At 61.3% G+C, this 56,521-nt stretch carries 51 protein-coding genes, 2 tRNA genes and 1 other RNA gene (1 of these 54 cut by a window edge); 21 read left to right on the top strand and 33 right to left on the bottom strand.

Annotated features, from left to right (window positions below; all coding sequences use genetic code 11):
- From gcvP to HMPREF3056_RS01365, 6 genes are all read left to right on the top strand, one after another.
- Window positions 1-2,044, top strand: the 3' portion of a protein-coding gene (gcvP, locus tag HMPREF3056_RS01390; RefSeq protein WP_070753972.1) for an aminomethyl-transferring glycine dehydrogenase. Its footprint begins 824 nt before the window's first position; the window shows 2,044 of its 2,868 coding nt (coding positions 825-2,868); its start codon lies off the left edge, out of view; the stop codon is at window positions 2,042-2,044.
- A gap of 3 nt (window positions 2,045-2,047) precedes the next feature.
- A complete protein-coding gene (gene gcvT / locus HMPREF3056_RS01385) occupies window positions 2,048-3,160 on the top strand; it encodes a glycine cleavage system aminomethyltransferase GcvT (RefSeq protein WP_070753971.1) in 1,113 nt (370 codons plus the stop codon).
- A 42-nt stretch (window positions 3,161-3,202) separates the two neighbouring features.
- Complete coding sequence (gcvH, locus tag HMPREF3056_RS01380; protein ID WP_070679859.1) at window positions 3,203-3,595, top strand: glycine cleavage system protein GcvH; 393 nt, start codon at window positions 3,203-3,205, stop codon at window positions 3,593-3,595.
- 69 nt (window positions 3,596-3,664) lie between these two features.
- Window positions 3,665-4,471: a lipoyl(octanoyl) transferase LipB gene (gene lipB / locus HMPREF3056_RS01375; protein WP_070679862.1), complete on the top strand. Its 807-nt coding sequence runs from the start codon at window positions 3,665-3,667 to the stop codon at window positions 4,469-4,471.
- Between the two features lie 108 nt (window positions 4,472-4,579).
- Window positions 4,580-5,644: a lipoyl synthase gene (gene lipA / locus HMPREF3056_RS01370; protein ID WP_070510675.1), complete on the top strand. Its 1,065-nt coding sequence runs from the start codon at window positions 4,580-4,582 to the stop codon at window positions 5,642-5,644.
- 42 nt (window positions 5,645-5,686) lie between these two features.
- Window positions 5,687-6,472 carry a DUF4191 domain-containing protein gene (locus tag HMPREF3056_RS01365; protein ID WP_046647926.1) on the top strand — a complete coding sequence of 262 codons (786 nt, stop codon included), beginning with the start codon at window positions 5,687-5,689 and terminating at the stop codon, window positions 6,470-6,472.
- A gap of 265 nt (window positions 6,473-6,737) precedes the next feature.
- Here the strand turns inward: HMPREF3056_RS01365 and HMPREF3056_RS01360 are convergent, their stop codons facing one another.
- A complete protein-coding gene (locus HMPREF3056_RS01360; RefSeq protein WP_046647925.1) occupies window positions 6,738-7,172 on the bottom strand; it encodes an RDD family protein in 435 nt (144 codons plus the stop codon).
- A gap of 129 nt (window positions 7,173-7,301) precedes the next feature.
- On the opposite strand from HMPREF3056_RS01360, the gene glnA reads away from it, so the two are divergent.
- Together glnA and HMPREF3056_RS01350 are read left to right on the top strand one after the other, a co-directional pair.
- Window positions 7,302-8,735: a type I glutamate--ammonia ligase gene (gene glnA / locus HMPREF3056_RS01355; protein ID WP_070753970.1), complete on the top strand. Its 1,434-nt coding sequence runs from the start codon at window positions 7,302-7,304 to the stop codon at window positions 8,733-8,735.
- Window positions 8,736-8,945: 210 nt separating this feature from the next.
- The gene (locus HMPREF3056_RS01350) at window positions 8,946-9,905 is read left to right on the top strand and encodes a TDT family transporter (protein ID WP_198531103.1); all 960 of its coding nucleotides are present in this window, start codon (window positions 8,946-8,948) and stop codon (window positions 9,903-9,905) included.
- Between the two features lie 35 nt (window positions 9,906-9,940).
- Here the strand turns inward: HMPREF3056_RS01350 and HMPREF3056_RS01345 are convergent, their stop codons facing one another.
- From HMPREF3056_RS01345 to thrC, 6 genes are all read right to left on the bottom strand, one after another.
- Window positions 9,941-10,519, bottom strand: coding sequence for an META domain-containing protein (locus tag HMPREF3056_RS01345; protein WP_230308874.1), 579 nt, complete (start codon window positions 10,517-10,519; stop codon window positions 9,941-9,943).
- A gap of 168 nt (window positions 10,520-10,687) precedes the next feature.
- Window positions 10,688-11,299: an META domain-containing protein gene (locus tag HMPREF3056_RS01340; RefSeq protein WP_049154543.1), complete on the bottom strand. Its 612-nt coding sequence runs from the start codon at window positions 11,297-11,299 to the stop codon at window positions 10,688-10,690.
- Between the two features lie 158 nt (window positions 11,300-11,457).
- Entirely contained in the window at window positions 11,458-11,991 is a 534-nt protein-coding gene (locus tag HMPREF3056_RS01335; protein WP_070753976.1) for an NUDIX hydrolase, read from the bottom strand.
- 18 nt (window positions 11,992-12,009) lie between these two features.
- On the bottom strand, window positions 12,010-12,789 hold the full coding sequence (locus HMPREF3056_RS01330; protein ID WP_246822453.1) for a S1 family peptidase: 780 nt from the start codon (window positions 12,787-12,789) through the stop codon (window positions 12,010-12,012).
- Window positions 12,790-12,850: 61 nt separating this feature from the next.
- Window positions 12,851-13,003, bottom strand: a complete 153-nt coding sequence (locus tag HMPREF3056_RS13430; protein WP_168162647.1) for a hypothetical protein — start codon at window positions 13,001-13,003, stop codon at window positions 12,851-12,853.
- A gap of 4 nt (window positions 13,004-13,007) precedes the next feature.
- Window positions 13,008-14,453, bottom strand: coding sequence for a threonine synthase (thrC, locus tag HMPREF3056_RS01325; protein WP_070753969.1), 1,446 nt, complete (start codon window positions 14,451-14,453; stop codon window positions 13,008-13,010).
- 38 nt (window positions 14,454-14,491) lie between these two features.
- Between thrC and HMPREF3056_RS01320 the strand changes: the two genes are divergently transcribed.
- The gene (locus tag HMPREF3056_RS01320; RefSeq protein ID WP_070753968.1) at window positions 14,492-15,793 is read left to right on the top strand and encodes an MFS transporter; all 1,302 of its coding nucleotides are present in this window, start codon (window positions 14,492-14,494) and stop codon (window positions 15,791-15,793) included.
- A 299-nt stretch (window positions 15,794-16,092) separates the two neighbouring features.
- Here the strand turns inward: HMPREF3056_RS01320 and HMPREF3056_RS01315 are convergent, their stop codons facing one another.
- The 4 genes from HMPREF3056_RS01315 to HMPREF3056_RS01300 form a co-directional block, all read right to left on the bottom strand.
- A complete protein-coding gene (locus tag HMPREF3056_RS01315) occupies window positions 16,093-16,530 on the bottom strand; it encodes a hypothetical protein (RefSeq protein ID WP_070517377.1) in 438 nt (145 codons plus the stop codon).
- Between the two features lie 29 nt (window positions 16,531-16,559).
- Complete coding sequence (locus tag HMPREF3056_RS01310; protein WP_049154535.1) at window positions 16,560-16,877, bottom strand: hypothetical protein; 318 nt, start codon at window positions 16,875-16,877, stop codon at window positions 16,560-16,562.
- 140 nt (window positions 16,878-17,017) lie between these two features.
- A complete protein-coding gene (locus tag HMPREF3056_RS01305; RefSeq protein WP_070753967.1) occupies window positions 17,018-20,077 on the bottom strand; it encodes a bifunctional [glutamine synthetase] adenylyltransferase/[glutamine synthetase]-adenylyl-L-tyrosine phosphorylase in 3,060 nt (1,019 codons plus the stop codon).
- A 7-nt stretch (window positions 20,078-20,084) separates the two neighbouring features.
- Window positions 20,085-21,422 carry a glutamine synthetase family protein gene (locus HMPREF3056_RS01300; RefSeq protein ID WP_046647739.1) on the bottom strand — a complete coding sequence of 446 codons (1,338 nt, stop codon included), beginning with the start codon at window positions 21,420-21,422 and terminating at the stop codon, window positions 20,085-20,087.
- Window positions 21,423-21,621: 199 nt separating this feature from the next.
- Between HMPREF3056_RS01300 and HMPREF3056_RS01295 the strand changes: the two genes are divergently transcribed.
- Both HMPREF3056_RS01295 and HMPREF3056_RS01290 read left to right on the top strand, forming a co-directional pair.
- A complete protein-coding gene (locus tag HMPREF3056_RS01295) occupies window positions 21,622-22,698 on the top strand; it encodes a DUF2786 domain-containing protein (RefSeq protein WP_070753966.1) in 1,077 nt (358 codons plus the stop codon).
- Between the two features lie 110 nt (window positions 22,699-22,808).
- Window positions 22,809-24,548, top strand: a complete 1,740-nt coding sequence (locus HMPREF3056_RS01290; protein ID WP_070753965.1) for a CYTH and CHAD domain-containing protein — start codon at window positions 22,809-22,811, stop codon at window positions 24,546-24,548.
- A gap of 147 nt (window positions 24,549-24,695) precedes the next feature.
- Here HMPREF3056_RS01290 and HMPREF3056_RS01285 read toward each other — a convergent pair whose 3' ends face one another.
- A complete protein-coding gene (locus tag HMPREF3056_RS01285) occupies window positions 24,696-24,884 on the bottom strand; it encodes a hypothetical protein (RefSeq protein WP_070753964.1) in 189 nt (62 codons plus the stop codon).
- Between the two features lie 146 nt (window positions 24,885-25,030).
- On the opposite strand from HMPREF3056_RS01285, the gene HMPREF3056_RS01280 reads away from it, so the two are divergent.
- A complete protein-coding gene (locus tag HMPREF3056_RS01280) occupies window positions 25,031-26,302 on the top strand; it encodes a galactokinase family protein (RefSeq protein ID WP_070753963.1) in 1,272 nt (423 codons plus the stop codon).
- Here HMPREF3056_RS01280 and HMPREF3056_RS01275 read toward each other — a convergent pair.
- From HMPREF3056_RS01275 to HMPREF3056_RS01255, 5 genes are all read right to left on the bottom strand, one after another.
- Complete coding sequence (locus HMPREF3056_RS01275) at window positions 26,299-27,702, bottom strand: RNB domain-containing ribonuclease (RefSeq protein WP_070753962.1); 1,404 nt, start codon at window positions 27,700-27,702, stop codon at window positions 26,299-26,301. The genes HMPREF3056_RS01280 and HMPREF3056_RS01275 overlap by 4 nt on opposite strands.
- Before the next feature lie 36 nt (window positions 27,703-27,738).
- An RNA gene (gene rnpB, locus HMPREF3056_RS01270) (RNase P RNA component class A) lies at window positions 27,739-28,170 on the bottom strand.
- Window positions 28,171-28,185: 15 nt separating this feature from the next.
- Window positions 28,186-29,367, bottom strand: a complete 1,182-nt coding sequence (locus HMPREF3056_RS01265; protein ID WP_070753961.1) for a bifunctional RNase H/acid phosphatase — start codon at window positions 29,365-29,367, stop codon at window positions 28,186-28,188.
- Window positions 29,364-30,080 carry a zinc ribbon domain-containing protein gene (locus HMPREF3056_RS01260; RefSeq protein ID WP_049156859.1) on the bottom strand — a complete coding sequence of 239 codons (717 nt, stop codon included), beginning with the start codon at window positions 30,078-30,080 and terminating at the stop codon, window positions 29,364-29,366. The genes HMPREF3056_RS01265 and HMPREF3056_RS01260 overlap by 4 nt, the downstream gene beginning before the upstream one ends.
- Window positions 30,081-30,929 carry a Nif3-like dinuclear metal center hexameric protein gene (locus HMPREF3056_RS01255; RefSeq protein WP_070545510.1) on the bottom strand — a complete coding sequence of 283 codons (849 nt, stop codon included), beginning with the start codon at window positions 30,927-30,929 and terminating at the stop codon, window positions 30,081-30,083.
- Between the two features lie 103 nt (window positions 30,930-31,032).
- Between HMPREF3056_RS01255 and HMPREF3056_RS01250 the strand changes: the two genes are divergently transcribed.
- From HMPREF3056_RS01250 to HMPREF3056_RS01240, 3 genes are read left to right on the top strand one after another with little or no spacing between them, the layout of a single operon-like run.
- Window positions 31,033-31,524, top strand: coding sequence for a low molecular weight protein-tyrosine-phosphatase (locus HMPREF3056_RS01250; protein ID WP_046647730.1), 492 nt, complete (start codon window positions 31,033-31,035; stop codon window positions 31,522-31,524).
- Window positions 31,525-31,555: 31 nt separating this feature from the next.
- On the top strand, window positions 31,556-32,539 hold the full coding sequence (locus tag HMPREF3056_RS01245; protein WP_070753960.1) for an SURF1 family cytochrome oxidase biogenesis protein: 984 nt from the start codon (window positions 31,556-31,558) through the stop codon (window positions 32,537-32,539).
- Between the two features lie 24 nt (window positions 32,540-32,563).
- A complete protein-coding gene (locus HMPREF3056_RS01240; RefSeq protein ID WP_070510040.1) occupies window positions 32,564-32,920 on the top strand; it encodes a hypothetical protein in 357 nt (118 codons plus the stop codon).
- Between the two features lie 900 nt (window positions 32,921-33,820).
- Here HMPREF3056_RS01240 and HMPREF3056_RS01235 read toward each other — a convergent pair.
- Window positions 33,821-33,896 (bottom strand) — tRNA-Val (locus HMPREF3056_RS01235).
- 113 nt (window positions 33,897-34,009) lie between these two features.
- Entirely contained in the window at window positions 34,010-34,447 is a 438-nt protein-coding gene (locus HMPREF3056_RS01230; protein WP_046647091.1) for a DUF3052 domain-containing protein, read from the bottom strand.
- A gap of 173 nt (window positions 34,448-34,620) precedes the next feature.
- Here HMPREF3056_RS01230 and aceE point away from each other — a divergent pair, with 173 nt between their 5' ends.
- The gene (gene aceE, locus HMPREF3056_RS01225; RefSeq protein WP_049156849.1) at window positions 34,621-37,377 is read left to right on the top strand and encodes a pyruvate dehydrogenase (acetyl-transferring), homodimeric type; all 2,757 of its coding nucleotides are present in this window, start codon (window positions 34,621-34,623) and stop codon (window positions 37,375-37,377) included.
- Between the two features lie 259 nt (window positions 37,378-37,636).
- Here the strand turns inward: aceE and HMPREF3056_RS01220 are convergent, their stop codons facing one another.
- Window positions 37,637-38,653 (bottom strand): alpha/beta fold hydrolase, encoded by a 1,017-nt coding sequence (locus tag HMPREF3056_RS01220; protein WP_070753959.1) that lies wholly within the window; start codon window positions 38,651-38,653, stop codon window positions 37,637-37,639.
- A gap of 26 nt (window positions 38,654-38,679) precedes the next feature.
- On the opposite strand from HMPREF3056_RS01220, the gene HMPREF3056_RS01215 reads away from it, so the two are divergent.
- On the top strand, window positions 38,680-38,982 hold the full coding sequence (locus tag HMPREF3056_RS01215; RefSeq protein WP_046647088.1) for an acyl carrier protein: 303 nt from the start codon (window positions 38,680-38,682) through the stop codon (window positions 38,980-38,982).
- A 17-nt stretch (window positions 38,983-38,999) separates the two neighbouring features.
- Window positions 39,000-39,758, top strand: coding sequence for an HAD-IIA family hydrolase (locus HMPREF3056_RS01210; RefSeq protein ID WP_158396164.1), 759 nt, complete (start codon window positions 39,000-39,002; stop codon window positions 39,756-39,758).
- 12 nt (window positions 39,759-39,770) lie between these two features.
- Here the strand turns inward: HMPREF3056_RS01210 and HMPREF3056_RS01205 are convergent, their stop codons facing one another.
- The 3 genes from HMPREF3056_RS01205 to HMPREF3056_RS01195 all read right to left on the bottom strand — a co-directional run bounded on the left by HMPREF3056_RS01205 (window position 39,771) and on the right by HMPREF3056_RS01195 (window position 42,121).
- The gene (locus tag HMPREF3056_RS01205; RefSeq protein WP_070753958.1) at window positions 39,771-40,229 is read right to left on the bottom strand and encodes a hypothetical protein; all 459 of its coding nucleotides are present in this window, start codon (window positions 40,227-40,229) and stop codon (window positions 39,771-39,773) included.
- Window positions 40,230-40,629: 400 nt separating this feature from the next.
- Window positions 40,630-41,433, bottom strand: coding sequence for a serine hydrolase domain-containing protein (locus tag HMPREF3056_RS01200; protein ID WP_070753957.1), 804 nt, complete (start codon window positions 41,431-41,433; stop codon window positions 40,630-40,632).
- A gap of 10 nt (window positions 41,434-41,443) precedes the next feature.
- Window positions 41,444-42,121 (bottom strand): excalibur calcium-binding domain-containing protein, encoded by a 678-nt coding sequence (locus HMPREF3056_RS01195; protein ID WP_049156869.1) that lies wholly within the window; start codon window positions 42,119-42,121, stop codon window positions 41,444-41,446.
- Window positions 42,122-42,275: 154 nt separating this feature from the next.
- Here HMPREF3056_RS01195 and HMPREF3056_RS01190 point away from each other — a divergent pair, with 154 nt between their 5' ends.
- The gene (locus HMPREF3056_RS01190; RefSeq protein WP_070753956.1) at window positions 42,276-43,925 is read left to right on the top strand and encodes an alkaline phosphatase D family protein; all 1,650 of its coding nucleotides are present in this window, start codon (window positions 42,276-42,278) and stop codon (window positions 43,923-43,925) included.
- Between the two features lie 153 nt (window positions 43,926-44,078).
- Here HMPREF3056_RS01190 and HMPREF3056_RS01185 read toward each other — a convergent pair whose 3' ends face one another.
- The 8 genes from HMPREF3056_RS01185 to HMPREF3056_RS01150 all read right to left on the bottom strand — a co-directional run bounded on the left by HMPREF3056_RS01185 (window position 44,079) and on the right by HMPREF3056_RS01150 (window position 50,708).
- A complete protein-coding gene (locus HMPREF3056_RS01185; protein WP_049156835.1) occupies window positions 44,079-45,644 on the bottom strand; it encodes a mechanosensitive ion channel family protein in 1,566 nt (521 codons plus the stop codon).
- Window positions 45,645-45,687: 43 nt separating this feature from the next.
- Entirely contained in the window at window positions 45,688-47,286 is a 1,599-nt protein-coding gene (locus tag HMPREF3056_RS01180; RefSeq protein WP_232745382.1) for a peptide ABC transporter substrate-binding protein, read from the bottom strand.
- A 48-nt stretch (window positions 47,287-47,334) separates the two neighbouring features.
- On the bottom strand, window positions 47,335-48,408 hold the full coding sequence (locus tag HMPREF3056_RS01175; protein WP_046647250.1) for a trimeric intracellular cation channel family protein: 1,074 nt from the start codon (window positions 48,406-48,408) through the stop codon (window positions 47,335-47,337).
- Between the two features lie 100 nt (window positions 48,409-48,508).
- Complete coding sequence (locus HMPREF3056_RS01170; protein WP_070753955.1) at window positions 48,509-48,865, bottom strand: hypothetical protein; 357 nt, start codon at window positions 48,863-48,865, stop codon at window positions 48,509-48,511.
- 74 nt (window positions 48,866-48,939) lie between these two features.
- Window positions 48,940-49,389 carry a Panacea domain-containing protein gene (locus tag HMPREF3056_RS01165; protein WP_070517348.1) on the bottom strand — a complete coding sequence of 150 codons (450 nt, stop codon included), beginning with the start codon at window positions 49,387-49,389 and terminating at the stop codon, window positions 48,940-48,942.
- A 117-nt stretch (window positions 49,390-49,506) separates the two neighbouring features.
- Window positions 49,507-49,580 (bottom strand) — tRNA-Ile (locus tag HMPREF3056_RS01160).
- 107 nt (window positions 49,581-49,687) lie between these two features.
- Complete coding sequence (locus tag HMPREF3056_RS01155) at window positions 49,688-50,227, bottom strand: hypothetical protein (protein WP_070545525.1); 540 nt, start codon at window positions 50,225-50,227, stop codon at window positions 49,688-49,690.
- Between the two features lie 106 nt (window positions 50,228-50,333).
- The gene (locus HMPREF3056_RS01150) at window positions 50,334-50,708 is read right to left on the bottom strand and encodes a hypothetical protein (RefSeq protein ID WP_230308877.1); all 375 of its coding nucleotides are present in this window, start codon (window positions 50,706-50,708) and stop codon (window positions 50,334-50,336) included.
- Between the two features lie 197 nt (window positions 50,709-50,905).
- Between HMPREF3056_RS01150 and HMPREF3056_RS01145 the strand changes: the two genes are divergently transcribed.
- Window positions 50,906-52,234 (top strand): AAA family ATPase, encoded by a 1,329-nt coding sequence (locus HMPREF3056_RS01145; RefSeq protein WP_070517394.1) that lies wholly within the window; start codon window positions 50,906-50,908, stop codon window positions 52,232-52,234.
- Between the two features lie 65 nt (window positions 52,235-52,299).
- On the opposite strand, the gene HMPREF3056_RS01140 is transcribed toward HMPREF3056_RS01145, so the two are convergent.
- Entirely contained in the window at window positions 52,300-52,872 is a 573-nt protein-coding gene (locus HMPREF3056_RS01140; RefSeq protein WP_070510646.1) for a PIN domain-containing protein, read from the bottom strand.
- 58 nt (window positions 52,873-52,930) lie between these two features.
- Window positions 52,931-53,374: a helix-turn-helix domain-containing protein gene (locus HMPREF3056_RS01135; RefSeq protein WP_070753954.1), complete on the bottom strand. Its 444-nt coding sequence runs from the start codon at window positions 53,372-53,374 to the stop codon at window positions 52,931-52,933.
- Window positions 53,375-53,733: 359 nt separating this feature from the next.
- Here HMPREF3056_RS01135 and HMPREF3056_RS01130 point away from each other — a divergent pair, with 359 nt between their 5' ends.
- The gene (locus tag HMPREF3056_RS01130) at window positions 53,734-55,998 is read left to right on the top strand and encodes a DEAD/DEAH box helicase (RefSeq protein WP_070545531.1); all 2,265 of its coding nucleotides are present in this window, start codon (window positions 53,734-53,736) and stop codon (window positions 55,996-55,998) included.
- Window positions 55,999-56,521 lie beyond the last annotated feature (523 nt).

The raw sequence follows: 56,521 nt of genomic DNA, 5'->3' as shown, positions 1-56,521 counted from the left end.
CGTCACGGATAAGCTCAAGCGCCAGCTTCCGGGCCGCATCGTGGGCGTGTCCAAGGACGCCGCCGGCCGCCCCGCTTATCGTCTGGCGCTGCAAACCCGCGAGCAGCACATCCGCCGCGAGCGCGCCACCTCCAATATCTGTACCGCCCAGGCTCTCCTGGCCAACGTGGCCTCGATGTACGCGGTCTACCACGGCCCGAAGGGGCTGAAGGAGATTGCGCAGCGCGTGCATAACCGCGCTTCTGCTTTTGCTGCAGCAGTCACCGGCGCGGGCAAGGAGATTGTCTCCCGCGACTTCTTTGACACCGTGACCGTCACCGGCGTGGATGCCGCCGCCATAAAGGCCCAGCTGCAGGAGCAGGGCTACCTGGTGCGCGCCATCGGCTCCGACAAGGTCTCGGTCTCCTTCGGCGAGTCCGCTACCAACGAGGACGTCAACACCCTTGCCGCTGCCTTCGGCGCCGAGGCCTCCACTAACTCCGAGCCAGCCGCGTCTGGCTCCTTCGAGATTCCGTCCTCCGTCCAGCGTTCCGAGGAGCCGCTGCAGCACGAGATCTTCAACTCCCTCCACTCCGAGACCCAGATGCTGCGCTACCTGCGCACCCTGGCGGATAAGGACTTAGCACTCGACCGCACCATGATCCCGCTGGGCTCGTGCACGATGAAGCTCAACCCCACCTCTGCCATGGAGCCCATCTCCTGGCCGGAGTTCGCGGGCATCCACCCGTATGCCCCGGAGGAGACCACCGCAGGTTGGCGCGCGCTGATCGACGAGCTCGAGTCCTGGCTCGCCGATATCACCGGCTACGCCCAGGTTTCGATCCAGCCCAACGCCGGTTCCCAGGGTGAGCTGGCCGGCCTGCTGGCCATCCGCCGCTACCACGTGGCCAACGGCGACCACGGCCGCGATGTCATCCTCATTCCGGCATCCGCGCACGGCACCAACGCCGCGTCGGCGACCCTGGCCAACCTGCGCGTCGTCGTGGTCAAGACCGCGGACGATGGCTCCATCGACGTCGCCGACCTCGACGCCAAGATTGAGCAGCATGGCGAGCACATCGCCGGCATCATGATTACCTACCCCTCCACCCACGGCGTCTTCGACCCGGAGGTGCGCGAGGTCTGCGACAAGGTCCACGCGGCCGGCGGCCAGGTCTACATCGACGGTGCCAATATGAACGCGCTCGCCGGTTGGGCCCGCCCGGGTGCTTTTGGTGGCGATGTGTCTCACCTGAACCTGCACAAGACCTTCACCATCCCGCACGGCGGAGGTGGCCCGGGTGTGGGCCCGGTGGGCGTCGCCAAGCACTTGGTGCCCTTCCTGCCAACGGATGCCAACGACCCCCAGCTGGACCCCGCGCAGCCGGCCGCAGAAGGCACCGGCGTGCCGTCCACCGCATCGCGCTACGGTTCCGCCGGCGTGCTGCCGATTTCTTGGTCCTACCTGGCTATGGTGGGCGCGCAAGGACTTACGGAAGCCACGAGCCACGCCATCCTCGGCGCGAACTACCTGGCGCAGCGCCTGAAGGATTCCTTCCCGGTGCTCTACACGGGTAATGCCGGCCTGGTTGCCCACGAATGCATCTTTGACCTGCGCGAGCTGACCGACGCCTCCGGCGTCACCGCCGCCGATGTAGCCAAGCGCCTCGTGGACTACGGCTTCCACGCGCCGACCCTGTCCTTCCCGGTGGCCGGCACCCTCATGGTGGAGCCCACCGAGTCCGAGGACCTGGGTGAGCTGGACCGCTTCATCGAAGCCATGCGCTCCATCCGCGCCGAGATCCAGGAGATCATCGACGGCAAGGTGGCCTACGAGGACTCCGTCATCCACCACGCACCGTTCAACGCCGAATCCGTCGCCGCCGACGAGTGGAACTTTGCCTTTAGCCGCCAACAGGCCGCCTACCCGGTGGCCTCCCTGCGCCGCGGCAAGTACTTCCCACCGGTACGCCGCATCGATGAGGCCTACGGTGACCGCAACCTGGTGTGCACCTGCCCGCCGCCAGAGGCTTTTGACTACTCCGACGACAACCAGGAGGTTTAATCAATGACTGACTACCTGCACTCCCCGCTGCATGCTGAGCACGAGAACCTCGGCGCTACCTTCACGCCCTTCGGGCCGTGGGAGATGCCGCTGAAGTATGACAACGAGCTGGAGGAGCACCGCGCGGTACGTAATGCCGCAGGCCTCTTCGACCTCTCCCACATGGGTGAAATCTGGGTCAACGGCCCGGACGCCGCCGAGTTCCTCTCCTATTGCTTCATCTCCAACCTCACCACGCTTAAGGAGGGCAAGGCGAAGTACTCCATGATCTGCGCGGAGGATGGCGGCATCATCGATGACCTCATCACCTACCGCTTGGAGGAGACCAAGTTCCTCGTCGTGCCCAATGCTGGCAACGCCGACACCGTGTGGGAAGCGCTCAACGAGCGCGCCGAGGGCTTCGATGTGGACCTGAAGAACGAGTCCCGCGATGTGGCGATGATCGCCGTCCAGGGCCCAAAGGCCCTCGAAATCCTCGCCCCGCTGGTGGAGGACACCAAGCAGCAGGCCGTGATGGACCTGCCTTACTACGCCGCGATGACCGGCAAGGTGGCCCGCAAGTACGCGTTCATTTGCCGTACCGGCTACACCGGCGAGGACGGTTTCGAGCTCATCGTCTACAACTCCGACGCCCCGGAGCTGTGGGAAGAGCTGCTCAAGGCCGGCGAGGAATACGGCATCAAGCCCTGCGGCTTGGCAGCGCGCGACTCCCTGCGCTTGGAGGCTGGCATGCCGCTCTACGGCAACGAGCTCACCCGCGATATCACCCCGGTGGAAGCCGGGATGTCCCGCGCCTTTGCCAAGAAGGAGCAGGACTTCGTGGGCGCAGAGGTACTGCGCCAACGCGCCGAGGCTGGCCCGCAGGCCGTTATCACCGGACTTGTCTCCTCCCAGCGCCGCGCCGCCCGTGCCGGCTCCGAGGTGTATGTGGGTGAGAACAAGGTGGGCACGGTGACATCTGGTCAGCCCTCCCCCACCCTGGGGCACCCGGTAGCACTCGCGCTCATCGATACCGCCGCTGAACTCGAGCCGGGTGCGGCCGTCGAGGTGGATATCCGCGGCAAGCGCTACCCCTTCGAAGTCTCCGCGCTGCCCTTCTACAAGCGCGATAAGTAAACTCCACTACTGAAGTCAACTACCGAAAGGACACCCCTTCTCATGGCTAACCTTCCTTCCGATTTCTCCTACTCCGAGGACCACGAGTGGATCAACGCCACCGCTGATTCCGTCGTTGGTTCTACCGTCCGTATCGGCATCACCTCCGTGGCCGCTGACCGCCTGGGTGAGGTCGTCTTCGCTGAGCTTCCGGCCGTGGGCGATACCGTCGAGCACGGCGAGACCTGCGGCGAGGTCGAGTCCACCAAGTCCGTGTCTGACCTCTACTCCCCGGTCACCGGCACCGTGACCGCCGTCAACGAGGGCGTGCACGATGACTACGCAGTCATCAACAACGACCCCTTCGGTGAGGGCTGGCTCTTCGAGGTCGAGGTCACCGAGGTCGGCGAGCTGATGACCGCCGACGAGTACGCTTCCGCCAACGGCGTCGATTAAAACAACGCTTGAGCAGCGCACACTCAGCCCCTTTCTGGCTGAATCTTCGCGGGGTTTAGGATTGGTTTCATGACTGCTCCCCGCGAACCTTTCTTTCCCGCTGATCGCTCCATCCGCGCGTCCGGCGAACCACTGGAGATCCGCCGCTTGGGCCGCATGGGCTACCAAGAGGCCTGGGATCTGCAGGCTGAGCTCGCGGCGGCGCGGGCGGCGGGTACGCAGGGTGATGTCATCCTCGTGGTGGAGCACCCCAACGTCTACACCGCCGGCAAGCGCACGCAGCCGGAGGATATGCCTGATAATGGCCTGCCGGTCATCGATGTTGACCGGGGCGGGCGCATCACCTGGCACGGCGAGGGCCAGTTGGTGGTCTACCCCATTATCAAACTGGCCGAGCCGGTTGACGTTGTCGACTACGTCCGCCGCCTTGAGGAGGCCATCATCCAAGCCGTCCGCGAACTCGGTGTGAGCACCGCTGGGCGCATCGATGGCCGCTCGGGTGTGTGGGTTCCTTCCAGCACCCGGGCTGCCGACCCAGCCGCCCCGAAGCGCGACCGCAAGCTAGGTGCGTTGGGCATTCGCGTGACCCGCGGCGTGACCATGCACGGCCTAGCGCTCAACTGCACCAACACCTTGGAGTACTACGAGCACATCGTGGCCTGCGGCATCGATGATGCGGATGTGTCGACGCTGTCGCTTGAGCTCGGCCGTGAGGTGACCATGGAGGAGGCAGAAGCCCCGCTTCTCGACGCCCTCCGCAAAGCCCTCTCCGGCGAACTGACGGTGGCCGACCACACCTTTGCCTCGGCCCCAGATCCCATCAAAGTGGCCAACGAGAAGGCCCGCCAAGCCCGCAAAGCCGCGCAAGAAAAATAGCGGCTACCCTCGGTGGAATAAAGCAGCCACCCGCAGGGCTTGTAATAGAAAGAGCTAGTTCAACACCTAAAGTGAGGTTCCGTGACTGTTAAGCCTGAAGGACGCAAGATGCTCCGCATTGAGAAGAAGAATGCAGAGTCTCCCATCGAACAGAAGCCGCGCTGGATCCGCAACCAGGTTCGCACCGGCCCTGGGTATGAGGACATGAAATCTCGCGTGACTGGTGCTTCCCTGCACACCGTGTGCCAGGAGGCTGGCTGCCCCAATATTCACGAGTGCTGGGAATCGCGTGAGGCTACGTTCCTCATCGGCGGCGACAAGTGCACTCGCCGCTGTGATTTCTGCGATATCGCTACCGGCAAGCCAGCGGAGCTGGACCGCGACGAACCGCGCCGTGTGGCAGAGAATATCCAGGAAATGGATCTCAACTACACCACCATTACGGGTGTTACCCGCGATGATCTGCCGGATGAGGGTGCCTGGCTCTACGCTGAGGTCGTCCGCAAGATTCATGAACTCAACCCGAACACCGGCGTGGAGAACCTCACCCCGGACTTCTCCGGCAAGCCGGACCTGCTCCAGGAGGTTTTTGAGGCCCGCCCGGAGGTCTTCGCTCACAACCTAGAGACGGTGCCGCGCATCTTCAAGCGCATCCGCCCGGCCTTCCGCTATGAGCGTTCCCTCGACGTCATCCGCCAGGCCCACGACTTTGGCCTGATTACCAAGTCCAACCTCATCCTGGGCATGGGCGAAACCGCAGAGGAGATCGAGGAAGCACTGCGCGACCTGCGCTCGGCAGGCTGCGACATCATCACGATTACCCAGTACCTGCGCCCCGGCCCGCGCTTCCACCCGATCGAGCGCTGGGTGCGCCCGGAGGAGTTCGTGGAGCACTCCAAGCTGGCCAAGGAGCTCGGCTTTGGTGGCGTCATGTCTGGCCCGCTGGTCCGCTCCTCCTACCGCGCTGGCCGCCTCTACGTGCAGGCCATGGAGGCACGCGGCCTCGAGCTTCCGGAGAACCTGAAGCACCTGGCGGAGACTTCCCAGGGCGCTACAGCTCAGGAGGCTTCCACCCTTCTCGAGAAGTATGGCCCCTCCGAGGAAACTCCGGTGACCACGCGCATGGCCAAGACCCCTGCACAGGCCAACTCTGTTGCCGCTACCATCCGCTAACGCGTTTCTCTTTTTATTCCTCTTGCCCTTAAAGTAGGAGACATGGCTAAGGACGATAAGGCGTCGCTCAAGGACGCGAAGAAGCAAGAGCGCGCGGCAAAGCGTGCCAAGCGCAAGCAGAACTGGTCACAAATGTGGCAAGCGTTCAACATGCAGCGCAAGCAGGACAAGGCTCTCATCCCCATCATGCTGGCCGCATTCTTGGGCGTGGGCTTGCTCTTCTTCCTTATCGGCCTGCTCTTTAACGGCCAGTGGTTCATGCTCATCATCGGCCTGGGCCTTGGTGCGATGCTCGCCATGTTCCTGTTCACTCGCCGCCTTGAGCGCGACATGTACAAGAAGGTGGAGGACCAGCCAGGTGTCGCCGGCTGGGCTTTGGAGCAGCAGCTGCGCAACACCGTGGGCGTGGTGTGGAAGGTCAAGCCTGGCGTGGCTGCGACCCGCCAGCAGGATCTGGTTCACCGCGTGATCGGTAACTCCGGCGTCATTTTCGTCGTCGAAGGTGACCGCAAGCGCGTCGCCCCTACCCTCAACCGTTTGAAGAAGCGCGTTGACCGCCTGGCTGGCGGTGTGCCGGTGTACGAGGTCTTCGTGGGCAGCGGTGAGGACGAAGTGCCGGTGTCCAAGCTGCGCACCCACATCATGAAGCTGCCGCGCAACTACAACAAGAACGAAACCTACGAGAACATTCGCCGCATCGAGGCCATGGATGATCTGCCGGGCACTACTCCGGGCCTGCCCAAGGGCCCAATGCCCCGCCAGGCTCAAAACATGGCGGGCATGAACCGCCGCATGCGCCGCATGCAGGAGCGCAAGGGCGGTAAGTAAGCCACCTCGCTCCACACAAGAAGGGGCCCCTTCCGAGATAACCGGAAGGGACCCCTTCTTTACCTTGCGATTCTTCGTTGCTTTAGAACCATCCTAGCCTTCGTGACCAGGTTTCGTCAGATGGTTCTACTCAGATGGTTTACTTGACCCCAAGTAAACCATCTAGCGTTATGAAGAAGGTTTGTTTGCCCCCAAACAAACCTTTTCAGGGGAACCACGTGTGGGGCATCTGTGGTGGATACGACCGGCTGGCGCAGAACAAGTTTTAAGCCATGATGACGGCCGTGCCGGTGGCGCGGTCGTGGAGGCCGCGGCCGTCGGCATCCACCATCGCCGCGGGGAAAAGCACTGCAGTCAGCAGCGTGCGGACCGCGGCTCGCCACAAGCCAACGGAAGAGCCCGGCACATCAAGACGTGCGACTCCCATCCCCAGCAGCGCCATGCCCGGGGTGCGGGCGAAGAGCCAACCGCACACGATGCCCATGACTACCCACACCGCATAGCCCAAGAATGCCGGGCCACCGAGCGAATTCGTAAAGAGCTCGAGGAGATTGGCTATTAGCATTGCCAAGAGCCAGTCAATGAGAACGCCAAAAGTGCGCCGCATTACAGAAGCCAGGGAACCTGAGCCCTCCTTGGGCAAGCCCATTGTTTGCCCAGGCCACTGCCCGTTTTCAAAGCCATCATTGTTATCAGCCATGCCCACCAATCTAGCCGTCGGCTCTGCTAAGCAGAAAATTTGCCTCCACGTGCCCCAGACACCCCAGCGACAAAGCCAATACCTGTAAACTAGTCGGGAGTACTACACGTCAACCAACAGGAGACCACCGTGTCCTTTGAGACAATCCAGGACGTCATCGCATTCATCAAGGAAGAGGACGTCAAGTTCGTTGACATCCGGTTTACGGACGTCCCCGGCACTGAGCACCACTTCTCTATTCCGGCCGAGGAATTTACTGAAGACGCAGCTGCCGAAGGCCTCGCCTTTGATGGTTCTTCCATCCGCGGATTTACCACCATCGATGAGTCCGATATGACGCTGCTGCCGGATCCGAAGACCGCCTTCGTGGATCCTTTCCGCACCGCGAAGACCCTGAACATCAAGTTCTTCGTCCACGACCCGTTTACGTTGGAGCCCTTTAGCCGCGACCCGCGCAACATCGCTCGCAAGGCTGAGGAATACCTCGCCTCCACCGGCATCGCGGACACCTGTAACTTCGGCGCCGAGGCTGAGTTCTATATTTTCGACTCCGTGCGCTACAGCACCGACGTTAACCACGGTTTCTACGAGGTTGATACCGATGAAGGCTGGTGGAACCGCGGTTCCGAGACCAACTTCGATGGCACCCCGAACACCGGTTTTAAGACTCGCGTGAAGGGCGGCTACTTCCCTACGGCGCCCGTCGACAAGCACGGCGAAGTTCGCGACGCCATGGTGGAGCAGCTGCAGAAGGCAGGCTTTGTCATCGAGCGTTTCCACCACGAGGTGGGCAGCGGCCAGAACGAGATTAACTACCGCTTCAACTCCCTACTGCACGCGGCGGATGATATTCAGACCTTCAAGTACATCATCAAGAACACCGCGGAGCAGTTCGGCAAGACCGTGACCTTCATGCCCAAGCCGCTGGCGGGCGATAACGGCTCCGGCATGCACGCCCACATGTCCCTGTGGCAGGATGGCAAGCCGCTCTTCCACGATGAGGCCGGCTACGCGGGACTGTCTGACATTGCCCGCTACTACATCGGTGGCATCCTGGCCCACGCACCGGCGATTCTGGCGTTCACGAACGCAACCCTGAACTCCTACCACCGCCTGGTTCCGGGCTTCGAGGCACCGATTAACCTGGTGTACTCGCAGCGCAACCGCTCGGCCGCTATTCGTATCCCGATTACCGGCTCCAACCCGAAGGCCAAGCGCATCGAGTTCCGTGCGCCGGACCCGTCCGGCAACCCCTACTTCGGTTTCGCCGCCATGATGATGGCAGGCCTCGACGGCATCAAGAACCGCATTGAGCCGCACGCCCCGGTGGATAAGGACCTCTACGAGCTGCCGCCGGCAGAGGCTGCCTCGATTCCGCAGGCACCGACCTCCCTGGAGGCCTCCATCGCTGCGCTTGAGGAAGACAACGACTTCCTTACTGAAGGCGATGTCTTCTCCGAAGACCTCATCGAGACCTACATCAACTACAAGCGCGAGAACGAGATTGCGCCGGTGCGCCTGCGTCCGACTCCGCAGGAATTTGAGATGTACTACGACTGCTAGAGGTAAGCTGTCCTAGCTGCACTGCTTTGACAGGTATGACAGGCTTCGACGTTTCGCTTGATTCGTCGGAGCCTGTCGTCGTGTCACCGCCTAATACAACAGCCCCACTGTGTTCTCCCCTACTGGCGCGCCCACAATGGCGCAATCTCACGTGCTGATCAACCACAGTACAAGGGACATGTGCGCAGTAAATGGTTACTATTCCCCTCTGTGACTGATAGATTCCGCCAACTACCACCGCCCGGCCCCGCGTGGGGCGGCAGCCTCATGGGAACATCCATCGTCTCCCGGCTGCTCGTTGAGGAAGGCATGCTCACTGGCTCTGCCATCTTCGCAGCGCTATCCTGCGTCATCCTTCTCGTACTGACGGTGGGTTTCGCGGTGTATCGGCAGCCCAGCTTCGCGCGGACCTCGATGGCCGAGTGGTCTATGTATTTCATCGGCATCCTGGCGCTCGGCGCAGCGCTGTCCGGGTTGACGGATATCGGAACCTTCCGCCTAGTCGGCTTCTGGATCGGTGGCCCCGTCACCGTCATCACGTGGGCTATTCAGCTCACCCGTTTCGACGGTCAGCCGCGCTTTACCTGGGGCCTGCCGCTGGTCGGCCCCATGATCTCCTCCTCCGTAGCCGGCTTCCTCGCCCTCGACTACGGGCGCGCCTACCACGTCATGGGCACGGTTCTTTTTGTCATGTCGATCTCCACCGCGGTCCCCATCTTCATCCGCGTGTACTGGGCGGCTTGGCACGGCAAGGTCAATCTCACCGGCGCCAACTCCGCGACGGCCTGGGTGCCGCTGGGCGTGGTGGGCCAATCCACTACCGCCATGCAGATCCTCTACCCCGGTAGTTTCTCTGTCTACTACGGGCTCACCGCCATGGTGATTGCCATCCCACTCGCGCTTTATGCCATGGTCACCTTCTACCCCAACGTGGCTCGCTGGGTGGATTACTCGCCCGCGTGGTGGGCCTGCACATTCCCACCGGGAACGGTCAGCATGGGTGGTCACCAGGTAGCGCTGGTGAATGGCTCGGAGCTTCTCGACGTCATCGCGCTCAGCATCCCGGTTCTGCTTGTCGCACACTGGTCTGCCTGCTCCTGCCGCTTCATTGGCTGGCTCGTCGAGGGCCGGCGCGCACGCACAAGCGGGGCCAGCCCAATCTCGGACTAGCCCCGCCACGTGAAATGCTGGACGCTTAGGAAGCCTTAGTTCTCGGCCTTCTCAAACTGGATGACCTGGCCCTGGCTACCCAGTGCGTAGTTGTTTCCCTCTAGGGGGAAGACAACGGGCTTGGCCGAGAGGATAGCCTTGAGCGCATCGGCGTCGGCCATGGCATCCGGGGAGCATGCGCGCAACGTAGAGTTCAGGTTCTCCACCACAATGGCATCGGTCTGATCCAGCTTGTAGCTAGCGCCACCGGAGTTGCAGCCATCGTTGTAGGCGAGGGTTCCATCGGAATTGAAGGTCACGGAAATCTCTGGGTTCTTCTTTGCGGTGAAGGTACCGTTGAGAACCTTCTGGGCCTCATCGGCCGGCAGCTTGTCTTGCAGACCGTCGACGTCCTCGTACTTCTCAATCAGCCCGGAGCCTTCCGGTGCTTCAGAGTCCTCCGGGGTGCCCGGACCGCCAAAGAGGCGGGAGCTCAGCTCCTGGATCTGGCTGGACTGCGGGGAGTCGACGGAGGACAGCTCTTGCGCACCGGCAGTACCGGCGCCCAGGACGCCGCCTGCGAGGGCGACGAACGCAGTTGCTGTGGTTACTTTCTTCAGTGTGCGTGAAATCATGGCCCCGAAGCTATCGGCCGCGGCCTCCAACATCAACCCATTTCATGCGTTTCCGATGATATTTTGAGGCAACTCTACAACTCCCCCATCCCCTTACAGGCCGCAGACTAAAACACAGAAAGTGGCCAACCTCCTGCTGGGGGTTGACCACTGATAAGGAAAGGTCACTTACTTCTCTTCAGGGGTATCGACCTTGACGAACTGAATTGCCTGCCCATCTTTGACCAGTGCGATGGTGGTGTCATCGATGGAATAGACCTGTGGCTTCTTCGGAACGATGACGTTGAAATCGTGAACATCGACCATCACGTCCGGCTCGCAAGCCTTCATAGTGGTTATGACGTCTTTGATCTCTAGGGCGCCGGTGTCCTCCGCGATAGAGTATGTACCGTTACCGAGGTTACAACCATCAGAAACTCCTACGGTTCCATCCGGTTGGAAGGAAAGCCCGATCTTATCGTTCTTCTTCGCAACGAAGCTGCCGTTGAGAACCTCCTTGGCTTGTTCTGCCGACAGTGGCTCCGTGAGGCCCTCCACGTCCTCTACCTTTTCAATCAGGCCAGAACCTTCCGGCGCTTCTGGGTTTTCGGGGTTTTCCGGAGCAGGCTTCGAGCTACCAAACAGTGTGGAGCTCAGCTGTGCCAGCTCACCGGAGCTGGAGCCGAAGGAGATTCCAGAAGAAGGCTCTGCTGCGGAGGCAACCCCGGTTCCGAGTGCCGTGCCAGCGAATGCGGCGAAGGTTGTGGCGATGGTTACTTTCTTGAATCTGAGTGACAACATGGCCCTGAAGCTATGCGGGATAGTTTCAGATAGCAATGTTTTTTATGCATTTCCAATGATATTGACACGTTCTCCCAATGTCGCCGGAGGCCAGTTTTCCCCGCTTGCCACAGCCATGCCGGCAGCAGAAAAGGCATGGTTGAACCACTAAAACCAGATTAAGAGGTGCGCTTGACATATCCCATCCGCGGGCGGAAGCCCTGCGGGTGCTTCATCTGCGCCACGGCATCCCCGATGATCATGCGGTGGCGGGCGCTGACAGACGTCGGCATCTGCGCCACCGAAAACCACTGCGCGGCTAGGTTCTCTTCGTCGGAGATAACCGGCTCCGCATCGTCCGGCACGGAGACCCGGATGGAGGTATCCATGTAAAGACACTTATCCCCATTGGGGCAGACTACTGGGCCCACCTGGCCCACGCCGAGAAGTGCTTCGATGCGTCCATCGAGGCCCACTTCCTCCTTGACCTCGCGCAGCGCGGTCGTCGTAATCTCCTCCCCCGGCTCACAGATACCGGAGATGGGAGCCCACGTGCCATTATCGGCACGCTGGGCAAGCAGCACTGAAGGCAGCTCCCATATCGCAGAACCGGTAGGAACCGCCCGCACAATAACCGCGGTCACGCTGGGCAAAAAGAGCTGGTCGTGACCAATTTTCTCACGCAGGGACACAATAAAATCAGGAGTGGGCATGGGCACCATCTTAGCGCCTTAGACCTGCGCCAGAATCTCCGGCAGAAGTTCCTCGATCTTGGAGGCAGGTGTAAACGACATCTGTGCTTCCGAACCATCCGCGCACCCCTCACTGCTGGCTGCCGCATCAGTGGTGCCCGACAGCACCCCCACAATCACGTCCTCATAAGGGCTGCCCGGCGCACCATATACCGGAGCCCCGGAATCGCCGTGCGTGGAGCACACCTGGGCGCGCGCCGCGACGGTCTCCACCGTGCGGTCATTAAACTGGAGTTTGCCCTGCCCCTCACGGTGCGTCAGCGGGCCGCAGGTCTCACCGGTGATGCGGCCCAGCTTGCAGACGCTGTCAGGCAACATGTGTTCATCCGCCGCGACGACGGTAGTGGGCATGTCCCGCGGGACATAAAACTCAGCCTCCCTGGTGATTTCCACCAAAGCGAAATCCAGCTGGTGCGTTTCCGGCGCGCTGAGATCGGAGTAGATAATGGTGCCGACGGGCTCTGCCGGGTAGACAAATTCACCGTCGGCAGCGCCTGCCCACACGGTATCCCCCGGCTCACCGCAATGGGAAGCGGTGACGGCGATGGTGCGGGCGTCGTCAAGTACGAAGCTCCACGCCACCGTGCACAGGTTGAAGTCAAAGGCTTCGCCGGGCACGGGCTGCGTGGTCGAAATATCCAACGCCGCGCCCAGTGGCACCGGGGAGGCATCCGGCGAATGCACCTGCGGCTCAGCTGGCGCCACGGTGGAGTAGACAGCTGAGCTGGAGGCTGCCTTCTGTACGGGTCCGGCTCCCATCGGCACGGTGCACCCGGCCAGCGCCAACCCCGCTGTGCTCAGTATCCCAAGGAGGCGCCGGCTAGTCTTCCGTCGCGGATGCAGCCTCACCCGAGTCCGCCTTATTCTCCTTATTTTCTTTCTCCATCTCAGCGACCTGCTTCATGTCGCGGATGAACTTCTCCGGATCAAACTCGGTGAAGTACTCCGGGCCCGAGAATTGTTCCTGTCCCATTGTCTTAAACCTCCGTGTTGCTGATGTACTGCGTGATGTAGTCCTTCACCGCCGCTGCATCATTGGGCAGATCCGTGACGTAGCGCTCGGCCTCCAGGATGCCGGCGAAACGCTCCGGCACCTCCGGCTCGCTGCCGATGGCCTCTTTGATGGTCTCCGCAAACTTCACCGGCAGGGCGGTCTCTAGGCAGATGATGGGGGTGTCGACCCCATATTCTTCCTGTACCGCGCGGGCGACCTTGATGCCGTCCGCGGTGTGCGGATCCACCAGCACGTCGTAGCGCTCGTGGACATCCTTAATGGTGGCGAGGCGATCCGCGTGGGTGGAGGAACCGGACAGGAAACCGTACTCGGCGTGGGCGGCGTCAAGTGCCTGCTTATCGACGTTAAAGCCGCCTTCCTTCACCTTCGTCCCGAACAGCTCCTTGATCTGTGCGGCATCGCGGCCCAGCAGATCGAAGGCGAAGCGCTCGAAGTTGGAGGCGCGGGAAATATCCATCGACGGCGAGGAGGTCTTGTGGGTTTGCTCCGAGGAGCGCGGGCGGTAGTTGCTGGTGCGGAAGAACTCATCGAGCACGTCGTTTTCATTGGTTGCCACAATGAGGCGGTCGATGGGCAGCCCCATCTGGCGAGCGATGTGGCCGGCGCAGATATCGCCGAAGTTGCCGGTCGGCACGCTGAAGGAGACCTTTTCGGTGTTTTCCGTAGTGACCTTGAGGTAGCAGTTGATGTAGTACACCACCTGCGCCATGAGGCGGGCCCAGTTAATGGAGTTCACCGCACCGATGCGGTTCTCGGCCTTAAAGTTGGCGTCGGCCGATACCGCCTTAACCACGTCCTGGCAATCATCAAAGACGCCATCGAGGGCGATATTGCAGATATTCGGGTCATCCAGCCCGAACATCTGGGCCTGCTGGAATGGCGTCATGCGCCCAGCCGGGGTCAGCATGAAGACGCGGATGCCCTTGCGCCCGCGCATGGCGTACTCCGCCGAGGAACCGGTGTCACCCGAGGTTGCACCCAGAATGTTGAGGGTTTCGCCGCGGCGGGCCAACTCGTATTCGAAGAGCTCGCCCAACATCTGCATGGCCATGTCCTTGAAGGCGGCCGTTGGCCCCTCAGAGAGGTGGCCAATGTAGAGGCCCTCCCCCAGTTCGCTAACGGGGACGATTTCCTCGTGGTCAAACTTGGGGTAGGTGTAGGCGCGCTGGGCAATTCCTTCGAGGTCTTCTGCGGGAATATCATCCACAAAAAGCTTGAGCACTTCCGCGGCCAAGGCCGCGTAGCCACCCTCCGCCAGCGTCTGGCGCCAGTTAGTCAGGGTGGCGTCATCGATGCGGGGGTAAGTTTCCGGCAGGTAGAGGCCGCCATCAGGGGCCAGACCTCCGAGGAGGATATCCGTAAAGGAGGCGGGCTGGCGGTCGGTATCGCGGGTCGAAATGTACTTCACCCCCTGCATCTTAGTTGGTGACGCGTAAAGTATCAGCCATGTCGGTTCCTCATCCTCGCAATGTAATTACCACTAAGGCTCTCTCCGTGTGGGTAGCTGCGGTGTTGGTCTACATCGTGGCAATTACCGGCCGCACATCTTTTGGCGTCGCGGGGCTTGAGGCCATTGATCGCTTCGAGGTCGATGCCTCGCGCATTGCTGTTTTCACCTCTGTACAACTGGGCATTTATTCACTGGCGCAGATCCCGACGGGCATGCTCATCGATAAGTTCGGCCCACGGCGCTTGCTCGTCATTGGCTCCATCATTATGGGTCTCGGCCAGGTACTTCTCGGTTTCACGAGTAATTATTGGGTAGCCATCGCCGCCCGCCTGCTCATCGGCGCGGGTGATGCCACCGCCTTCCTGTCGGTGATGCGCATCCTTCCCTACTGGTTCCCGCTGCACCGCACCCCCATGTTCACGCAGGTCACCTCCTCCCTGGGACAGCTGGGTCAGTTTATCTCTGCCCTACCTTTTGCCATGCTTCTGGGCTGGGGCGGATGGACCTTGGCCTTCGTTACCTTGGGCGCGGTGGGCATTCTCATCGCTGTCGCCGCCGCGGTGGCAGTTGCTGATTCCCCGGAAACGCTCGGAATCGTAAAGAAGCCGAAGGAAAAGCCGAACGCGCAGCCAGAAAGCATGGGCGCGCTGCTCTCCCAGGTTTTCCGTTCGCCCGTGGCCTGGCAGGCATTCTTCATTCACTGGGTCGGTCTTGCCGCCACCAACGTGTTTGTCATGCTGTGGGGCATGCCCATGATGACGGCGGGCATGGGATTTTCCAAGACCAGCGCCGGTTGGGCCCTGACGTGGTTTACCGTGTGCATGGTTCTGGTGGGCCCTGTACACGGCAGGCTATCTTCTAGGACGCGAGGTTTCCGCCCCTGGCTCGCCTTAGGATTTGTGGCTGTGCATTGCACGGTGTGGGTCCTGTTCTTCCTCTTCGGCGGCAGCTACCTCTCACTGATCATCCTCATCAGCGTGGTGTCCTTGTGCACACCGGTGGCAAATTATGGATTCGACATTGTCCGCGAAAACCTCGACCGTAAGGTGGTCGCCACAGCAACGGGCCTGGGCAACATGGGCGGCTTCCTGGCCACAGTCATCGGCGCCCAGCTGGTCGGCGTAGTACTGGACCACTTGGGCAATGGGCCGGATTATCCGTTCTCTGATTTCCAGCTTGCCGCTTGGGCAGTCTTCGGTGTGTGGTGCATCGGCATAGCAGGTGTCCTCATCACGCACGTCCTGCGCAGCCGGGGCGAGGAGGACGGCCCGCACGCCAAAATCATCCAGGTGAGTTAGTACAAGGCTGGGCTACTGGAGGGACAGGGCACTCAACGACGCCCCAAGGGGCACCCCGTTGGCCACTTCGAAGACGCCTAGCCCACCGCCGATGGGAACGAGAATGGCAATACTCACTCCCACTACGGTCCTGAGAAGTTCGCGTAGTTTTCGTCGTTTCTCCACCTCAACGCACCAACCTTTATCGTTTCGTTATCTGTGCGTGTGAGCTTAAGAGCCATGGCTGCAAGGCAAATCCTCATTGACTGCGCATCTCCTGCCAGTCCCTGTGACTTCAGTGCCAGCGTTGCCAGCTGGGACTATTCAGCCGGGGTCGACTCCACGAAGATCGGTCCCTCCACCGGGGCGACGATGCCAGCGTCGAAGGCAGAAAGCGCCCCCTTGGCCTCTTCCTTGGTGATGGCGCCCGCCTCAACGGCCTTGTCCAGATCGGCTTCGAGGACCTGGCGGGACCTGTACCTATCCGATGCCACTGAAAGCAGGCCACGCGGGACCGATTCCGACGGGATCCCCAGCGCCTCCGCCAGGGCCACGATGCGGTCATTTTCGGTGGGGTCGAGGTGGGCATTCACCGACTGATCCTGCGGCACGCCACCATTGACGACCTGCTCCACCGTCAGTGCTCCCTCCGGTACGTGATTCCTCTCCGTGACCCACCAGCCTGCGCCGACGACGGTGATGACGGCCGCCACCACGAGGACCCATACGGCGATGATCTGCTTGGACTTCACGGGCATAATTCTAGGCTTCCCTATAGCTCATCGGATTAATCCACGCTCGGCCCAAACGTCCCAAAGGAAGTCCCGTGCGGAGGGTGCGGTGGATCAAGGCGCTCAGAGAGGGCATCGATGATGGAACGGATGGTGGACTCCGCTGCGGAGCGGTCAAGGTTGGTGCGACGTGGCGTATCAGGTTTCGAAACGTCGGGGCGGACGCGAGGCTTGGCGACGTCCACGTGCATCACCGTCCCCTCCACGCTCAGCGCGGCTGCGGGATCACACCCAGCAGCGCGGGCCGCGGCAAGGAAGGCTTCGAGGTCCGCGAGGGTGGCATCGTTCAGGTCGAGGGATAGGTTGAGGCTCATAGTGTGCTCCTTTGAAGGCTGGGAAGGTAACTGCTGCCCAGGCTATCGGCTTAGCACCGGTATGAACAGGGCACGGCACCAAGATCAGGGATAGATCCGGGTAGGCTCAGGGTCCGGCTAAGGGGGTAGGACAGCAGCTCTTAGTCGTGCTCGAAGGATTCCGCCTCCCCCCAGAACACCTCATCGACCACCTTGCGGGCGTGGCGGGTGATCTTGAGGTAATGGTCGAGAAAATCCTGGTTATGTTCGGGATCCCACCCTGCAGCGCCAGCCACCTGTGCCAGCTGCGGCCCCGGTGCCGGCAGCTGGTCCACGCGCTTGCCGCGAACCAATACCAAAGCGTTTCGGGCATCGGTGGCCAAGAGCCAAGCCTCCCGCAGCTCCTGTACTTGGTGCACGGGTATGACTTCATTGTCTTCGAGGGCATCGAGGACGCGCAGCGTAGACGGCTCATGCAGCGCCGGTACCTCGTGGGCATGCATCATTTGGAGCAGTTGGACTGTCCATTCGATATCCGTCAACCCTCCGCGCCCCAGCTTGGTGTGGGTATTGCGGTCCGCGCCGCGCGGCAGGCGCTCATTGTCAACGCGTGCCTTCATGCGACGAATGTCACGAATGGTCTTCTCGCTCACGCCCTTCGGCGGATAACGGAAAGCATCCACCATGGTGAGGAAACGCTGGCCAACGTCCTCATCACCCGCCACAAAGGCAGCGCGGAGCAGCGCTTGCATCTCCCACGGCTCGCCCCACTGTGAGTAGTAGCGCTCATAGGACTCAATGGAGCGCGCGACCGCTCCCGAGCGCCCCTCTGGCCGCAAACCTAGGTCAACGTCCAAGGGCGGATCGCCGGACGGTTTTGCCAGGCGGCGGCGCAGCTTCTCAATGATGCCGATGGCCCAGGGCAGCGCCTCCTCTTCGGGGTTGCCTGCAACTGGCTCCGCTACCACGATGACATCGGCATCCGAACCGAAACCCAGCTCCATGCCACCGAGCCGCCCCATGCCGATCACGGCGATGCGAGCCGGTGGTTCGTCATTGTCGTTCTCCAGCCGCCACGCCCTGACCTCGGCGCGGAGCGCTGCCTCCAACACCGCATTCCAGATGGTGGACAGCTCGTAACAGACTTGCTGAACCGGCAAGAATCCCAGAAGATCCGCTGCGGCAATTCGTGCCAACTCCGCGCGGCGAAGAGACCGCGCGACCGAGACGGCCTTGTCCGGATCCGCATGACGCTTGGTGGAATTGACCAAAGCAGAGGACACTTGCTCGGGTTTGGTTTCCAGAAGCTTGGGCCCCGCCGCGCCGTCGGAGAGCTGCTTGACGACGTCTGGCGCCCGAATGATGAGCTCCGCCGTAAACGGCGAGGTGCCCAGAATTTTCATGAGGCGCTGGCCGACGACGCCTTCGTCGCGAAGCATGCGCAGGAACCAGGTTCGGTCGTAGGCTGCTTCCGAAAGCTTGCGGTAGTTCAACAAGCCCATGTCTGGATCCGCGGTGTTCGAGAGCCACTCCATCAACGTGGGCAGCAAGATGGCCTGGATGCGGGCCTTGCGCGACTGGCCCGCGGCCAAAGAAGTGAGATGCTCGAAGGCTCTGTCCGGATGGCGATAGCCCAGCGCTGCCAACTGCAGGAGGGCTGCCTCGCGCGACAGCTTGAGCTCATCCGCCGACATCGATGCCACGGAATTGAGCAGCGGGCGGTAGAACAAGCGCGAGTGGAGCTCAGAGATAAGCAGGCGAATCTTCCGAAGATGGATGTTCATCCGATCCGCCGCCGACTGGTGGCCCTGCGGGTGGAAACCCGAGTTGATGGCCAGCCACTCGAGCGCCGTGTTGTCATCCTTCGCCGGCAACGTATGTGTTCGGCGGAAGCGCTCCAATTGGAGGCGGTGCTCCAGCAGACGCAGAAACTCGTAGGCCTCAATGAGCTGGGTGCCATCCTCGCGCCCTACGTACCCGGCGCGCACGAGTGCGGCGAGCGCATCGACCGTCGCGAGCGTGCGCAACGATTCATCCGAGCGACCGTGCACCAACTGCAGCAATTGGACTGCGAACTCTACATCGCGCAGACCGCCCTCCCCCAGTTTGAGTTCTCGAAGGCGCATCTCTTCCGGGACGTTCTCGAGCACGCGGCGGCGCATAGCCTGTACGTCTTCCACAAAGGACTCCCGTTGCGAGGCAGTCCACACCATGGGCCCGATCTGGCTCACATAATCCTTGCCTAGGGGTAGGTAGCCGGTCTGCGGTCGCGCCTTCAGTTGTGCCTGGAACTCCCAGGTCTCCGCCCACCGCTTGTAGTAGGCCACGTGCGAATCCAGAGTTCGGACGAGAGCGCCGGATTTTCCTTCCGGACGCAGGTTGGCGTCGACCTCGAAGAAGCAGGCCGAGCCGATTCGATTGAACTCCGATGCTAAGCGCGTAACCTTTGGCGTCGCCTCCGAGCCCACGAAGATAACGTCCACATCGGAGATATAGTTCAACTCCCCCGCGCCACACTTGCCCATCGCGACAACTGCCAGCTGCGCATCGAGGGGCTCATCACCATAGACCACACGGACCGCACCCGCGAGTGCGGCAGTCAAGGCGGCATCTGCGAGAGCCGTCGTCAGCCTGGTGACCTCTCGGAAACCTACTCGCGGCTGTGGGCGCGACTGGCCCTTGCGGGAGTGGAAGGTACCGGCGAGGTCATGGGCCGCGATGCGCATCATCAGCGTCCGGTATGCCACCTTGAGAGATGCTTTGTGGTCACCAGGGGATGCGCGGTAGGTGCCGGGCGATGTCAGCTCGGGGTTCGCCGTGTCTGGGCGGTCTGGTTGCTCTGCGTACGTCGCCGGTTCCGCCCCTACCTCGTCCAATAGTGTGTTCAGCATTTCCGTTGGGGTAGGCAACGGGCGTTGCAGTTCTTGCCAGGTCTCCGGGTGGGCGGCGAGGTGATCACCGAACGCCGAGGATCCGCCCAATAGGGCGAGCAGCCGAACTCGAAGGGTTTCGTCTTCACGCATCGCCGGCCCAATCTCGGGCGCTCCCTCGAAGATCCTCATCAACGTGTTGAGGGCCATGTCGGGATCACCGGTTCCGGCCAGTGTCCACAGCAGCTCCAGGGATTCTGGATTATCCCACTCGAGACGGGAAAGATCCTCCGCAGCAGTTGGCCGGGTAAGGCCGAGAGTCGCCGGGGACGGTACTGACACAGGACGCATGCTTCTCCTAGAAGTTCAGGTTGTTGCGCAATTCGAATGCGGTGATCTGTTGCTGGTACTCATGCCACTCGTCCCACTTTGCGCGCAGGAAGTATTCAAAGACGTGCTCGCCAAGGACCTCTGCCATGAATTCGGAGCGTTCAAACTCTCGGAGTGCTTGGTCCAAGCTGCTGGGCAGGTCCTTGTACCCCATCGCCCGGCGCTCACGGCGGGTCAACTGATGGACATTGTCCTCGGCCGGATCACCGAGCTCGTAGCCTTCCCTGATACCGCGCAATCCGGCGGCCAGGAGAACCGCATATCCCAGGTAGGGGTTCATCGCTGAGTCTAGAGAGCGGATCTCCACCCGCCGCGACATTTCCTTGGACAGGCGGTAGGTCGGTACTCGGACGAGGGCCGAGCGGTTGGACACGCCCCAGGTCACCGACCCCGGGGCTTCGCTGCCAAACATCAGGCGCTTGTAAGAGTTGGTCCACTGGTTGGTGATCGCCGTCATTTCCACTGCATGCTCAAGAATGCCGGCGATGAACTGCCGTCCCGTACTGGAGAGGGAAATCTCATCGTCGGGGTCGTGGAAGGCGTTGGAATCGCCTTCAAACAGGCTGAGGTGGGTGTGCATTCCCGATCCCGAGCGGTCTTCGAAAGGCTTGGGCATGAATGTGGCATGCACGCCTTGCTGGGAAGCCACCTCCTTGATGAGGTAGCGGAACGTCATGATGTGGTCTGCCATGGACAGCACATCAGCATGACGCAAGTCGATCTCCTGCTGCCCGGGTGAGGTTTCATGGTGGCTGAATTCCGTAGCGATGCCCATGGATTCCAGTGCATACATCGACCGGCGGCGAAAACTCGGGGCGTTATCGTGGGTGGCTTGGTCGAAGTAACCGCCGTTGTCGGTGGCAATGAGGTTGTTGATATCACGCGCATCCTCAAGGAGATAAAACTCGATCTCCGGTGAGGCCTTACACGTGAACCCTTCATTGGCCGCCTCTGTGACCTGCCGGCGCAGGATGTGGCGTGGATCCACCAGGGAAGGGTGCCCATCGGGCTGGGTAATGTCGCAGAACATGCGCGCTGACAACAGCTCTGGCTCTTCCTTATCGAAGGGCATGATCTGGAACGTTGAGGGATCCGGCATGGCGATAGTATCGGCCTCTGAGATACGGGAGAATCCCTCCACCGAGGAGCCATCGAAGCCAACACCTTCCTCGAAGGCAGATTCCAATTCGGAGGGGCTCATCACCACAGATTTCAACGCCCCCAGGATGTCAGTGAACCAGAGGCGAATGAAGCGGATATCGCGTTCTTCAACTGTACGAAGGACGAATTCGTGTTGGCTGTTCATGTTTTAAACCCTACCGCCGCGCACCGAAGCCGCGGCTGGGCGTTTGCTCTTTTGCCCCCGCAGCGTCACCTATCGACCCAGTTGGCAAGAGTAACTCGGGGGCAAATTTTTTCGACCTTCCAAACCCTTGTCGCTGTCACATGCTTGAATGGCCCCATATCCAAACTGATGTACGAACAAAGATAGGAATGTGATTTCCATGAACACCAACCACGCAACACTGAGCGAGCGAGGACTCGACCTCATTATCCAGGCGGCCCAGCGAGGATGGTCTCCTAAGGATCTTCTTCACGTCGTGGGCGACTTTTGCCACCCACTCATTTATCGTGCCGCCGGCCAGGTGCCCGCACAGATTAGTTCCACTGCGTTGCGCAAAGAGTGGTTGAGCCTCACTCCGCCTGCTTCGATGACCATGTCCACCGATGAACTGACGCGACTCATCGAAGCAACCATGTTGCTTCCCTTACTTCGTGACGTTGACGTGCTCGTGCCTGAGAGAAATAGCTCCCAGTCAGCGCATGGCAGCAAGGAGGATAAAATCCGCACCAAAATCTCCCACCTTCTGCGGAAGGCCGAATCCACTCCCTACGAGGAAGAAGCCAGTGCGCTCATTGCCAAGGCACAAAGCCTGCGGCAACGACACCGGATCGATGGTGCTCTCGACGCTTCGCCCAGCTCCGTAGTTTCCACGCGCCTTCATATCAGCGCCCCCTATATCAAGCACAAGACCACACTTCTTAGCGTCATCGCGGATCGCAATGGATGCACTGTGCTGCAACTTCACCCCAAAGGGATCATCACAGTCTTCGGCGCTAAAGAGGACGTCCACCATGTCACCGACCTCTTCGCTTCACTTCTTCGGCAGTGTGAGTGGCACATGCACCACGGAGAACACGCGAAAAGCGCACGCCAGATCGGCAATGTTGCAGCTTTCCGCCGAAGCTTCATTTTGTCTTATGCCACCCGAATCGGTCAGCTCTTAGATGAGGCAAACACCACGCTGGGGCCACAAAGTACAGACGCGACGGCTTCCACAACACGCAATCCGGGGGTTGGGCATGATGCAGTAGTCCTTGCCCAACAATCTTTATCAACGGTGGAAGATCGCCGGCGTAGCGCAGAAGCGGTAGTAGATCAGCTCTTTCCCAACGCCCGCACCATATCTTTAGCTATGGGGAGCCGAGCAGGTGTGTCCGCCGGGGCATCCGCTGCGGAAAGGTCTCATTTAAGTGGTGATTCCTCAGGGCTGGCAGGACGTGCCCAACTCACTCGTTAGGGCGAGCTCAAAGGCTGGCACAAGTGCTCTAATGACTAGGTAAACTAGTTGGAAGTGTAGAGGTTTTGTGCCTCCTCTTTAAATTTTCGCTCCCCGACGAAGGTGTGTACATGTCTCCGAAGACGTTCCTTGAAATCGAAGCCAAGTTCGCCGTGGATGAAGCCACGCCGGCGCCCGATCTCACCAACCTCGACGAGGTTGCCCGAGTAGCAGAAACCCGCCACCAATCGTTGTCGGCAATCTATTACGACACGGAGGACCTTCGCCTTACCCACGCCAAGATCACGCTGCGCCGCCGCACCGGTGGAAATGATGACGGTTGGCACATCAAGATCCCCGGTGCCGAAGGCCGCACCGAAATTCGTGCCGAACTCGGCGAACCAATTGATGGCAAGTACGAGGTTCCGGCCGAGCTTCTCCACCAGGTTCGCTCAGTGATCCGCAATCATCCGCTGGAGCCCATTGCGCAGGTCGACAACAACCGCACCGAATTGCTCCTTGTCAACGCCGATGACCAGCCGGTCGCTGAGTTCTGTGATGACCATGTCACCGCCTTCTCCTTTCTTCCGGGTGGCTCCCAGAGCACCTGGCGTGAGTGGGAAGTCGAGCTCGCTGGGGAGCTCCCTGGATCCAAGGAAGGCAGCGCTCTACTGCGGCACGCCACTTCCCTACTCATTAGCTCTGGGGCTCGGGTTTCTTCCTCGCCGTCCAAGTTGAAGTCGGCATTGGGTGAATCCGTCAACAATGTCGAGCTTCCCCCGTCACTTGCCACGTCCAACGTGGAGCCGGGCTCGCCCGCGGCAGCGGTTGTGGACGCATTGAAAGCCAACCGCGACAAGCTCGTCGAATATGATCCACGGGTTCGCCGCGATGAGTGGGATTCGGTTCACCAGATGCGCGTTGCTACCCGTGAACTGCGCAGCCACTTGCAGACCTTCCACGGCATTGTGGTGGGCCCCGAAATCGAGCGCATTGAGTCAGATCTGAAGGAACTTGCGGCCATGTTGGGCGTCGCCCGTGACGCCGAGGTCGTGGAGGAACGTTGGCAGAACCTCCTCGCGTCCGAGGATTCCGACGTCCTCGATGAAGCCACCCGCGAACACATTGCACACGACATGGGCCGCGCATACCGCCGAGCACACCGTCGAGTCATCGCGGCGCTCGATTCCGATCAATACTTGGCTCTGCTCGATGCATTGGATGCCTTCCTCTCCGACCCGCCGGTTGCTGGTGAAGACACGCCCGCTGACGCCGACAGCACCTCTGCCAGCGGCGAGGCGGAAGACTCTGCGGTCGACGATTCGGCGTCTGCTGCCCCCACTGAAGAAAAAGAGGAAGAACAAGAGTCAGCAAAGGTCTACGAGCCGAAGCACGCCAAGCCAGATGAGGACGAAGAGCCCCACGATCTTGATACGGTGATGGCCCTGCACCTCAAGCAGGCTTATGACAAGCTGGTCAAGCGCCACAAGAAGGCAGTCTCCAACTGGGATAATACCGAGCTGACGCTACATGAACGTGAAGAGTACTTCCACGATATGCGCAAGGCAGCAAAGAAACTGCGCTATGCGGCGGAGGCAGCTGGTTCCGCAACCTCGTTGAAGACGAAGAGCCTCTACAAGGCCTGCAAGCAGATGCAGTCAGTCTTGGGAGACTTCCAGGATTCGGTGACCTCTCGCGACAAGCTGCTCGAACTGGCAGAGACCGCACGACGCCGAGGCGAGGACACCTTTGGCTATGGTCTGCTCTACCAGCGTGAGCGCGCCATCGGTTTGGAAGCGCTCAACGCCTACTCGGAGAGCTTCAAGGCCATCAAGTCTGCGTTCAAGCCGCTGCGCAAGAAGCTGCGCTAATTCCTCCCCGCTGGGCGCGCTGCAACGCCCGGCAGGTGGAACAAACATTTCAACGGCCCACTCCGTCGCAATTCTCGCGAGGGGGTGGGCCGTTGGCTTTGAGTTACCGCCGCTCAATGGGGCGTCCTGCAGGAGCCGTGCAGGGCTTTAGTAATCGTCCTCAGCGGCGTCCTCGGCATCAGCCGCAGCAGTGCGGGCTTGCGCGATTTCGATGGCGCGCTCGGCTTCCTCGCGGGATTCATAGGGGCCCATGCGGTTCTCCCAACCTGACACCTTGCCCTGGGTCACCTCACCGGTGGACGGGTCGTAGAACCACTTGTTATCAGCCTCGGCCATTGTTTTCTCCATTCTTTTAGGCGCTCGATCAGTGCACCCCACACTACAGACCGCCCATCGACTACGCCCGTTAGAATAGATAGGTCACCTACCTCCTGCCCCGTTTACGGGCAGGATCTCGCCACCAGCAAAGGAGAACCTTCCCGATGCCCCTGTGGACTGCCCCTTCGACCCCGGCCGTCGACCGCGTTCGCGCCGCGCACAGCGACAACATCGGCGCAGAGCCGGCGCATGTCGCCAGCGCCCCAGCCACCTGGGCACTCATCGGCGAGCACATTGACCACTACGGCGGCATCACCATCATGGGCCTGGCTGATCTCCGCGCAGCGGTAGCTGTAAGCCCTCGCAGCGATGGCATCGTCAACGTTCGCCTCGAGCACACCAACGGCGAGACCCTTGAGGACCAGATTTCGCTAGAGAAAGTCTCCTCCCTCGCCGCGGAACAGCAGCCCGGCGTCGATTCCGAAGGCCAGCCCATCGAGCCCCCAGCGCCCGAGGGCGCCATCGCAGCGCGCCTCGGCGGCATCATCTACACCATGATCAACCGCCAGCTCCTCACCCGCGAGACCGCCGGCGCCGACATCACCGTAGTCAACGACATCCCAGATTCGGCCGGGCTCGGAGCCGCCGCAGCCATTGATATCGCGACCGCTTTGGCCTTGCTCGGCGGCGCGGACGATCTGCACGACGCTCCTCTTCGCGCCCGGATCGCAGAGGTATGCTCCCAAGCTGTCGGCACCTTCGCCCGCTTCCCTGCGCTGCGCGCCCGCCACTCCGCCGCACTGCGTGGCGCGGGTGACTCCATTACCATCATCGACTACGCCGACGGTTCCGTCACCCAGGCACCGCACGTGGTCAACAAGGACATTGCTGCTTTTGCCCTCGCCGTCCCCGGTGACTTCGATTCCGCTGAGGCTGTTGCCGAAATCCGCGCCCGCGAGCGTTTCATTGACGCCGCCTGCCGCGCCTTCGGCACTGCATCGCTGCGCCTCCTGCCGGATGCGCCCCAGCGTGTCCTCGAGTGGCTCGCCGCCGTCCACAAGGTGCACGGCCCCGAAAACCAGCCCACCATCGACCAAGCCACAGCATGGCTCACTTTCTACTCGGAAGAAACCGAGCGAGCCGAGAGAATTGCCCGCGCCTTGCGCTCACGCCGCGGCACCGAGCTCTTCCCGCTGCTGACCCAATCGCAGTCGGCCTTGGCCACGGTCTATGGCTTCAACTCTGCGGAAAAACTCGCACAACTGGCCACCGCTCGTGGCGCCGTCGCCGCGCGCTCCGCCCACGCCGGGACTTCGACCGCGGTTATTGCTTATGTCCCAAGTACCAAGGCCCCGAATTTCGCGGCCGACCTCGCCGAGGACGGCCTGCTTGTCGTCCCCCTATCGGCCGGAGCCCCCGCCATTACCGAGGATTAATCCGCCGGCCACGCAAAGAGCACATCGCGCTCGGCAACATCGGCCTTAACCAGCGAGACGGTAGTCTCGCTGCCGGTGGGCGGTTGCCCCACGGCCACTCCAATCACCGGCGGATCCAGCACGACGAGACGCGCTTTCTCGCGCTTTTCTCCGCCGTCGACAACCACGGCTTCAAAATTGGTGCCGACCCACGGTGCCAAGACCGTAGCCTCTGTCAGGTTGAGACACGCCTTATCCACTTGGGAGGCGAGCTGCGAGGTCGAGCACATCGTGGAAATGACATCCCCGGCGCGCTCGCGTACCCACTCCGGCACCTCATAGCCACCGCTCAGCGCCAAGCACACCTCCGTGGCAAATCGGTCGATGAGGCGGCGCAGCGGGGCAGTCACGTGCGCATAGTATCCGCCGATTCCCGCATGCACGTCCGCCTCACCGTCCTCCAGCCACACGTAGTCCGCCCCGCGCAAAAGGCGCTGGGCCTCGCGCATCACCGCCATGCCACGCGGTGAATCCGCGTCCACGGAATGGAGGAATTCCGAAATGCTGCTCTCCCCCAACTCAAAGCCCAGAGCCTCAGCCTCGGTGCGAAACGTTGCCTCAGCTTCCGGCGTGGCTGCAGAGAGCGTGCGCAGGAACCCCACTCCGTGTTCTTCCATGAGGCGCCCGGCACACATGCCGGTAAGCAGCGAGATTTCGGAGTTATAGTCCATCACCTCATAGCGCGGCTCCATCACCAGCTCGTAGTGCCCCTTCTCCGCATCTTTCGTCTCGGATACGCGCTGCGAGGGAAGGCGCAGGTTGATCGCCTCGCGGCGCAGCGAGGAAGCCTGGCGCAGCTTGCCCACCTCCGGCAGCAGGGCGATAGAAGAATGCAAAGTGCCATTCTCCAGGTCCGCATGGGCCTGGTCGTAGTCCAGCCGGGCGCGGCTGCGCACGAGTGCGCGCTCCACCGAGAAGTCCTCCACCTCACCCGCAGTGTCGAGGTCGAAGGTCCAGAGGACGGCGGGGCGGTCGACGTCGGCAAGCAGCGAGGCCCTATCCTCTGAGAGCTCCGCCGGGTGTAACCGCGCCGGCTCATCGGGTAGGTAGATGGTCTGGCCGCGCTTCAGGGATTCGGTCTCCAGCTCGGAGCCCGGTTCGATGAAAGCGGCGACATCGGCAATGGCGTACAGCACGCGGTAGCCGCCATCGCGGGCTTCGATGAAGACGGCCTGGTCCAAGTCCATGGAGCCGGCCGGATCAATAGTCACCAGCGGGATGTCGCGGGCATCGCGGCGCTGCTCGGCGTAACGATCCTGCGCGGACGCGGCCTGCGCGGTGACTTCTCCTGGGAAGTCGGTGGGAACGGAGAATTCCTCGGCGATGGGGCGAAAGTCCAGGGGCGCGGCATACAGCTTCATGCCGTCCCATTGTTCCAAAAAATAAAGATATGGGCGCGAATGAGCCAACCTATAAGCCGGATTCTGTGCCGCGCACCAAGGCGCGGTGGTAAACATCCATCCAGGCCAACCGTTGCCAGTTGGCTCAAGCAGCTACCTTCAGGCTTCGACGAGCAGCCTACTAACGCCTGATCGGGCCCGCTTCCAGCGGGCCGTGATGCCTTGCTCCCAGTGGGGTTTACCCAGCCACCGCCATCGCTGACGGTGCTGGTGCGCTCTTACCGCACCCTTTCACCCTTACCGCTTGCCTATCGCCACACCGAAGAGAAGCGAAAGGCGCGGCGGTCTACTTTCTGTTGCACTTTCCCGCGGGTCACCCCGGGTTGCTGTTAGCAACCACCGTGCTCTGTGGAGTCCGGACTTTCCTCGGCCCGCGCCTAGCCCCAGGAAGGGGCCGGTTCGACGGAACGCGTTTACCCGGTCGGCTCATTCGCGCCTGTTAGTTTATCGCAGCGCGCCCAGATGCCCCACATCGTTAAATCGGTGCAGGGTGCTACCGCCATCGAAGAACTCAACTTCGCTCAGCGAAGCCAGCTCCAGGAACAGGTGGTTGGGTGTCTGCGGTCCAGAGTCGAGCGCTTGGCGCACGAAGGACTTGATGGGGTTGACGTGGGAGACTACGAGCACGGTTTGCCCCGCATAGCGCTGCTGCAGCTCGCGGCGCGCGGCGCTGACACGACGGTGCACGGCGCGCAGGGACTCCCCACCCGGGCAGGATACGGACGTATCCTTCAGCCAACGCGCGTGGAGCTCGGGGTCGGCGGCGTCGGCCTCGGCAAAGGTCTTGCCTTCCCAGCGCCCGAAGTCCACTTCGATGAGGTCCTCGACGGTCTCCACCCGCAGGTCCCGGCCCTCCACCACGGCCGCGGCCGTTTGCTGGCAGCGGCGCAGGGGCGAGCACACTACGGCATCGATGTGGGTATCCGCTAGGGCTTGGGCGGCGGCGAGCGCCTGCTTCTTGCCCAGCTCGGTGAGCTCGGGGTTTGCGCGCCCGGAGTATTGCTTGGCGGCGGACATCGCTGTCTGCCCGTGGCGCAGCAGGATGAAGCGTGTGGCCGGGCCACACTCAGGGCGCCAGTCGGCCGCGGTCGATGACGCCGCGCTTGACGACGCCTCCCCCGCCTCCCCGCCAGGTTCTACACCGCCCGCCGCATCGACCGCAGCGCCGGCTTCAGCGGCGTCGCCGGCCCCCATATCGAGGATGCCCACGGGCTCGCCCTTCGCGGCGGCGTCCATAGCGACGTTGGAGAGCTCATCGGCCACCGAGTTCTTGGCGCGCGGGACCCACTCGAGGCTGAAGCGCGGAATCTGGTTGAGTAGGCGGCGCGCCTCGATGGCGAGCTTCTGCATGTCCGGATGCTTGATCTTCCAGCGCCCGTTCATCTGCTCCACCACGAGCTTGGAGTCCATGTAAAACTCCACCTCGTCCGCGCCCAGTTCCACCGCGGCCTCGAGGCCGCGCAGCAGGCCGTGGTATTCGGCCACGTTATTAGTGGACTTCTGCCCCACCACGTAGGCGATTTCCCTAAGCAGCTGCGAGCGGTCCTCGTTGTAGACCGCCGTTCCAGAACCGGCTATCCCGGGGTTGCCGCGGGAGCCGCCGTCAGCGAAGATGACGAGCTTCATGAGGCCGGGCGTACCAGGTAGGAGCCGCAGTCACTGCACTGCGGGACCTCGTCGGCCGCCGCGTTGCGCACCGCGTTCTGCTCGGCCGGCGGCAGCACGATGAAGCAGCCGCCGCAACCGCGCCCGGTGAAGGCCGCCGCACCCACACCGTTTTCTTCGCGCACGGTCTCGTACTCCGCCACGATGTCCGCGGGCAGCTGCTCGCGCAGCTCGCCGATGCGCACCTGCGGATCCGGTCGGTTCGCCGCGGCCTCCTGGGCGGCTTCGGCCGCGCGCTTGAGCACTTCGAGCTTGCGCTCGGAATCGGAGACCTTCGCGCCGTGGACATCCAGGTTGGCACGCAGGGCGTGAATTTCGTTGTGGGCTTCTTGCAGCTCGCTCATGAGATCCGCGATGCGGGACTTAGCCGCATAGAGATCGTGTTCCAAGTCCTTGCGGGTCTCCGGGTCGGTCGCGGCACCGAGCTGGGCCTTATCGTCGCGCTCGCGCTGGCGCAGCTTGCGCTCGTCGGCCTGGATGCGCAGGATCTCCATCTCCATATCGTCGACGGCGAGCTGGGCGGAGCCGGAGGCGTCGAGAAGCCGGGCGTGTGCGGCCTGTGCCTTCTCGTATTCCTCTTGCTCCGGGATGGTGGGGGTTCCACCGTGCGCCTGGGAGCGCTCGAGGGTCGCCAGCTCCAGCAAGATGCTCTGCAGATCCTGTGACAGTTTCATTTAGTTCTCCTTATGCGCAGAAATCGTCCATGGGTCGGTGCGGACATCGATGATCTCGGTGTTCACGCGCAATGCGTTCTCCACAATATCGCGCGCCTGGGTGGTCCAGGGAAACTCGCTGGCCCAGTGAGCGGTGTCCACCACGGCTGGGCCTTCAGGTTGGGCCAGGTGCGCAGCGCGCAGATGTTCATCTACCGGGTGGTGGCGCAGATCGGAGGTGACGTAGACGTCCACGCCGAGCGCTGCTGCTTGGTCCAGGAAGGAGTCACCCGAGCCACTGGAGACGGCCACGCGCTTCACCACGCGCTCCGGATCACCGGCCGCACGCACTCCCCACTCGGTTTCTGGGAGGGCATCGGCCACGCGCTGGGTGAATTCGCGCAGCGTCATTGGTTGCTCAAGCTCACCCACGCGCCCCAGGCCCAGCGCCTCGTCGAGGTTCTCATAGGGCTCGACAGGGACGATGGGGCGGCCGGGCGTGATGCCGACGAGTTCGGCCAGCTTGTCGTTGACACCCGGGCGCGCTTTATCCGCGTTGGTGTGCGCGGCCAGGAGGGCCACACCGTTGCGGATAAGAGTGTGAATGACCTTGCCCTTCGGGGTATCCGCCGCCACCGAGGTCACCCCGCGAAGCAGCAGCGGGTGATGCACCACAAGCATCTGCGCGCCGAGCTCCACGGCCTTATCTGCCACCTCCTGGGTGCAGTCCAACGCGAAGGCCACGGTGCGCACCTCGTCCGCGGGGTCACCGCACACCAGGCCGACTGCATCCCACGACTCAGCGAGCTGCGGCGGGTAGGCCCCGTGGATAACGCGGCGAATCTCGCCGACGGTCGTGTGTTCTGCCATCTTGTTTGCTCCTTATACGGCTTCAGGTTTCACGTCAGTCGCGTCGCTGCTATATCCTAGCTTTCGTTCGTCAGCGCACCCCTCTAGCTTAAGGAGCCTTTGCATGACGCCTCCGGAGAACGACAACCAGCTCCACATCGTCTTCGTGTGCACGGGCAATATTTGCCGCTCACCAATGGCGGAAATCATTACCCGTGATGCCATGGAGACCGATATGCTCGATCTCCTCGCCCGCGTGGACTCCTGCGGCCTCGGCGGCTGGCACGTGGGCCAGGGCGCAGACGAGCGCGCTGTGGCTGAGCTGCGCCGCGGCGGGCACGATGGCGCTGGCCACCAGGCCGCCCAGCTGGGTCCGGAGCACATGGACGCGGACCTGTTCGTGGCCATGGATACCGGCCACCGCGATGCCCTTATCGAGCGCGGCATCCCGAAGGACAAGGTGCGCCTCATGCGCAGTTTCGACCCGAATTCTCCGGAGGACGCCATCGTGGAGGATCCGTTCTACGGCACGGAGGAGGACTTCGCCCGTACCCGCGAAGAGATCGACGCCGCCGTTCCAGGTCTGCTCGAGTGGATTAAGACGAACCACGGCTAGATAATCTTTTGCGGCTACTAGACTGATCATCATGCTCAAGACATTCCTCAAGCCTGGGTGGGTGCTCTTTCTCATCTTCATCGTCGCCTTTTCCTATTTGTCTTTCACGGTGCTCGCACCGTGGCAGCTGAATAAAGACGACCAGATTGTGGAGCGCAACCACCTCATTGAGGAGGCCTATGACTCCGACCCCCAGCCGGTCACCGAGGTCTTTTCCACCGATGGCTCCCTGCGCAAGGAGTGGGAACGCGCGGAGCTGACCGGCCACTACCTTCCGGAGGATGAGGTGCTCTTGCGCCTGCGCCCGGTGGAGTCCGCTCCGGGCTTCCAGTCGCTGGTTCCCTTTGAGACCGACTCCGGCGAGACTTTCCTGGTCAACCGCGGCTGGGTACCCACGGATGAGGGCAATTCCGTTCCCCACATCGATCCGGCCCCCTCGGAGAGGGTGACCATCGTGGGCATGGCGCGCTACAACGAGCGCGAGCACACCTCCGCCCCCATTGAGGAGCAGGGCTACACGCAGGTCTACTCCATCAATACGGAGCAGATCGCAGAGCTTGTCGACGTCCCCCTCGCCCACGACTACCTCCAACTCTCCCCCGATCAGCCAGGTGAGCTGCATGCGCTGCCGGTGCCGAAGCTGGACCGCGGCAACCACCTCTCCTACGGCTACCAGTGGATTGCCTTCGGCGTGATGGCGCCACTGGGCTTTGCGTATTTCGTGTGGTCCGAGATTCGGGAGCGCCGCCGCGCCCGTGAGGAAGAGGCCCTGATGGCTGAGGCCACTGCGGCCGCCACTAGTGCCGGCTCCCCCGATGCGACTGCGGACACTCACGTCTCGGAGCTTGATCACGGAGACCCCTCCGGCGAGCACTCCGACGCCACAGCGCCTTCTGCCCCGCCTTCGACGCCAGCAACTACCTCGCAGCCTTCGCGCCGCTCCCGCTCACGCTATGGCTCCGCCAAGCCTGACTTCTACGAGAAGATCCGCGAGCGCGGCCAGGAACGCTTCTAGCCTCGGCCCCCACAGGGGACGATGATGAACGCGATTGCGTGGACGCGAGAAGCGACCGAAACCGAGATTGCCGACAGTATTCTTGAAGCCGCTGGCTGCACCGCTGAGAACTGCGTTCCCAACTGGGACGAAGACATGCCAGAAGCAGTGTGGCCAATCAACGGTAGTGAAGAAGAATGTCTCCGAATCGGCAAGCAAGCAAACGGACTCTACTGTGTCAGGATCTTCTCCATGAGATTCTATCCAGGGCACTGCCAAGGCATCTACGGTGACGAATATCGCAAAGAAAACGTCGCACTCAACCAAATCGAAGAAACAATCTTCCAAGCGCTCAAAGAAACCAACCGGATCAATCTCCGCGAGTGGCCAGGCGAACACTAAGACAAACGGTGCGAAGCAGGATCGACATTCCCTACTAGAGCAAAGAGCATCTTTCGCCCAAGCGCAAAGCCTTCCTTCTCATTCACGCCCGACGCTGCTAAATATGGGTCAATGCGGATACCGATGCACCTTCCTGTGCTCGAACCAGGCCCAAATCAAAGAAGCCAAGAACAACAGTGGCGTAACCCATGCCAGACGATGCCACCAATGTGCTCCAAAGTATGATTCATCAGCACTTAATCCTGCTAGATAATTGATTACAAGCGTTGCGATGAACAGCACTACAACGACAGTAACGCTCCACCAGTAGGCTGTGCTTTTCTGTTTACGCATCAATGTCACCTTCAGCTTGCACTGAAAATGGCGAACTCAGCGCGAACAATGCCGTAGCGCTCACGCACGCCAGCCCTTTTTTGAACATGATGACCCCTTTTCCAGATTTCCAAGATGCCCGGCTCATCACCGGCTTACCTCAAACCTATGACTAATGAAAAATGCAGTCAATAACCATTTGCCAACAATGATTATTCATCTGCATAAACACTGGTCATGCTTTTGTGGCCTAAGTCATTTTCGTAAGTATTAGTTCCACTTGTACATGGAGCACCGTTACGCATCCGTTCATTCGTAGAGGGGAGCGAATATCGGATTGGGGCGAGTGGTGCCCTTTTGAGGTATACCCCAACCGAACACTCCACGGGCATTGCCGGCCAAATCATCGGCTACGCCCGCATCAGCACTACCGACCAAACCCCGAACGCCAACACACCCAACCCAAAGCAGACGGAGGAGTCCGCATATACACCGACCACCAAAGCGGCCTTCACCCTAGGGCACCCGCGGCGCGGCCCTCCGAGCACGACGAAACCCCTCTCCGACTTAACGGAAAGGGGTTTCATTTGGTGCGGCCTGAGGGGATCGAACCCCCGACCTACTGGGTGTAAACCAGTTGCTCTTCCAGCTGAGCTAAAGCCGCAGTGCACTTGGTGTGCTCGACCAAGATTAGCCCATGGGCACCCGCAGCAACAAATCGGGGTGTAACTAGTCGCTGCGAATGCCGCGTGAGCAGGTACATCCTGCGATTATTCCTTAGGGCTTCTTGGTGTAGCCGCGGGCCACGAGGCAGGACCCCTGCCACTCGCCGAGGCGCTCGGCCTTGGTCTGTACGAGGCCGGCCAATTGTGCAGATTCGGAGATCTCGCCTGGCTCCAAGTTGCCAGGCTTTCCAGCTCCTGGGGTCAGCAGCCAGATGCGGCCGGAATCGCCCAAGGGGCGGGTGGCATCCACCAGCCCATCGACCAAGTCGCCGTCCTCCGCGCGCCACCACAGCAGCACAAGGTCGCACAACTCGTCGGTCTCTTCCTCGAGGAAGTCCTCCCCCAACACGTCCTCGATGGACTCAGAAATCGTGGAGTCACAGTCTTCGTCCCAACCAAGTTCTAGGGCAATCTGGCCCTCCTCGATGCCGAGCTTGGCTGCGAATCCCGTCACTCGTTGAGTTCCTTCCGATGAAGTAGTTGATGTCATGCAGAGTATTTTAACGTCTACGGTGCACTTTTTCGCGTCAAACCTCCCCCGTTCCTCCCCAGAGGTGGACATTTTCCCCCATAAAACCACCCGTGGGGGCCTCCGAGTGACCCACCGCGAAAGGGGCGCGTATCCTAGAGCAAGATCTGTGTACTACGACCCAGGAGGATTTAATGGCCGACTTGGACGCCCACAACGGCGACTCCAACTTTCCCATCGTTCGCGATGGCGTGGCAGCATACCTGCATGACTCCGACCCCGAGGAGACCCGCGAGTGGATGGACTCCCTCGACGGTCTTCTAGATTCTTCCGATCCGGAGCGCGCCCGCTACCTCATGCTGCGCCTTCTTGAGCGCGCTACCGCCAAGCGCGTGCCGTTGCCGTCGCTGACGTCCTCGGATTTTGTTAACACCATCCCTACCTCCCTGGAGCCAGAGTTCCCGGGCGATGAGGAGTTGGAGAAGCGCTACCGCCGCTGGATCCGCTGGAACGCGGCCATCATGGTGCACCGTGCACAGCGCCCGGGCATCGGCGTCGGTGGCCACATCTCCACCTACGCAGGCGCTGCCCCGCTGTATGAGGTGGGCCTGAACCACTTCTTCAAGGGCAAGGATGATCCCTCCGGCGGCGACCAGGTCTTCTTCCAGGGCCACGCCTCCCCGGGTGTCTACGCCCGCGCCTTCATGGAGGGCCGCCTGAGCGAGGAAGACCTCGACGGCTTCCGCCAGGAGCACTCCCGCGGCGAGGGCAATGGTCTGCCGTCCTACCCGCACCCACGCCTGATGCCGGACTTCTGGGAGTTCCCCACCGTGTCCATGGGCCTGGGCCCCATCAACGCCATCTACCAGGCACGCTTCAATAAGTACCTGGAAACCCGCGGCATCAAGGACACCTCCAAGCAGCATGTCTGGGCCTTCCTCGGCGACGGCGAGATGGATGAGCCGGAGTCCCGTGGTCTGCTGCAGATGGCTTCCCTCTATGAGCTGGATAACCTGACCTTCGTGGTGAACTGTAACCTGCAGCGTCTCGATGGTCCGGTGCGCGGTAACACCCAGATCATTCAGGAGCTGGAGTCCTTCTTCCGCGGTGCCGGCTGGTCCGTCATCAAGATTGTCTGGGGCCGCGGCTGGGACAAGCTGCTGGAAGCCGACAAGGACGGCGCCCTGGTCAACATCATGAACACCACGTCTGATGGTGACTACCAGACCTTCAAGGCTAACGACGGCGCCTACGTGCGCGAGCACTTCTTCGGCCGCGATGAGCGCACGCTCAAGCTGGTAGAGGACATGTCCGATGATGAGATTTGGGCACTGCGCCGCGGTGGCCACGACTACCGCAAGATCTACGCCGCATACGACAAGGCGTTGAGCTACGCGGGCACCGGCCGCCCGACGGTCATCCTGGCCCACACTATTAAGGGCTACGGCCTGGGCCACAACTTCGAGGGCCGCAACGCTACCCACCAGATGAAGAAGCTGACGCTGGAGGATCTGAAGCTCTTCCGCGACAAGCAGGGCATCCCGATCAGCGACGAGCAGCTCGAGGCCGATCCGTACCTGCCGCCGTACTACCACCCGGGCAAGGATGCTCCGGAGATCAAGTACATGCTGGAGCGTCGTAAAGAGCTGGGCGGCTTCCTGCCGGAGCGCCGTGAGAACTTCGAGACGCTGACCACCCCGGATCTGTCCAAGCTGCGCTCGGTCCGCAAGGGTTCCGGCAAGCAGGACGTCGCCACCACCATGGCGCTGGTGCGTACCTTCAAGGAGCTCATGCGCGACAAGGAGCTGGGCAAGCGCGTCGTGCCGATCATTCCGGATGAGGCCCGCACCTTCGGTATGGACTCTTGGTTCCCGACTCTCAAGATCTGGAACCCGCGTGGCCAGAACTACGTTCCGGTGGACCACGACCTCATGCTCTCCTACCGCGAGGCCACGGATGGTCAGATTCTGCACGAGGGTATTTCTGAGGCAGGCGCAGCCGCCTCCTTCACCGCGGCTGCTACCTCCTACGCCACCCAGGGCGAGGCGATGATTCCGCTGTACATCTTCTACTCGATGTTCGGTTTCCAGCGCACCGGCGATGCCTTCTGGGCTGCTGCCGACCAGCTGGGCCGCGGCTTCATCATCGGTGCGACCGCCGGCCGCACCACCCTGACCGGTGAGGGCCTGCAGCACATGGACGGCCACTCCCCGATCTTGGCGTCGACCAACCCGGCCGTGGAGGTCTACGACCCGGCCTTCGGCTACGAGATCGCTCACCTGGTTCCGCGCGGTATTGAGCGCATGTACGGCGAGGACAACGAGCCGATCATGTACTACATCACCGTGTACAACGAGCCAGTCAAGCAGCCTGCTGAGCCGGAGAACCTCGACGTCGAGGGCCTCCACAAGGGCATCTACCACTACAACACCGCCGAGTCCGGCTCCATCCCGGCCAACATCCTGGCCTCCGGTGTGGGCATGTACGAGGCCCTGCGCGCCCAGGAGATCCTGGCTGAGGACTTCGATGTCAAGGCTTCGCTGTTCTCCGTCACCTCGTGGGTCAACCTGGCTCGCGACGGCGCTGCCCGTAACCAGGAGGCACTGCGCAAGGGTGTTGAGCCGACCGAGGCATTCGCCACCTCCCAGCTCAAGGGCTTCGAGGGACCGTTCGTCGGTGTCTCCGACTTCGCTACGGACCTGCAGGAGCAGATTCGCCCCTACGTCCCGGGCGACTACATCGTCCTGGGCGCAGATGGCTTCGGATTCTCCGATACCCGCGAAGGCGCTCGCCGCTACTTCAACATCGACGCCGAGTCCATCGTCGTCGCCGTTCTCGAGGGCCTGGCCCGCGAGGGCAAGGTGGAGCGCAGCACCGTGGAGAAGGCAGCTCGTGAGCTGAAGCTCGACGACCCGACCGCCACCATCTCCACCTCCTCCGACGAGGATTAAGGCTGATGAGGATTAAGGCTTAGGGCTTAACAGCCCCAAGCCCTCCGGCCCCTTCTGCCCCATTGTGGGTAGGAGGGGCATTCTTTTTGCCTAAACCCAGGGCGGCCAGCTGTCGTTGTTGCCAAAGTTCGAGCCAGATCTTGCATCAGAGGCTCTAACTTTGGCAGAACGGGCAGTTCGACCACCGCGCGGGTCTCAGCCACCGCCAACAAAAGGCCCTGCCGCCGTCGACAAAGGACTTAGCCGGCATTAGCGCGGCTTAGTCGCCATCGAGCACGCGGTCGAGCACCCGCCCCAAAGCCTTGGACACCTCGCTGGGCTCTTCCAAGATGACCATGTGGCCCGCCCCGTCGACGACGGTCAGGGTGGAGCCCGGCCAGTGGCGGGCAATCACCTCCGATTGGCGGTGCGGGGTCACGATGTCATGCTGGCCCACCACGATTTCCCCCGGCACGCTACGCAGCCGGGCCGTTGCGCCGAACTCGGAGTGTTCCACCAAGTCATCGAAGAAGCCCGCGTAGCTCGACATCGGCGTATCCAGCAGCATCGCCACGTGGAATTGCAGCTTGTCCATCTGCGGGAAGCCCTGCAGCAGCGCCGCGAAAGCCGGGGCGATGACAGCCGCTACCTCAAAGCGCACCCGGTTAAGCCGACGGGGCAGCTTCAAACACGCACGGTAGACCGCGCCGAGGGTCTTCGATTCCAAGATGCGAGCCACGCCTGCGGCGGCAAAGCGCTGCATCGAGGTGGCCACCAGCGCCATCCCCTCAACGCGGTCAAAGATCTGGCGCGGTGCGCGGCGCAGCAGGTTAAGCGCAATCATTCCGCCCATCGAGTGCCCAAGCAGCACCAACGGCCCCTCGGCGGCACGCTCAGCGATGACGGCCAGCACATCGTCGGCCGCGCCCCGAACCGTGCACTGCGCGGGGGCGACGTGGGTGGATTGGCCGTGGCCGCGGACGTCGACAAGCAGGCAGCGCACCGTGGGATAGTTGCGGCATACGTCGTTGACCTGGGAATAGAAGCTCTCCGCGGACAGGCAGTAGCCGTGGATGAAAACCGCGGTGACCTCCGCATCCGCAGGGCCCACCTCGTACCACGCCACGCGCACGCCGTCGTTGTCGACGAAGCCCGAGTCGCTCACCCCAGTCAGGCCCGGTTCAGTCGTGAGATCATGCAGCTCATTGTGGACGGCGTGCTCGATGGCGCGCATGCGGGGGCGAACCCGGCGCGACCAGCTGCGCGCGACGGCGGAGGAACGTGCTCGAATAACCATGACATTTCAATACTAGACTGGGCCCCATGGCTAATGACCTTTCAGCGCAACTCCAAGCCCGCTTCGGCTCCGCGCCGGCCGAAGAGCAGGATTCTGCACCCACCGGCGACGCCTATAGCAAACTGACGCGCCTCATCACGAAGGTAACCGGCGTGGAGGAAGGACTAGAGCGCGAAGCAAAGCTGGAGGACCTGGGGGTTGAATCACTCGAGCGCATCGAATTAGCCGTGCGCCTCGAGGAAGCCTGCGGGGTCCGCCTTAATGAAGAAACCATGCTCTCCGTAACCACGGTGGGCGAACTTGCTGACTACGTGGAGGAACACTCGTGATTTCTTACCTTTCGGACATGGACGGCGTCCTCATCAAGGAAGGGGAGATGATTCCCGGCGCGGATAAATTCATCCAAGCGCTGAAGGACAACAACATCGAGTACATGGTGCTGACCAATAACTCGATGTCCACCCCGCGAGACTTGTCAGCACGCCTGCAGAACACCGGCTTGGACATCCCGGCCGAGCGCATCTGGACCTCAGCGACGGCCACCGCGGCCTTCCTCTCCAACCAGGCGGGGCTGTCCACGGCCTACGTCGTGGGCGAGTCTGGGCTGACCACCGCCCTGCACGAGGCCGGCTGGATCCTCAACGACCGGGAAGCCGATTTCGTGGTCTTGGGCGAGACCCGCACCTATTCTTTTGAAGCCATCACCACGGCCATCAATCTCATCCGCAACGGCGCGCGGTTTATCGCCACCAACCCGGATGTTACGGGCCCCGCGCCGCAGGGCGTGCTGCCAGCCACGGGTGCTGTGGCGGCACTCATCACCGCGGCGACCAACCGCGAGCCCTACTACGTGGGCAAGCCGAACCCGGTCATGATGCGCAGCGCCTTAAACAACATCGGCGCACACTCGGAAAACACCGTCATGATCGGTGACCGCATGGATACCGACGTCAAGTCAGGCCTCGAGGCGGGCATGCGCAGCATCCTGGTGCGCTCAGGTATCAGCGATGACCGCATCATCGAGCGCTATCCTTTCCGCCCGACGCGAATCATTGACTCCGTGGCGGACCTGCCGGAGCGCATCTTCGATCCCTTCGCGGACTAGGTCTTCACCGACTTAGACCGCACGCTTGACGACGCCCCGAAAACCGTACTCCCCCGCCAGCATCTCCACCGCGCGGCCCAGCGCTTCTAGTTCGCTGGGCGTTCCGGTGAGCACTTGCTGGCAGCCGATTCCGACACCTGTGTTGTCGACTCCCTTAGCAGCGTTTGCTGCATTGTCGTCTTTTATGCCGACAACGTCCCACAGCGGGTCCCGGCGCCAGCGGGTGCACCACTGGGCGGTCAGCGGGTCATCGCCGGGGACGATGAATTCGCTTTCGCTGCGAATACAGCGCGCCATTGCGCGCTCGATGGCAGGGCGCAGGCTGCGCGGCATGCCCGAGATCTGCAGCACGGCGGTGCAGACCTCACCGCAGGCGCGGTTGGGCCACGTATCCGCTGGGCTGCCAAGTGGGCTGACTGAAGGGGCCGGCGCGGTTGCACCGGCTACCTGCGGGTGAACGCGTTGATTCACTCCTTAAACTCCTTTGACGTGCGAGTGATGGCACGCCGGCATGCGCCGACGCAAGACGAGCTTCGTCTTCCCCTACGAACTTGTCTTCATCACGCCACTCGCGCCGAGGCGCGAACACCGATTGGTGTGGCCACGGTATGTGGCCACTCGGTGCGTCGTTGTGTGCCCACGATTTTCCCCCGCCACTTAGGCCACAACAACCCTCAACCTGCACTTAAGCCCCCGCCGCCTCAATATCAGGTTGAGACTTTCGCCCGGAAATCCACCCCATTAATCACATGCGCCACATGAGGGCTCATCAGCATCATGTGCGCGCGGTCGCCACAGGTGCCCCACTACCCCCGTTGTGGCGCCTGTCTGTGCGCCGCGACGACACCCGAATTCTTCACCGCGGCTATGGCTAGCGCGCCTGGCATTCCTCCCAGATCGCCGTATTGGTCTCGGCCCATAGCGGCTTGCACCAGTCTCCGAAGTCGCGATCCGTGAGCGCCACCATCGCCCACTCACCAGCCACCCACAGGTAGGTTCCGCTCATGCCGAAGTGGCCTACGGTATCGGCCGGCAAGCCGCCCATCCATTGCTTCTTTTCGCCGTAGATTTCAAAGCCCAGCCCCCACGTGCAGTCCTTGAAGCTGCCGTAGCCCGGCACAATCCCGCGCAGCCCCGGGAACTGGACGCTGCGCATCTCTTCCACGGTGGAGGGATCAAGCAGGCGCGGCGCGTACACCTCGGCGGCAAAGGCGGAGAGGTCCTCCACACTAGAAACCAAGCCGTGCCCGGCCGAGCCTTCCAGGGTGGTGGCCTGCATGCCCAGCGGAGCGCACACGCCTTCCGCAAGGTAGTCAGCAAAAGAAATCTCGGTAGCAGCCTCGACTACCTCGGCAGCCCACTCATAGCCCGCCGAGGAGTAGATACGGCGCTCTCCTACCGGTTTTTGAGACTCCCGGGTATCAAAGCCCACCCCCGAGGCATGGGCCAACAGGTGTCGCAGCGTGGAGCCTTCAGGACCGGCTGCCTGATCCAGCTCCACAGCGCCCTCCTCTACTGCCACCATCACCCCATAGGCAGCCACCAGCTTGGTCACGGAGGCTACTGGGAAGCGGCGGGAGACATCACCGACCTGTTCTACTACCTCACCGCGGTGCAGCAAGGCACCGGCAACGGTATCGACGGGCCAGGATTCAAGAGAAGAAAAAGCGCTCATGCGCTCCAGCTTAACGAGGATCGCGCTCGCAGCCTACGCCATCGCCATCGCGGTCAAACTTGGAGCGGAAGCCCGGGTCGCTCGGGTAGATGGGGCGGCCCAGCGCGTTCCACACATCGGCGCAGCGAGAGTAGTAGGCCGGAGCCGGTGCCGGCTTCGGTGCGGGGGCAGGTGCCGGCTTCGGTGCAGGCGCAGGAGCGGGAGCCGGCGCAGGAGCTGGTTCCGGAGCTGGCTGCGGTGCGGGCGCGGGGGCCGGAGCAGGTGCCGGGGCCGGTGCGGGCTCCTGTGCCTTCGGCGAAGGAATCACGCCCGGCAGCGGGTTCGGGATGATTCCCTGCTGCACGGCCCAGAACACGCCGCCGGCGATGGCCGCGAGAAGCGCTGCGCTAACGCCCAGGCCCAAGGCAAGCCTCTCGCCCTGGGAAGACTGCTCGAATTCGGCGTCATCTTCCTCCTTGCTGGAGGAGCCAGTGCCTTCGGTGGAGGAGCCCAGCTCCTTGCTGGAGGATTCAACATCCAGCTCCGAAGACAGGCCGGACTCGAGGTCGCCGGTATCAGACGGAGAGGAAACCGCGGTGGGGGCCTCCTCGTAGGATGCGCCGGTCTCCGCTTGAGCGGGGACGACAACGGACAGGGAGAGAGAAACAGAGACAGAGGCGGCGAGAACCGCACGAGAGAACTTCTTCATAAGCATAAGTTATAGCCCGTAACTCACCCCGCAAGAAATTACTCCACCCCAAGGGGTAAAGCACACGTGAAGCCACGGAAAACCACACCTGACCGGCGGGCGAATTCTCTGTCCCCGAGTTGCGACACCGCCTCAGCAGAGAAACCGTAGAGCCATGCGCCGCTCTCTGACTCGTCGCCGCCTCCTCCACGCCTCTGGATTAGCCACAGCCACCGCCGCCTCCCTCGTCGCCTCTTCAGCATCGGCAGCCGATCCCACGTCCACCTCCTCCCTCGGGCTAGTAGAGCCACCCGCGGGCACGCTGCCCTTCGTGCACGGAGTGGCATCCGGCGATCCGATTCCGGATTCGGTCATCCTCTGGACGCGCATCACGCCCACAGAGGAGGCACTGCCGGGCAGCGGCGTAGGCCCTTCGGTCACCGTGGAGTGGGAGGTGGCAGCGGATGGGGAGATGAGGGACGTCGTCAAGCGCGGCACTGTGGTTGCCTCCGCAAGCCGTGACCATACTGTCCACGTGGACCCGCACGGCCTGCAGCCGGACACCGAATATTTTTATCGCTTCCTCGTCGATGGTGTCTCCTCCCCCATCGGGCGGACCAAGACCGCACCCGCGGCCACCGCCTCGCCGGAGCAGCTCACGTTTGGGGTCGCCTCCTGCGCGAATTGGGAGTCGGGCTTCTTCAGTGCTTACGCGGACATCGCCCGGCGCGCGCACTCCGGGCAGCTGGATTACATGGTGTTCTTAGGCGATTACATCTACGAGTACGCCGCCGGCGAATACTCCGGGTTTGGGCCGGTGCGCCTGCACCACCCCGCGCACGAGATCACCACGCTGGCGGATTACCGCACGCGCTACGGGCGCTACCGCACCGACCCCGACCTGCAGGCAGCGCATGCCGCTCTGCCGTGGATCGTGGTGTGGGATGACCATGAAACAGCCAACGATAACTGGGCCGGCGGCGCGGAGAACCACGACCCCGCTACGGAAGGAAGCTGGCAGGAACGACAAACGGCGGCCATGCGCGCCTACTTCGAGTGGATGCCCGTGCGCGCCACCGCGCCTTCCGAGGACGGGCATCTGTACCGCTCACTGACCTTCGGCGATTTGGCGGAGCTGACCATGATGGACCTGCGCACCTACCGCGACCAGCAGACGCCGTGGAACCCAGTGGCGTTTATGAAAGAGGGCCGGAGCATGCTGGGCTCGGAGCAGTATGACTGGCTGCTGGGAAAGATTGAAACCTCGCAGGCCACGTGGAATCTGCTGGGGAATTCGGTGATGTTTGCCCCGCTGAATCTGGTGTCACTGCAGGAGAATTCGCTGACCGCACAGGTGGCTGCCGCCCTGACGAAGAACATCACAGGGATTCCCGTCAATGGGGACCAGTGGGATGGTTACTCCGCAGAACGCCGCGCGCTTATCGACGCCCTCCGCGCCTCCCCTGCCCACGCCCTGTTCCTCACCGGCGATATCCACACCGAATGGGCGCATACGATTAGCAAGGGCGAGGAGGTGGTTGCCGCGGAGATGGTGTGCGGGTCCGTGTCGGCGCCCAATATCAACGAGGCGCTCAACCTACGCGCGGGCAATACTGTCTCCCGCCTTGCCGAACAGGTATTACGCCAGGCCAACCCGCAGTGCCACCACGTCGAGCTGGATAGCCACGGCTATTGCTTCGTCACGCTGAGCCGCGAGGAGGCGCAGATGCACTGGCTGCGCGTGGATGATGTACTCAGGCCGGGTTCCCCCGTGAGGCAGGCGCATGCGCTGACCTATAGGCCGGGCGCGGGAGTTGTGAGCTAGCTTGCTTGCGTTAACGATCGGTGGCGATGGGCCGATACATAAGGTGTAGCGCATTACGCCGCTGCACTTCCCTATCACTCATATCTCTCGTGCGCCCTCTCCAAGCGTCTCTCTCACCTCTCTCTGTGCAGCGCCTCTCGGCCCCCTTCGGGTCTACATCTCGGCGGAAGGCTCCGAGGCCCCTTCAGTAGCGGTAGCCTGTGCGCCCTCGGTGGGCGCAGGAGTTTCGGAGACCCCTTCCTCCGCTGGTGTTTGGGTTGTCGGTTCCCCTGGATTCACAGGTGCGAAGGTGGCCTCACTGTCCGGGGTGCTATCAGTGACTGTGCCCTGCACGCTTTCCACCGGCTCCTCGGGCGTCGAGACATAGGAAGGCTCGTCCTGCGGCGCGGTTTGTGGCGTTGGCGAAGGTTCGGAGGGCTGAGTGGACTCGGACGTTGTCTCTGATTGTCCCATCCAGCGCGAGGGTGATAGCCACCCGGCATTCTCCACTCCGTCTGGGTTGGCGGACGCTAACAGCAGCACACTGATCGCGCCGAGCCCGGCGATAAGCCCTGTAGTGGAGCGGCGCACGCGCCCGCCAAGCGTCCAGAAGGAGTCCCACTTGTTCTCCGGCTTATCCGCGCGCCAGATACCGCGGCCGTAATCATCCTCTTCCTCGTCGTCGGGTTCGGCCGAATAGGCCGGGCGCCCTGGGCCGTCATCCTTGCTGTCTTGCGCTTCGGCGGCCGCGTCAGCGACAGCGTCGGCGGCCACAGCCTCCGTCTCGGATGCCGAGCTCTCTTGTCTCGACTCGGTGTTAGCGCCTGCCGCCGGCATGACGGTAGTGGGGGCATCGGCATCCACCGCGCCGCCCAGCACCTCCAGTACCTCACCCGCGACGTTTTCAGCGTTAGGCAGCTTGTACAGGTCCCAGAAGGAAGACAGCAGCGCCGAGCGGATCGCGCGCTCCACCGCCCACTGGCGTGCGGGGTTGACCTGCACCAAGACGCGGTACTTCACCTGCCATGGCTGGCCGGCCACCGTGGGAGCAACCAACCCAGTAGCGGGCAGAACGTCGAGCTCACCAGCCACGTCCGCGCGGATGTCCGGGGTATCGATGGCGCGTTGTGAAATCTTCTCTACCTGTTCGGTCAGATCCTGCACGGAATCGCCCTCATGGACCGGGATGGCAATATCCACCACCGCGCGCGACCACTCTTGCGAGTAATTTGTGACCACGCCCGCCGAACCGTTCGGCACCATGACAACTTCACCGGTCGGCGTACGCACCGTCGTTGTGCGCAAGGTCAGCGATACGACGGTGCCCTCCACGCCGGTCACGCCGTCGAAGCTGACATAGTCACCCACACCGAACTGCTTTTCCGAGAGGATAAAGAAACCGGCGAGGAAATCACCGATGATCGACTGTGCGCCGAAACCGACGGCAGCCGAGACCACGGTTGCCGGGATGGCCGCGCCCAGGGGAGGCACTCCAACGTTGGCCAGCGCCGCCAACACGAGCAGGAAGTACGCCACCGCCTGTGCCACATAGACCAGCGCGCCGGCCAGCGCCAAGCGCGCCTTGGTGGACTCTTGGTTTTCATCGAGGCGGGACTCAATGACCCGCACCGCCAAGCGGCCGATGCGCGGGATGAGAATCGCCAACAACAGCATTCCTAGCAGTGGCAAACCATGGTCAACGAAGGCCTGCCAAATGGCGAAAAAGTAATACTTCAGCATTGCGCCAAGCCTAGTCCTACAGCCTGACAGAACCCTTGGAATCTCAAGCGCGGTGGATGAGATAGTAGTTCGGAGTGGGCTTCCACGTGTAGCCAGCAGGGATGATGTCCTTGCCGTAGGCGCTGAATGCCTTAGTCGTCCACAGCGGAATCGCCGGCATCTTCTCCAGCAACAGCTCCTGGGCCTGCAAGTAGTACTCCTGGGCCTCCTCCCGGTCCTTCGCCTGGCCTACCTTCTTCAGCAACTCGTCGTATTCGGTGCTGCGAAAACCTGACTCGTTTTCTGAGGAATAGGAGGCAAACAGCGGCACCAGGAAGGTCGACTCATCCGGAAATTCCGCCTGCCAAATCGTCCTGAAAGCACCGGTAATGTGCCGCGCTGTGACCTCTCGACGCAATTCCTTCAAGGTCCCAAATTCCTTGCTTTCGGCGAGCACACCGAGGGTATCCGTCACCTGCTGAGCCACCGCATCGACCCACGTCTTGTGGCCGCCATCGGCGTTAAACGCGATGCTGAACGTCCCCTTAAAGGGGTCTAGCTTCTCCGCCTGTTCCCACAGCTCGCGGGCTCTATCCGGCTGGTAGGTCAGCACGTCAGCACCTTCCGGCGCAGGCGGTGGGGAGCCGAAGAGCGGCGCTACGAAGCTGTTGGCCGGAGTCACTCGGTCGTGGAAGATGTCCCGCGCAATCTTTTCTCGGTCTACCGCCATGGACAGGGCCCGGCGGCGCAGGCGGCCAGCCTCGCCGCGGAAATTGGCATCGTTGGCGGGAATGGTGATCTCCATGATCGAACCGCCAGGCTTAGTAAGGGCCCGCGCGCCGAGCTCCTTTTCGAAGCTTCCGAGCTTCTCCGCCGGGATGCGCGTCAGCACGTCCAGCCGGCCCGCCACAAGATCCTCGTAGGCCTGCTCCTCCGAGGCGTACACGACGAACTTAATGCCCTCATTCTGCGGGTGTCGCGGCCCTTTATAACGCGGGTTCGGCACGAGGGTCAACGCCTTCTCACGTTCCCACGAGGCCAACAGGTATGGCCCGCTGCCAATCGGGTCCGTGCCGCGCTCACTCAGCTTGTCCTGATCCGCAGAGCGCATGGGGAAAAAGACGGAATAACCCAAGCGTTCAATGAAGCCCGCCGTGGGGCGCGAGAGCTCAATGCGGAAGGACTTCTCCCCCGTCACCGTCAGCCCGCGCATCTCCTTCCTGCCTTCATTGAAACCGAGAATCGGCGCAAAGTGATGTGCGGAAAGCAGGGACTGGCGCACTGCCGTATTCCACGTATCGACGAAGTCCTGCGCGCTGACCTTCGAGCCATCGGAGAACACCGCGTCTTCACGAATCTGCACGTCAAACGTGGTGTCATCAACCTGCGTGACGGATTCCGCCATGTCGTAATGGGCGCCGCCGTCCTTATCCAGGTACATCAGGCCCGAGTACACCAGGTTGATGATGGTTTGGCCTGGCACGTCGTTGGAATCGGCCGGGATGAGGGAGCGCTGCGGCTCCGAGATATCGGTAGTAATGAGATTCATTCCCGAGGTATCCATGCGCTCCGGTTCCGTTCCGCAACCCGCCAGCGTGGGGGCCGCAACGCCCGACACCGCCAGCGCCGCGAGCATGCCCAGAAAAGAACGCCTCGACGTCACGCGTCCATCACCTCACTTTCATCACTAGATTAAAGCATTTCTCAGGTTCTAATCATCTCTTTTTTCATATCGGCGCATGAGTCTTTCCACCAATTCATCGGTGAGCTGATCATCGGCCAAGATGCGATCCAAAAGCTCGCGCGGCGTTGGCCCCTCAGCGCTCTGTTCCTCGTAGGAGTCACCGCTTAGGTCCACACCGAAGTCGGAGGACTCCGCTTCCGCAACGGCCGGCTCCATCATCTCCGACATCTCTGCGACTTCCTCGTTGAAGGAGTCGAGGAATTCGGAGGCATCGATGGCGGCTTCCGCACGGCGCTTGCCGGCTCGGACTTCGCGCTCGATGCGGCGTTGCAGGGCCTTTTCCATCTGGTTGTGGCGCCAGGAGCGAAGCTTCGTGGGCTCTAGACGACGCCCCACGGCACGCCCCTTGCTTTCCGCCTTGCGCGCCATGACCATGACGTAAGCCGCGGTGTCATTGACCGGCGCCCATTCCTGGCGAGCGGGTACGCGCCAGCCCGCCCAGATGCCCAGCATGGTGAGGACAAAGGACACAACCGGCCCGAGAATAACCCCCCACGCCAAGTAGCCGGCCGAGTCTGCGCCCAAGACCACCAGCGCGCAGGCCACCGCGGGGATCACGGTGGGGGTGTTATCACCAAAGACCGCGGGCTCGCGCCCCATGGCGATGTCACGGATCATGGAGCCGCCCGTAGCCGTGAACACACCCATCATGATGCAGGGAATCAGGGGCAGGCCATACGCGATGGCTTTGAGCGCGCCTGTCGACGCCCACAGGGCCGAGACCACCGCATCACCATGCGACTGCACGTAGTCCCACGTTTTGCCCTTGAAGTAGACGAAGCGGGCGATAATGGCACCAGTAAACGCCAGATAGAGGTACTCCGGCTGGCTCATCGCGGCGACGGTGCCGCGGTTGATGAGCACGTCACGGATCATGCCGCCGCCGAGGGAAGAGAACATCGCGATGAAGAAGAAACCCACGATGTCATAGCCGCGCTGCCGGGCCATGGTGCCACCGATGATGCCCATGAGGAGGACACCTATGATGTCGGACCAGTAGTACAGCGACTCGATCAACGGGTCCATCTCGACAACGCTCATGGTGGTCATCGTATCGGGTGCTAAGCAATCTCTCGCATTGAGGAGCTATTCCTTGCAATGCGCCGCCTAGCTGGCGGACCGCTAAGGCTCAGAAAATGAGCTAATGCATGTAGAGCTCGTTGTAGGCTTTCTCAATCCAAATGACATAAAACACTTCCCCGTCTTTCCAGCCCGCGAAAGGAAGATTCCCTTTGTGACGGTAAACCCGGAATTTCTCCACATCCTGAAATTGCCGCGTAATCTGAGGCTTGATAGCGCTTGCCGGAATAAACTCTGAGCCGAGTCCGTGCCTGGGATGCTGTGCCAGCTCTTTCCATGAAAGCACTGACCGCTTGTGCCACTTTTCCAGAAACTCTGCGCGCATTGAATCATCTAGTTCTTCGAAGCCCCACCCCTGCTGCAGGAATCGCGTTGACAGGAGCGGATAGTCAGCCCGCGAGCTACGAAGAGCATCCACGACGCTTGAATCTGGGGCGCTCCTCACCCCTCTGGTTGGCCTACTCCCCCGTCGTTTACTTTTCGTGCCCACAGCTAGCAGAAGTAGTTCTTCAGATCGGCATCAGTTATTTCTAACCCGCGTTTGCCCTCCACGAAGTTCTTTTTCCACGGCGACTCGGTGTGGGTTTTATTCCGCAGAGCCCATGCAGAGTAGGGGCCATACTTATCCCATACCTCAATCAAGTCCTGCTCAACGTCGCGGTAATCATCCCAGTCGAAATCATCCGAGACGAACTCATCGGGGTCTATAGGAAGCTTTCCGTAGTGCTTAACGTCATGGTAGACGTCCACGACTACTGGACCATGAGCCCAGGCTTCCATTCGTTCAGGAAAAAGCGGCAGGCCGTCGGAGGAGCGCATATGCAGCCCTTTGGCGTAGTAGAGAAGCTTTTGAAGTTTGAGCTGCGTAATGTCAGCATCATCAGTTTCATCAGCCCACGCTACAAACCATTCGGCGATTTGCCGCGCCGTAAATTGCTCCATGCTTGCCCTCCTTCCACTTCCCGCTAAGAGTACAACAGGCCCAAGACATGTGAACATCTCAATGTTGGATCGATCGCGAAACACCTGCTTAAAGGAGAGCATAGAAGCTCTGAATTGTGGGGCCACCGGGGCTCGAACCCGGGACCAACGGATTATGAGTCCGTAGCTCTAACCGACTGAGCTATAGCCCCGCGTATTCCCTACCCACGCAACCCACACCAGCGCGCAGCCGGTGCGCCACGTACGGCAGCGAATCCGCTCCCAGCAACATTAATCGGCAGGCCCAGAAAACGGCAATTTAGGGCTCGTCCTGGCTGAGATCCTCGCCAAGGTTTGCCTCGTCCAGGTCTCCCGGGCCTGAACTCTGCGCCTGGTCTTCGTCAGCGACCTTCTGCCCCTTCACCGACACAACGACCCCGATAACGTAGGAGGCGATCACCCCGAAAACGCTGAGCCAAAAGAGTATCGAGGACAGGTCTAAGGCCCACCGACCGACAATCTGGGTGAAGGCGGATTTCACGCTCTCGTCGGTATCGCCGTAATCGACCAAAAAGAAGCCGGCCAGGAAGAGGAACACGGTCACAGCAATGAATGCCCACGACTCGCGCCACCCGAAGGCCTTGTACGTTCCGCCCCCTTCATCTTCCTTCGGGGTACGTACGGGGATGAGCCACAAAACTAACAGCGCAAGGACCACGATGCCGCCGGCCGGAAGGGTAAAGAATGCGAGCCATCCGCCGACACCAAATATGACCCGCCCCAAAGCAAAGAACGCCGCGCCTAACAGGCTCATGACAAGCGCCGCGACGGAGCTGATCTGAACGTTCCGATACTTCATGCCAAAAGCCTAGCGTGCATCGCCGCTACTTTCACCTACAAAACTGACGACGCTCAGCCCTAGACCCACTACATACTGGCTTCGGCCTCTGCGTCAGTTACCAGGCCTATTCTTTCTTTTTCATTTTCCTAGCTTGCCTGCGCTCGCGTCTCCGAGCACGTTTTGCTTTGCGGATATCCACTACCCAACGCGGAACAAATGGCCACGGAAGCGGAATCCCGAACGCGCCTGTAAAACCAATGACTCCGATGACGAAAGCTGCCATGATCGGGGCAAGCAGCACCGTTTCGGCGGACTCTGGGAGGTTCATATTTGCGACCAGCCCTGTGGCACCGGCAGCGCCCATGATGAGCGTGCCGTAGGGATAAATGAAGAGCACACCATCACTTTCGGCGCCTTCCGCATCGGCTGAGTCGTACCATCTTTCCGACCTGGGAGTTTTTCGCACGCCCCGGATGTAATAGGTCCAATAAAGAGCCATGACAATCACTAACCCGAAACATACGAGCAGCTCAGTAGTATCCCCACCCATAGGACGTGGCCTCCTGTGGTTGCTTTTGCGGTACGCAACAAACGCTACCAGCGCCGGCTGGGTTAAGGCATGGGGCGAGAACTCAGCGCCCGAACCTAGGACAGAATTGTCTGATGAAGAATCTGGGAGCTTGTAGTCTCGTGATCATGAGGCTCCTTTCCTTTAGCGTGTCCAACTTCCGCAGCATCCGCGCCACCCAAACGCTCACGCTCTACCACGACTGGCAGCACTCCACCGCCCCGGAAGAAGGCTGGGCGCAGGTTAGCGATCCCATCACCGTTCTCATCGGCCCCACCGCTTCCGGCAAGAGCAGCATCCTCAACGCCCTCGCTTTCGCTCTGCTCGCCATCGAGTCCTCCGCCACCGCCTGGCTTGCCGACGCCCCACCCAACCAACTCCCCCACGCCCCCTACCGCCTCAACCCCCGCACACAGCGACTGCCCAGCACTTTTGAGCTGGAGTTCGAACTCGACGGCGTGCGCTACCTCTACGGCTTCCAGTGGAGCTTTACCGGCGTGCATGCCGAATGGCTCAGCCGCGTGCCCTCGACTCGGTGGAGCCCCTGCTTCGTGCGGACCCGCGGCGAGGACGTGCAGTGGACTAAGTCCTTTATGGATGAAGGGGACGTCGCCAAGCTCGGCCCCATCGATGACACCGAGCTGCTCTTGTCCGCTGGCCTGCGCGATGAGCACCCCATCCTCGCCCCGCTGGCCCGCGCCCTGGTGCACGACGTGTCCTACCTGCCGCACGGCCATACCTCCATGAGTACTGCCTCCCGCATCACCACCCTCATCCGTGAGGGCAAGCTGCACCTGCATGAGGCTGCCGCGCTGCTGCGCGCGGCCGATTCGGGAATCCACTCCGTGCGGCTGAACCAGGACCACATCCCCGAGCACGTCTTCCGCCAGATGCGCCCGGTCATTGATGCGCTCAGCCGCAGCGCCGGCAGCATCCCCCGACCAGACGAGTTCCAGGCTTACTCCGATGCAGAGATCGAGTCCCTACTGCACTCCATCATCGTGGAGCACAAAGTTGGTGACTCCTACTACGCGCTGAAGTTGACCGATGAATCCGGGGGCACGCAGAATTGGATGGCCACCGCTCCCCTGGTGTTGGACACGTTGCGCCGCGGTGGGATCCTAGTGGCTGATGAGCTGGATTCCGCCCTGCGCCCAGCGCTGTTGGATTTCATCATCGATGCCTTCCGCGAGCCCAGCATCAACGTCAACGGCGCGCAGCTCATCTTTGCCTCCCACGCCTTCAGCGTGCTTGAGCGCTCCAGCGAACTGGGCCTGCGCCCGGAGAGCTTCTGGTCAGTGGAAAAGACCGATGCCGGCGAATCAGAGCTACACAACCTCAGCGAGACATCCGTGTCACTCGACAACCCCGACGCCACCCACCGCTTCCTTCGCGAGCGCTACGGCACTGCCTCCCGTGCGGCTCTCGATGCGCTGCAGGAGCTTGTTAGGGCTTAAGAGTGCGGGCTATAGCACCACCGACCACTGGAAAGTCTGCGGCTACAAGCGCTGAGCGGATGAAACTAGCGCTGCGCGAGCGCCTGCAAGGCTTCACGCACAGCGCTGGCAAAATTGTCGCAACCCGCTCTCCTCAGCGCATCGTCTAGGCCCTGAAAGCCCTTCCTTTTCTGCCAATACTCCAGCTGCTGACTCGTACATTCAATCACTAAGTTTGGAGCGGAATCGCGAATGAGCATGAGGAATGCATCCGCATTCATTATCTCGTAGCGCTGCTCGCTGGCAGTAATGGTTATATCCTGGGGCGAGTTATCAGTAAGGATGATGTCGGCTTGTGAGGCGAAAGCCGCCGCGTGGACATGGTAGTCATGACGATCCAAACCGTCGAAAGGCATGTCTCCGGGAAAATCATCAATGATTTCCTCCATCACCGCACCGATCTTCTCGACACGGTCCTTGATAATTCTCCCAGGTGCTGTGGGATGTTTCCGCCGCATCGCCCGTACCGTTTCCGCAAGTACGTCTTGAGACGTATAGAACACAAACATGTCTCCAGATAAAATCTGCAGCGCAAAAAGCCAATCTAGGATTGTACGGCTCACTAAAATGTTTGCGTCAACGAATACCTTTTGCGGCATGTTCTCGAGGATAGTAACCGCGTTAGCCCAGTGCAGTTTCTAGCAGTTCTCAATGCACCTAGGCCTGTGAAAAGAAACTCTCGTTCTCCTCTTCGAATGCACGCCATTCTTGGAACGCTTTCACGCGTTCCTCAGCGCGCTGGCGTTTCAACTGCAGGACATCCTCACGCTTAAACCGCGTATGTGTTCCGCGCTTGTGGGTAGCTATCCTTCCTTCCTTTGCCCATTTCATGAGCGTTGGACGCGAGATGCCTAACAGCTCGGCAGCTACTGTACTGGTGAGCTCCTCAGGAATGCGAGAGATTGTGACTTCCCCTCGCTGCGCGACAGAAGCCAAGACCTGAGAAATCAATCGCTGAACATCACGCGACAACGGGACTGGGCGCCCGTGCTCATCTGCTACCCGAAAGCTCGCTGCCTCGAGAGTCTGCAGCGACTTCAGCTCTTTGAGAGTAGTTTCTTCGATCATGAGCCGATCGTTGATGAGTGCAGAGGCAGTCATCAGCGCTCCTTTCCCAGCGTGACACTTACACCTGAAACGCCTTTCGCTTACAAGTGAAACTTCCCTCAAGGATAACCAAGTTGCGCACGAATGGCTAGAGGCCACCTCAATGCTCCACATACTGCGCATGTCCGGCACACCTGTCAGAATCAAGGCTTGTCTTTTGAAGCGCGCAGCCTATCACTGCGACCCCAGTCGCCCTCTGCAAAAAGCTCTGGAGCCTACGCGGCTCCAGGCGACAACGTTCCGGTGACCGGATCGTCGTGCGATTAAGTCTAAGCAATACAACGCCAAACCGACAAGGCATTTAGCCGCATGCCGTCATATAAACTAGTTCCGACGCACAAGGAACACACGCCATGACTGAACAGGAACGCCTCGAAGCGCTTGAAGCTCGCGTTAGCGAACTAGAATCCCAGGTAGCCCAGCTGCTGCAGCCCCTCGGTCATGCGCCCTCGCGCCCTAGTCCCGCAGACACACCGCCGCCGGCTAACGTTCATTCTGAAAGGCGCTCACCGGAGGAGAAGATTGCGCTCTTCATGGATTACTTCGCGGGGAGGACAGACGTCTACGCAGTGGCTAAAAATACTGCGGAAAAGAAGGCCTGGTATCCGGCCAGCAATGGCTACTATGACCGAAGAAACCCCGACCTGAAACCCTTAACACCGAAGGTGATCGAAGGGCATTTGCGCCGGGACAACCACTTCCACGTTGGTCTTTACCCACTGTGCACAGATGATAGCTGCCGGCTGTTAGTCTGCGATTTCGACGATGACGACTTCAAGCAAGCCGCCCGCGCCTACTCCGAAGAATGTAAGAACCATGGACTCGATCCACTCATAGAGGTTTCACGCTCTGGGAACGGAGCTCACGTCTGGGTATTCTTCGACGAACCTATTCCTGCCAGCCTCGCCCGTTCCGTGGGCATCGGACTTCTTGCCAAAGCTAGCCCGGATTCCTACTTCTCCAGTTTCGACCGTTTCTTCCCTTCCCAAGACACTCTGCCGGCGAAAGGCCGCGGTTTCGGCAACCTGATTGCCCTCCCATTGGCTGGCCACCATCGATCCGAAGGCACAACGGTCTTCGTCGACAGTGATTTTCAAGCATTGCCTGACCAATTCGAGGCCCTGGCTAGGACGAAGAAATCGGGGCTCGCCGAACTCAAGAGAATCTACGCTGAGCTTCAGCCCGATCCCGAGACATCCCTTCCCCAGGCCCCAACCCGCGCAGAACTAAAGAGGCTCAAGGCTTCTGGGAAAGTCCACGTCACGCACGATTCGCACGTCCACGTCGATTTATCGGGCGTCGACGCCACCACTCGTTCGGCCCTGCGACACCTCGGCGCTATTGCTAACCCGCAGTTCTATATCAAGCAAGCCCAGCGTTTCTCCACCTTCGGAACTCCACGGATCATCGTGCGCTTTGATGAGAAGGACCAGATCCTCACGCTCGACCGCGGCACGCTCGATGACGTCCTCGATATTCTGAAAACCGCAGGATATACCGTCACCCGCCGCGGCCATACGCCGAAACCACAGCGCATCGATGCATCCTTCGCCGGCGAACTACGCCCCTACCAGCATTCCGCCGTCACACAGATGCTCAAACACAAGTCTGGAATGCTCATTGCTCCTCCCGGCACTGGAAAGACCGTCATGGCCTGTGCAATCATCGCCCAGCGGTCAGTGCCCACCGCAGTTATCGTCCCTTCGAGGGAGCTTGCTACCCAATGGAACAAAGCACTCAAGCAGTTTCTTCCAGATGTCCACGTCGGGCAATACTCCGGCGCTAAGAAGAAGCTCAGCGGCGTGGTAGACATTGTCACAGCGCAGTCCATCAGCCGTAGTGATTCCAAGACTGACTTTCTCTCCGGCTACGGCCACATCATCGTTGACGAATGCCACCGGGTCGGGGCTGCAGGTTTAACCAATGTCCTCGCGCAACTCAACGTTCGTTTTATACTCGGCATGACTGCGACTCCGTACCGTTCCGACGGTCTTGATAAGTTACTGCCTCTCATTTGCGGCCCTATCCGCCATACCGTCGAGCTTGATCGCCCTGGGCAACGCAACTATGTAGTCCACAACACGGACTTCACCTACGATGCTCCTTACCTTTTCTGGCCCGACCTCGACACCGCTCTGGCGGTGGATGAGCACCGCAACCAGCTCATCGCCGATGTCATCACACAAGCCGCGCAGGGCGAGCACACTGTCCTCGTCCTAGTGAAAAGACGCGAACACCTCGCTGCCCTCAGCGCCTTGCTTACCGACGCCCCCTTCCCCGTCCTCCAACTCCACGGCGGACAGAAAGCCACTGAACGGCAGGCCGTGCGTGAACAGCTTGCCACCACACCGCATTTCGTCCTTTTAGCCATGTCCCAGGTAGCCGGCGAAGGCATCGATCTTCCCGCACTGGACACTCTTGTGCTGGCCGCCCCAGTAAGCTTCCGCGGCGTTGTCATTCAGCAGGTTGGCCGAGTCACTCGCGATACCGATGACAAGGAAAGCATCTCTGCCACCGTCCACGACTTTCTCGATGCCAACGTCCCTGCCCTCGCCTCGGCTTTCAGGAAGAGGAGCTCGACCATAGCCAAGCAGGGATTCACTCGCAACAACAGTTAGAGCTGCCCCATGGTTGACTGATTGCTACTAAGTTAGGGGATATGCACAACTGAAATCATTGTGCGTTGCTCGGGGGAAAGGTTAAAAGTGAGCAATGAAACAAATACGGACGCCACGTTCCTTTGCAAAAAGCGTCCCTTCTCAAATTCACAAATTGACAAGTTAGGGGAGTTCTATGTAGGAAAGCGCAGTACACCGCCCGATTGCCAAGAAGAAATCATCGCTTGGTACGAATGGCTCAAAGACGAAACTACGAAGCTCGTTTCGTCTGCGGTTCAATCCATAGACGCTGACGGTCGAGGACCTTTCGAGGCAGTACAATCTGCCCGAGTCAAAACTAGGTCATCCATCGCAGACAAATTAAAGAGAGGATCCCGCTTATCGGCGATGCAGTGGACTTCGCCGGTGTTCGTTTCGATTTGGGCGCGTCTCACTCTGTACTGCTAGATATTGCCAAGGCTATCGAGGTTCTAGCGAGGTTCTAGTCAAGCAATGTTATGTCCATGGACTTTTTGGACACGGA

It is taken from the genome of Corynebacterium sp. HMSC056F09 (assembly GCF_001815785.1).
GTDB classification, from domain to species: Bacteria; Actinomycetota; Actinomycetes; order Mycobacteriales; family Mycobacteriaceae; genus Corynebacterium; species Corynebacterium hiratae.
This window is presented reverse-complemented; position numbering and strand designations above follow the sequence as displayed.

Excerpts from the sequence above, each read along its gene's own strand:
- gcvT (WP_070753971.1), top strand. The coding sequence starts at position 2,048 with ATGACTGACTACCTGCACTCCCCGCTGCATGCTGAGCACGAGAACCTC.
- gcvH (WP_070679859.1), top strand. The coding sequence starts at position 3,203 with ATGGCTAACCTTCCTTCCGATTTCTCCTACTCCGAGGACCACGAGTGG.
- lipB (WP_070679862.1), top strand. The coding sequence starts at position 3,665 with ATGACTGCTCCCCGCGAACCTTTCTTTCCCGCTGATCGCTCCATCCGC.
- lipA (WP_070510675.1), top strand. The coding sequence starts at position 4,580 with ATGCTCCGCATTGAGAAGAAGAATGCAGAGTCTCCCATCGAACAGAAG.
- HMPREF3056_RS01365 (WP_046647926.1), top strand. The coding sequence starts at position 5,687 with ATGGCTAAGGACGATAAGGCGTCGCTCAAGGACGCGAAGAAGCAAGAG.
- HMPREF3056_RS01360 (WP_046647925.1), bottom strand. The coding sequence starts at position 7,172 with ATGGCTGATAACAATGATGGCTTTGAAAACGGGCAGTGGCCTGGGCAA.
- HMPREF3056_RS01345 (WP_230308874.1), bottom strand. The coding sequence starts at position 10,519 with ATGATTTCACGCACACTGAAGAAAGTAACCACAGCAACTGCGTTCGTC.
- HMPREF3056_RS01340 (WP_049154543.1), bottom strand. The coding sequence starts at position 11,299 with ATGTTGTCACTCAGATTCAAGAAAGTAACCATCGCCACAACCTTCGCC.
- HMPREF3056_RS01335 (WP_070753976.1), bottom strand. The coding sequence starts at position 11,991 with ATGCCCACTCCTGATTTTATTGTGTCCCTGCGTGAGAAAATTGGTCAC.
- HMPREF3056_RS01330 (WP_246822453.1), bottom strand. The coding sequence starts at position 12,789 with ATGGGAGCCGGACCCGTACAGAAGGCAGCCTCCAGCTCAGCTGTCTAC.
- HMPREF3056_RS13430 (WP_168162647.1), bottom strand. The coding sequence starts at position 13,003 with ATGGGACAGGAACAATTCTCGGGCCCGGAGTACTTCACCGAGTTTGAT.
- HMPREF3056_RS01320 (WP_070753968.1), top strand. The coding sequence starts at position 14,492 with ATGTCGGTTCCTCATCCTCGCAATGTAATTACCACTAAGGCTCTCTCC.
- HMPREF3056_RS01315 (WP_070517377.1), bottom strand. The coding sequence starts at position 16,530 with ATGCCCGTGAAGTCCAAGCAGATCATCGCCGTATGGGTCCTCGTGGTG.
- HMPREF3056_RS01310 (WP_049154535.1), bottom strand. The coding sequence starts at position 16,877 with ATGAGCCTCAACCTATCCCTCGACCTGAACGATGCCACCCTCGCGGAC.
- HMPREF3056_RS01305 (WP_070753967.1), bottom strand. The coding sequence starts at position 20,077 with ATGCGTCCTGTGTCAGTACCGTCCCCGGCGACTCTCGGCCTTACCCGG.
- HMPREF3056_RS01300 (WP_046647739.1), bottom strand. The coding sequence starts at position 21,422 with ATGAACAGCCAACACGAATTCGTCCTTCGTACAGTTGAAGAACGCGAT.
- HMPREF3056_RS01295 (WP_070753966.1), top strand. The coding sequence starts at position 21,622 with ATGAACACCAACCACGCAACACTGAGCGAGCGAGGACTCGACCTCATT.
- HMPREF3056_RS01290 (WP_070753965.1), top strand. The coding sequence starts at position 22,809 with ATGTCTCCGAAGACGTTCCTTGAAATCGAAGCCAAGTTCGCCGTGGAT.
- HMPREF3056_RS01285 (WP_070753964.1), bottom strand. The coding sequence starts at position 24,884 with ATGGCCGAGGCTGATAACAAGTGGTTCTACGACCCGTCCACCGGTGAG.
- HMPREF3056_RS01280 (WP_070753963.1), top strand. The coding sequence starts at position 25,031 with ATGCCCCTGTGGACTGCCCCTTCGACCCCGGCCGTCGACCGCGTTCGC.
- HMPREF3056_RS01275 (WP_070753962.1), bottom strand. The coding sequence starts at position 27,702 with ATGAAGCTGTATGCCGCGCCCCTGGACTTTCGCCCCATCGCCGAGGAA.
- HMPREF3056_RS01265 (WP_070753961.1), bottom strand. The coding sequence starts at position 29,367 with ATGAAGCTCGTCATCTTCGCTGACGGCGGCTCCCGCGGCAACCCCGGG.
- HMPREF3056_RS01260 (WP_049156859.1), bottom strand. The coding sequence starts at position 30,080 with ATGAAACTGTCACAGGATCTGCAGAGCATCTTGCTGGAGCTGGCGACC.
- HMPREF3056_RS01255 (WP_070545510.1), bottom strand. The coding sequence starts at position 30,929 with ATGGCAGAACACACGACCGTCGGCGAGATTCGCCGCGTTATCCACGGG.
- HMPREF3056_RS01250 (WP_046647730.1), top strand. The coding sequence starts at position 31,033 with ATGACGCCTCCGGAGAACGACAACCAGCTCCACATCGTCTTCGTGTGC.
- HMPREF3056_RS01245 (WP_070753960.1), top strand. The coding sequence starts at position 31,556 with ATGCTCAAGACATTCCTCAAGCCTGGGTGGGTGCTCTTTCTCATCTTC.
- HMPREF3056_RS01240 (WP_070510040.1), top strand. The coding sequence starts at position 32,564 with ATGAACGCGATTGCGTGGACGCGAGAAGCGACCGAAACCGAGATTGCC.
- HMPREF3056_RS01230 (WP_046647091.1), bottom strand. The coding sequence starts at position 34,447 with ATGACATCAACTACTTCATCGGAAGGAACTCAACGAGTGACGGGATTC.
- aceE (WP_049156849.1), top strand. The coding sequence starts at position 34,621 with ATGGCCGACTTGGACGCCCACAACGGCGACTCCAACTTTCCCATCGTT.
- HMPREF3056_RS01220 (WP_070753959.1), bottom strand. The coding sequence starts at position 38,653 with ATGGTTATTCGAGCACGTTCCTCCGCCGTCGCGCGCAGCTGGTCGCGC.
- HMPREF3056_RS01215 (WP_046647088.1), top strand. The coding sequence starts at position 38,680 with ATGGCTAATGACCTTTCAGCGCAACTCCAAGCCCGCTTCGGCTCCGCG.
- HMPREF3056_RS01210 (WP_158396164.1), top strand. The coding sequence starts at position 39,000 with ATGGACGGCGTCCTCATCAAGGAAGGGGAGATGATTCCCGGCGCGGAT.
- HMPREF3056_RS01200 (WP_070753957.1), bottom strand. The coding sequence starts at position 41,433 with ATGAGCGCTTTTTCTTCTCTTGAATCCTGGCCCGTCGATACCGTTGCC.
- HMPREF3056_RS01195 (WP_049156869.1), bottom strand. The coding sequence starts at position 42,121 with ATGAAGAAGTTCTCTCGTGCGGTTCTCGCCGCCTCTGTCTCTGTTTCT.
- HMPREF3056_RS01190 (WP_070753956.1), top strand. The coding sequence starts at position 42,276 with ATGCGCCGCTCTCTGACTCGTCGCCGCCTCCTCCACGCCTCTGGATTA.
- HMPREF3056_RS01185 (WP_049156835.1), bottom strand. The coding sequence starts at position 45,644 with ATGCTGAAGTATTACTTTTTCGCCATTTGGCAGGCCTTCGTTGACCAT.
- HMPREF3056_RS01175 (WP_046647250.1), bottom strand. The coding sequence starts at position 48,408 with ATGAGCGTTGTCGAGATGGACCCGTTGATCGAGTCGCTGTACTACTGG.
- HMPREF3056_RS01165 (WP_070517348.1), bottom strand. The coding sequence starts at position 49,389 with ATGGAGCAATTTACGGCGCGGCAAATCGCCGAATGGTTTGTAGCGTGG.
- HMPREF3056_RS01155 (WP_070545525.1), bottom strand. The coding sequence starts at position 50,227 with ATGAAGTATCGGAACGTTCAGATCAGCTCCGTCGCGGCGCTTGTCATG.
- HMPREF3056_RS01150 (WP_230308877.1), bottom strand. The coding sequence starts at position 50,708 with ATGGCTCTTTATTGGACCTATTACATCCGGGGCGTGCGAAAAACTCCC.
- HMPREF3056_RS01145 (WP_070517394.1), top strand. The coding sequence starts at position 50,906 with ATGAGGCTCCTTTCCTTTAGCGTGTCCAACTTCCGCAGCATCCGCGCC.
- HMPREF3056_RS01140 (WP_070510646.1), bottom strand. The coding sequence starts at position 52,872 with ATGCCGCAAAAGGTATTCGTTGACGCAAACATTTTAGTGAGCCGTACA.
- HMPREF3056_RS01135 (WP_070753954.1), bottom strand. The coding sequence starts at position 53,374 with ATGACTGCCTCTGCACTCATCAACGATCGGCTCATGATCGAAGAAACT.
- HMPREF3056_RS01130 (WP_070545531.1), top strand. The coding sequence starts at position 53,734 with ATGACTGAACAGGAACGCCTCGAAGCGCTTGAAGCTCGCGTTAGCGAA.